Origin of the sequence: Pedobacter hiemivivus (genome assembly GCF_004331685.1) — a bacterium.
GTDB classification, from domain to species: Bacteria; Bacteroidota; Bacteroidia; order Sphingobacteriales; family Sphingobacteriaceae; genus Pedobacter; species Pedobacter hiemivivus.
This window is the reverse complement of record NZ_SJSM01000003.1, coordinates 288,357-346,027: the sequence shown is the minus strand read 5'-3', so window position 1 is coordinate 346,027 and position 57,671 is coordinate 288,357. Positions and strand designations below refer to the sequence as shown.

Here is a 57,671-nt window from a genome sequence, read left to right as displayed (position 1 = left end):
AGGGAAATCGGCAGGCAATGCACCTGCATTGGTATACATTTGAGTATGTACTTTTTTATAGCCCTCGGCATCCAGGAATTTGTATTTTTCTGTTGGCGTAACCGTGCTGTAAAAACCAGAGAAATCAATTATAGGTGCCCCCTTTTTACCTTTTTTAGTGGTGATCAGAATTACACCGTTGGCACTATTTGATCCATAAATAGATGCCGCAGCTCCATCCTTTAAGACTTCAACTGAAGCCACGTCGTTACTACTCAAATAGTATGGATCTCCAGGCACACCGTCAATTATATACAATGGCTGGTGCACACCAAATGTACCGATCCCCCTTAAACGGACATCCGAAGCCTGGCCTGGGTTACCACCCGGACTACTTACAGATAGTCCTGCCACCCGTCCTTGTAAAGCATTTACAGGATTGTTAGCGGCAACCTTATCTAAAGTCTCTCCACTTACGGAACTTACTGCACTGGTTAAATTACTTCTTTTTTGCGTACCATATCCGATCACCACCACTTCATTCAATCCCGTCATATCCATCATCATCTTTACTGTGATCTCTTTACCACTGACAACAGTCGCTTCCTGAGTTTTAAAACCTACCGCAGAAAAAACCAGAATATCGTTAACTGAAGCTCGAATAGCGAAATGCCCTAATCCATCTGAAACTGTTCCTGTAGTAGTCCCTTTTACTTTAATACTGATACCGGCTACCGGTTGGTCAATCTCATTTAGCACCTGCCCTTTTACAAGGTTGTCTTGAGCAAAACTTTCGCCTGTAATGAATAACAGGAGTAGTCCAAAAAGAAAATGAATTGGCCATCGTAAATTTTTAATCATAATATTTGGTTTTAAAGTTGATCTAATTCCGAACCTTCTGATCCGGCTGATTGGTTACTCAAACCTAAATATTAACCCAGCTAAAAAACGATTTTTGCTACCCCTACATCATACACAATTCACCACTACACGACCTCTACAAACCGCCATTAAACGTATGCAAACACGCTTTAGTGCATTTAGAAAGATTTTAGAAAATCATTCAGGCTATCATTAGTAGACAGTCCAAAATGTTTCCGCAGCCGGTATCTTGCCATCTCTACCGACTTGACTGAAATGTTGTTTAGGGAAGCTATCTCTTTAATAGAAAGATTGAGTCTGATCTGTGCGCATAAGCGTCGCTCATTTTGAGTAAGCGTAGGGAATTTTTGTTGCAGATTGTAAAAGAAATCCTGGTATTTGGCTTCAATCTGTAAATTGAAATCTTCAATGTATTTTTCGCTATTCACGTCGTAACGAAATTTATTAACCAGCTTATGAAGCCGCTGCATGGCATCTTCGCCTCCACTCTTTTCAAGAACCGTTAATTCTTCCATAAAATTGCCGATGACTTCATTTCGATGAGACATGTACATGGAGTAATTTTTGAGCTCCACATTATTAAATTCAAGCTTATTGCTGAGCAGCTGCTGCTTCACTTCGGCCAACTCTGTTTTTTTCCGTTGCCTATTTCGCAACTTATTATAAAGTAGTAAGCCTATAATGATCAATAACACAACAATGATGGCCAAGGTATTGCGCTGATACGATTTTAAAGTCTTTTCGAGATTTAGCGCCTTAATTTGCCGTTCCTTTTCTTGGGCTTCCCGTTTCATTGTCAACGTTAACAATGCATTGACCTTATTTTGAGATAAAAATTCTTCACGAATGGCATTATATTTCTGGATACACCCGTAAGCATGCTTATAATCACCGGTAAGCTGGTACAGCTGAGAAAAGATCTTATAATAGTCGAGCAATTTTTCTTTCTTAGAATTGGAGGTGGATTTCTCTATGTAATTGAAGGCTTTATCCAACGCCTGCTTAGCTTCCTGATAATGCCCAAGCTTCACTAGAGAGAAAGCCATTTGATTGTTTACTTCTGCAAGCGAAAGGAGCTGACCCGGTGAATATTTGAGGGCCAACTGGAAATACAAAATTGCTTGCTTATAATCCCCTGTATTATTACTACTTATTCCAAGGTTATTATAAGCAGCGCTAGTTAAGGCCTTATTATTGAACTTTTTCGCTTGTGCTAATACCTGTTCAAAATAAACTGCAGCTTCCTTAAACTCATTCTTTAACTGGTAAATCAGTCCAATCCCGTTCAATGAAACAGCCGCTTTTTGTTCATTCCCCGCCTTTTTATATAAATCATAGGCCATCGTATGATACTTAAGAGAAAGCTCTGCATTCTCTACATCATAATATATCCAGCCTAATAGCGTATAAGTAGCGCCAATTTGTTCGGGCGTTCCCTTTTCTTTATAAATCTCTAGTGCATTAAACCCATATTCAAGGGCCAAATCATAAATATCATTGTACAAATAACCTTCGGCAAGGATAACCAAGGCATCGGCTTGTTGCGGCTTTAATTTATTTTCATAAGCCAGCAGATATGCTTTATAGGCATAAGCAATTGCTTGATTTGTAGCATCGCTATTTAACTCCTTCGCTTTTTTATTTAAAACACCAATCCTCTCAATTACTGAATCTTGTGCCAACAGTTGATCAGATCCGGCAGCGGAGTTTAGACCAAAAATTACACAAAGAAAGAACACGGCTATAAAACAATTTATTCTCGGCATTGATCCTTATTTTTCTTTCTTAAAACGAAATTACAATATAGACAAAATAGGTATTCAATCTTTTATTTCTCTTATAATTGCATTAACAATTAAAGAATTATGGATTTTTCCGGGTATGTAAATACTGTTCAATTAGATCTGCCTGAGGATATACCTACAGATTATCCTTTTAACATTCCAACCATACAGCATTTTAAAAAAATAATCTTTCATCCAAAAGTGACCTATTTAATTGGTGAAAATGGGATGGGTAAGTCGACCTTATTGGAAGCAATAGCGGTTAATTTAGGTTTTAATGCAGAAGGTGGTAGTAAAAATTTCAACTTTGACACGCAGGCTACTCACTCGAGCCTACATAATTATTTGAAAATTTCTAAGGGTGTTCATAGGATGCGCGACGGTTTCTTTTTAAGGAGCGAAAGCTTTTACAATCTGGCATCTGAAATAGATTCGAGAGACTCAGAACCAGGAGGAGGACGCATCATCGATTCCTATGGCGGCAAATCTCTACATCAGCAATCTCATGGTGAGTCGTTCTGGGCGCTGTTCATGAATCGTTTTGGGGGCTCGGGGCTTTATATTTTAGATGAACCGGAGTCTGCATTGTCCATTACACGCCAAATGGCCATGCTTTCGCAAATGGACAAATTGGTGAATAAACGTTCGCAATTCATTATTACCACACATTCACCAATTATACTGGCCTATCCGGATGCGACCATTTATCAGATGACACCGGACGGAATACATAAAGTGAAATATAAAGAGACTGATACTTATCAATTGTATAAAGGATTTCTAGATAACCCCGAACAAATGACATCGATCTTATTGGATGATTCAATATAAGTTCCCACTTTTGTTGGAATTCTGAGTGATACTCATATTGTAATTGAATAAACACCATACATATTGAAACCAACCAACGAAAAACCTGAGGATCAAAAACTCAAAAGAGGTTTGCAAAACAGGCACATTCAGTTAATAGCTCTTGGTGGAGCCATCGGGACAGGATTATTTCTTGGCATTGGTCCAGCCGCTGTATTGGCTGGTCCTTCAGTAATCTTAGGTTATGCACTGGCAGGCATTATTGCCTTTTTTATTATGCGTCAATTAGGTGAAATGGTGGTTGAAGAGCCTGTTTCAGGTAGTTTTAGCCACTTTGCCAATAAGTACTGGGGATCTTTTGCCGGCTTTGCTTCTGGTTGGAACTATTGGGTGTTATATATCCTGGTCAGCATGTCGGAGCTGACTGCCATTGGCATTTATGTACATTTCTGGTGGCCCGAAATCCCACTGTGGTCATCGAGTCTTTTCTTTTTTATAGCTATTAATGCCTTAAACCTCACTTCTGTTAAGGTGTATGGCGAGGTAGAATTCTGGTTTTCAATCATAAAGGTTGTAGCCATTATTGCCATGATCATTTTTGGTGTTTATTTACTTTTTAGTGGTAGCGGTGGCGAACAGGCAAGCATTCAAAACCTATGGAATGATGGTGGATTTTTTGCAAAGGGCTTGTTTAGTGGAGATGGAAAAGGGGGCTTTCAGGGATTATTTGCTGCAATTGCATTAATTATGTTTTCATTTGGTGGACTGGAATTAATAGGGATAACAGCAGCAGAGGCAGAAGCACCAGAAAAAACGATCCCAAAGGCTACCAATCAGGTGATTTACCGGATTCTGATTTTTTATGTAGGTGCACTCGTGATCCTGTTTTCACTATCCCCATGGAAAAACATTACGACTGACAGTAGTCCTTTTGTGATGGTTTTTGAAAGTTTAAAGGGCTTTCAGTTTACCCTTATGGGCAAAACTATCTTTTTTACAAGTGTGATCGCTAACGCGCTTAATGTGATTGTGTTGACAGCAGCTTTATCCGTTTACAACAGTTGTGTTTACAGTAACAGCAGGATGTTGTTTGGATTAGCACAACAAGGAAATGCACCTTCTTTTTTATCGAAGCTGAATAAAAATTCAGTACCGATAAATGCAATTCTAATATCAAGCCTATTTGCGGCGATTTGTATTATAGTCAACAAGCTCATGCCGGAGAAGGCATTGGAGATTTTGATGTCGCTGGTCGTATCCTCGCTAATTATCAATTGGTTGATGATCAGCATTACCCATTTAAAATTTAGAAGGAGTAAAGAAGCAGATCAGGTAAAAACCAAATTCCCTTCTTTTATCTATCCCCTATCAAACTATATATGCCTGATTTTCCTGGTAAGTATTTTAGTGATCATGTGGATAACAGGCTTGAAAATATCTGTCGAGTTGATTCCTGGATGGATTTTACTACTATACATTTGCTACTTGTTGGTTAGTAAAAAGAAAAGCAAAGAATACAGTAAAATACAATAAACGGGCTAAAGGAATTTAACTTCATTATCTTTGCCAAATGTCCGGAATTTATATCCACATCCCTTTCTGTAAAAAGGCCTGTACCTATTGCGATTTTCATTTCAGCACCTCGTTAAAGTATGTTGATGAAATGACTGATGCCATTTGTGCAGAGATCATTAAAAAAAAAGACAGGATAACCGACCAGGTGGGCAGCATTTATTTTGGTGGCGGAACACCCTCTGTACTGCCTTCAAAAAGCTTTGAAAAGATCTTTGATACACTAACACAACATTTCTCCATCTCATCGGATGCTGAAATTACGATAGAAGCTAATCCTGATGATCTGAATGCTAGGAAAATAGCAGAGCTTAGACAGCTGCCTGTAAACCGTTTTAGCATAGGTATACAATCTTTTTTTGAAGAAGACCTGATCTGGATGAACAGGGCCCACAATGCAAATGAAGCCGAAGATTGTATAAAACGTAGCCAGGATGCCGGATTTGAAAACCTAAGCATTGATCTCATTTACGGCTATCCCTTACTAACCGACAGTAAATGGCTTAGCAATATCAATAAAGCTATTGAATTTCAAACCCCTCATATCTCTGCCTATTCACTTACGGTTGAGCCCAAAACTGCTCTTGCAAGCGCAATTAAGAGAGGGCAACAGCCACCTATTAATGACGAGCAAAGTGCAGCCCAGTTTATCACGCTAATAGAGAAACTAAAAGAAGGCGGTTTTGAACAATATGAGATTTCTAATTTTAGCAAGCCTGGGAAATATGCGGTTCACAATACCAATTACTGGCGTGGCATCCCGTATCTAGGCATAGGTCCTTCGGCTCATGGTTTTGATGGCCAAACCCGATACCTGAATGTTGCCAACAATGCACAGTACCTGCAGCATTTAGAAAAAGGCGAACTCGCAGAAACTATTGAAGAGCTTGACCAATACGACAGGTTTAATGAATACATCATGACTTCCTTGCGTACCATGTGGGGCACTGATTTAAATAAAATTGCTGCTGATTTTGGCCAATTGTTCTTGACAGATACATTAAAGGCAATAAAGCCATTTATAGAACGGGCCTGGCTAACAAAGCAAGACAACCATTTGGTTCTGACACAGGAAGGTAAATTATTTGCAGATTACATTGCTTCTGAATTATTTTTGATTCAGGATGACCATCTTTAACCATCAATATAATAAACATGAAGAATAAGGTTGTTTGGATTACCGGTGCATCATCCGGTATTGGTGAAGCACTAGTATATGCTTACGATAAAGCAGGTGCTAAACTTATCCTGTCATCTCGCAACAGGGATGAACTTTACAGAGTTAAAAGCAACTGTAAAAGCCCCGTTAACGTCCATGTACTGCCATTAGATCTTGAAAACACAGCATCTCTGACAGATAAAGCTGAAGAAGCAATTCGCATCTATGGTCATGTAGATATACTCATCAATAGTGGCGGGATCAGTCAACGCAGTCTTGCATTAGAAACGACCCTTCAAACAGAGCAGCGTCTGATGAATGTGAACTTCTGGGGAACAGTTGCACTTAGTAAAGCTGTATTGCCAAATATGATTGCCAAAGGCGGTGGGAAAATCGTTTGTATTAGCAGCCTGGTAGGCAAATTCGGCACGCGCTTTCGTTCTTCGTATTCGGCTTCAAAACATGCTTTACACGGCTATTTTGATTCTTTGCGTTCGGAAGTATTTGATAAAAACATCCAGATCATATTGATTTGCCCGGGTTTTGTTAAAACAAATGTAACACTAAATGCTTTAACAGCTACCGGAGCTCCTTATGGTATAAATGATCATGGTGTGGAAACCGGGATCACAGCCGAAGATTGTGCTAAACAAATGATTAAAGCCATCAATACCAATAAGGAAGAGGTCTACATTGGCGGCAAAGAAGTGAAAGCTATTCTGTTTAAACGCTTATTCCCTTTACGTTTCTCTAAATATCTAAGAACCGCTAAAGTAACTTAACGCAAACGTTTGTGTTATTTTTTATAAAGATCAATTGGCGACACATCTAAAGCCTGTATTTTCCAATCCTGTATCAACAGAAGACTTCATTTTAGAACTCACTCTGTAGCCTTTGCAGTAAGAAGAATGGCACATAAATGATCCGCCCCGGATAATCTTCTTAGGGATAGTAGGCTCATCAGGATCAAAACTTTCTGCGGGCCCTTTAGGATTGCTTTGTTTACCTTTTTGAGTTTTATAGTAATCAGGTGTATACCAATCGGCAGTCCATTCCCATACATTACCCGACATATCATACAATCCGTATCCGTTTGCAGCAAATGATTTTACAGGGGCTACACTTGCAAAGCCATCCGTTTTTAAATCTGTATAAGGAAATTCGCCTTGCCAGGTATTTGCTTTGGCTTTACCCGTAGCTAAATCCTCATCACCCCAAGGATACTTTTTACTTTTAAGTCCACCACGAGCTGCGTATTCCCACTCCGCTTCGGTAGGCAAGCGCTTACCGGCCCATTTGGCATAAGCCGCAGCATCTATCCAGGATACTTGCGTAACGGGGTAATTGTCTTTGCCAATAATATTGCTTTTAGGCCCTTGGGGATGCTTCCAACTAGCGCCTTCAGTCCAGCTCCACCATTGCGACACATCGTTAATATTTATACGTTTAACAGGCTTTTTAAATGTTAAAGAAGCTGGCTGCAACAATTCTTCAGCTGGTTTAGGTGTTCCCGGTGGCAACTGTTTTTTTAATTCCTCCCAATCTGGCTTCCGCTCGGCTTGAGTGACATAGCCTGTAGCTTTTACAAAACGTGCAAACTGCGCATTGGTAACTTCGCTTTCATCAATCCAAAAACCATTTACAGCCACTTCATGTGAAGGATATTCATCAGGTCGACCTTCGTTATCTGATGCTCCCATCGCAAAATCACCGGTAGGAATAAACTTCATTCCCTCATGCGAAGTCTTACCCTCAGCCTCTTTTGAGCCTAGGGAATCTATCCCCGTAATTGCTCCAAACCTTTTAGGTAGTTTCGCATCACAGCAACTTAAATCTTTCTTTTCAGCGGCAGCAGACTGCTCATTTGTTTTATTTTTTTGCTTACAGGAAACGATAGAAAGTACTGCAAACAAGGATAAAATAGCTATTCTCACAGCGCTAAATTAATGATAAAAAGGATAGTACGAAAATCGGCTACCTCATTACACCAATTTTGTTACCTTCCCAATCCGGAAACAGCACCTTATCGTTGTTGATGTTCAGGTGCTTATCAGCCACCTCACTAAACACACTTCTAAAATCAGTAGTTACGGCAAGATCCCTACCGTCTTCAAGGTTTTCGACAGCCAGTGGATTTACAAGACCATGTACCAAGCCGCCATTAACACCATTGCCCAAAATAAAGTTGCAAGATGCCCTTCCGTGATCCGTTCCACCGGTACCATTTTGTTTTACAGTACGACCAAATTCAGTCATTGTCATTACCGTTAAGTCATCCTGATAAGTCCCCATATCTGCCCAAAAGGCCATCATACTCTGGCTCAAATCATTTACATTCCTGGCAAAAATACCGGTGTCTGCACCCTGATTAAAGTGGGTATCCCAGCCTCCAGATTCAGCAAAGGCAACCTCCATTCCAACATCCATTTTTATTAACTGAGCGATCTGTTTCAACGAATTTCCCAGTGCCGAATTAGGATATACAGCATTGTTTGATGGTTTATAGTTTTTTGTATCTACCTTTTGAAGCATTTTCATGGCATCAAAGCTTTCCTTTCCTGTCTCTTTCAATAAGCCAGACGAGGTGGTATCATATAGATCTTCAAAACTTTTTGCAGCCATATTTGCACCTTTAACATTACCTCTTAATTGTATGTTAAAATCCTGCAGGTTGCTAATCGCCACTGCGGGGTTATCACCATAGAATGATCTTGGCAAGGATGAAGTTAAGCTAACGCCCTGGAATGGAGTTGCGGCTTCATGCCCCAACAATCCGACTGCACGGTTTAACCAGCCACTATCTGTTCCTTTTCTAAAGGGGGTACCAGATTCCATATAATCCTGTGCATCAAAATGCGAACGGGTATTATTTGGGGAACCTATGCCATGTACAATTGCCATTCTTTTTTCCCTAAACATACTTTCGAAAGCCACCATTGAAGGATGCAGGCCAAAACGACCATCCAGATCTATCAACGGTGTTGTTTTGCCTCCTTTAGCAGCACTCATAAACAAGGTTGGTCGGGCAGCCTTTAAGTAACTATCAGTAAATGGAGTTACAGCCATTAAGCCGTCCATTGCCCCACGCTGAAAAATGCACACCATTATCTTTTTCCTTTTAAACAAGCCCGGAGCTTTTGTTCCGGCAACAGCTTCGGCTAAAAAGCCAGGAATACCACCCATTCCGATGCCAAATAAGGCCAATCCCCCTGCTTTTATAAATCCTCTTCTTGAAGTCATGATTATATATTTAAGGTTTATTTACGTTGAAATTCTGGAGAGCCAATAATTACGCCTACTACCTGGGCCAACATAGTATTGTTACCAGTCGCGTAAGTAATTTTATCTGCTTTTTTACCCTTGCCTTTATTGGCCACCTTGGCTTCCTTTTTATCGACTTGATCCATGCTTTGCATTTCAGCACTAGCCATCGTATCCATAGTCTGAGGTGGCGAAGCTTTTGCTGCAGCAGTTTCGATCTTATTGACCAGATCCGGGTCGTTTAACATCGGTTTTAACCGCTTAACCGTTTCCTGGACATCACGTTCGGGCATAATCAGCTTACAATAAATCAGCAATGCTGCATCTGCACTTTCAGGTTCATGGTTGTTATTTAATGAAGCCAGGTTTATCTTAACTCCTGGAATTCTTTGCGTAGCCAGGGCCAATCCAAAATTCATCCTGTTTAATAAAGAACCAGTATTGATCCAGTATTGTCCCTTATCTGGAAAACCCGTAGGAGCTTGATAATAATACATCTTTTGGCCCATTTTATTGATCCAGGTATACAACTGATAAGGTTGCGTAATTTCAGCGTTCAAGCTCCGCACAGCACTTATGGCTAGCTCAAAAGGAGATTTTGTTTTCTCCCTTAAGGATTCTTTACTCCAAAATTCTGGGGAAGAAACCATGGTAATCATTACATCTTTAATATCTCCGTCGGTTTTAAGAAAGGTTTTAGCCATCTTATCTACCAATGATGGAGCTGGATTGTCGTTAACAAACCTTGTGGCAATCTTTTTTGAAATGAATTTTGCTGTTGAAGGATGATGTGCAAGCATGGTAAGCAGCTCTACGCCTTCATCGTACCCCTGACCTGCAGCGAAACGTTTACCCAATACTATTTTCTCGCCATTATCGTGACGGGTTGGCATAAACAAAAAGTCGCCATCGTGTACAAAACCGCGTTTCTCTAGTGTATTAGCATCTATTTTGTCTAAGATATTTTTCCCAGCCGAACCATAACCATTATCGCCCATAGGTGCAATACCCCAACCGGTTAATACTCTTGCGGCCTGGGTTACATCACTTTGAGTATATCCTCCATCTACGCCCAAAGTATGTAATTCCATTACCTCACGGGCATAATTTTCATTCAATCCACCTTGTTTCTTTTTCTGCTGTTGCTTTTTATTCGTTGCAGGATTTGCGAATGGCCGACCGTTTGGACGTTGATTTACTTTTTTAACACCGCCCATTTCCATCATCATACCGCCATCATTACTGGCTACAGGATTTCCGCTACTCGAAAAATTATCCAGATACATCAACATGGCTGGAGACTTTGCCGTGGCCAGCAACAAGGTTTGAAACTTACCTGTAACATTGGGCCTGATTACATCCCGCTCATAAGCAGGAATAAACGATGCACTTTGATTTTTTGTTAGAGAAACATTGAAATGATTAAACCAGAAATCGGTTAGTAACTCATGTAATTGATTATTTGTATAGGCAGCCCTAAGTATTTTTTGATTGAAAAATTGGCGGAAAAGCTCTTGTTGAGGTTTGTAACCTTTCGATTCCATAAAAGCTTTTACCTTTTGTCTGTATTCTTTTCCATCGGTTTTATTGACAGAATCCTTATTGATTACTCCTTCCTTAACAGCCATTCGTACAGCCAGTCCGTTACGAGGATATTTATTTTCGACCTCGGTATTACTCAAATTGATGTCATCGTATTGACTCAAAGATTTATTTAAAGCTTCGTCATCAATCTTCCCATCTAACTGTTTTAGAAACCACTTTTCGAGGCCCATCTTAACCACCTCATCAATATCTTCAGGTTTTGCGCCATAGGTAAACCTACTTAAAAGATGCGCTGCTGCCTGTCGCTCGTCCAGGCCAGCTTGTTTATAAGGGAATGCAAATTTTACCGCAGCTGCCTTTTCCTTTTGAAAGGCCGAGCACAATACGGTGATAAAAAGCACAACTACAAATGAATAGATAACTTTTGTTGGTGTTTTCATACTAAGTTACAATTTGATTATAATGCTATGACAATAGAAATCCAATAAGGATTAAACTGAATGCAAAAAAAATATTACTATAACTAAAAATACAAAAAATAGACCGTAAAAAATCCACCGTAAAGCTTTCCTCGTATCTGCCTTTATAAAACAGAAACCATGAAACGAATATTTCTTTCAGTAATTGCCTTAGTAGCTATGGCATGCACGACACAAGTCTACGCTCAAAAAAATCCTACTGTTGGTGGAGCGGCCATGTATGCGACTAAAGACATTGTAGACAATGCAGTAAACTCTAAAGACCATACTACATTAGTTGCAGCGGTTAAAGCTGCAGGCCTGGTTGAAACCTTAAAATCAGCTGGACCATTTACAGTTTTTGCGCCAACAAACGAAGCATTTGATAAACTACCCGCCGGAACTATCGCGACCCTATTAAAACCTGAAAACAAAGCCACTTTAACAAAAATATTAACCTACCATGTAGTAGCAGGTACTTGGACTGCTGCTGAGATTGAAAAAGCCATCAAAAAAGGAAAGGGCAAAGCAGAATTAACCACCGTTAGCGGCGGTAAACTTTGGGCCTGGATGGAAGGTAAAAAGTTAATGATCAAAGACGAAAAAGGTGGTAGCACAACCATTACCATTGCCAACGTAATGCAAAAAAATGGTGTGATACATGTAGTAGACACCGTATTAATGCCTAAATAAAAAAGAAGTTGAGGGGGATTTGTGAAGGCCGGCCCTGGGGAGGTGCCGGCCATTTTTATTTAAAAAATATAGAGAAGATGAGCTCATTTGTCAAGTGTTTTTAATTTTTGAGCTAACAATTTCCTTCCAATTCTTGTTTATATAATTTTGCTTCATCTTAACATTTTATTTATATGAAGTTTGACTTAACTCCTATTGATATCGTTAATGATATCAATAAAACAGATTTTGAAAAACATTATTTAAATCCCCGCAAACCACTTATCATAAAAAACAGGTCTAAGGAATGGCCAGCCCATGATAAATGGAATCTAGATTACATGAAAACAGTAGTTGGTGATCAAACTGTATCACTCTACGATAGCTCCAAAGCAGATCCATCTAAGCCGATTAATGCTCCGGCAGCAGAGATGAAGTTTGGCGACTATATAGAACTGATAAAACATACACCAACAGACTTACGTATATTCCTTTTCGACCCAATTAAGCAAGCGCCCAAACTATTGGAAGACTACAGAGCCCCAAAGGATTTAATGGGCGGCTTTTTAGACAGCTACCCGAATATGTTTTTTGGCGGCAAAGGCTCCGTTACATTTTTACATTACGACATTGATATGGCCCATATTTTCCATACCCACTTTAACGGGCGTAAACATGTGATCTTGTTCGAAAACAAATGGAAAGAACGTCTATACCAAATACCTTACGCCACCTATGCACTGGAGGATTATGATGTAGAAAATCCCAATTTCGATAAATACCCTGCCTTAAAAGGCGTTAAAGGGGTAGAAGCATTTCTTGAACATGGCGACACGCTGTTTATGCCTACTGGATACTGGCATTGGATGAAATATCTGGATGGTTCCTTTTCTATCAGTTTAAGGGCATGGGACAAATCCTGGGCTGTAAAAGCAAGAAGTTTATACAACTTAACCCTCCAACGCAAGTTCGATGACTTTATGAAGGCCAATTTCAGAGAAAAATATATGGGCTGGAAAGAAGAACTGGCTGTAAAAAGAGCCAACCGAGCACTAAAACGAAAAAAACCTAATGAATAGATTACAAAAAAAATCTCTAAGTTTGTTTTAAATAGGATCAGTAATCGGCATTAAGCCGCTAACAGGTATCGTATTATTAAACATATGAGCTTTATTTTAAAGCCGGTAGACACCGTTGAAAGCATCAGCCTTGCTGATTTTAAAAAAAATTATCTGGATGCCCGTCGTCCTTTAATCATCAAAGGCTTAACCAAGACCTGGCCTGCCAGAGAAAAATGGACAACCGACTACCTGAAGCAAATAGCAGGAGATGTGAACGTGAGTTTGATGGACAACTCCAAAGCCGACCCCTCTAAGCCCATCAATGCATCAGTTGCAGAAATGCGCTTTGGCGATTATCTGGACCTGATCAAGTCTAAACCAACCGAACTCCGAATCTTTTTCTTCAACCTATTTAAGCACGTGCCTAACCTTGTGGATGACATTGTTATTCCTAAAGACTTGATGGGGGGCTTTATTGAAAGTATGCCGGCCATGTTCTTTGGCGGTTCAAATTCTGTTACTTTTTTACATTACGATATTGATCTGCCCCACCTTTTCCATACCCACTTTGGCGGCAGAAAACACATTATATTGTTCGACAATAAATGGAAAAAACGCCTGTATTGCATCCCGAATGCAACTTACGCATTAGAGGATTATGATGTGGCCAATCCTGATTTCGAGAAATTCCCCGCTTTAAAAGGTGTAGAAGGATATGAAGTATTCCTTGAACATGGTGATACTTTATTTATGCCAACTGGCATGTGGCATTGGATGAAGTACCTGGATGGTTCTTTCTCCCTAAGCCTTAGGGCCTGGGATGCCTCTTTAACCAGAAAAGCACAAAGCGTTTTTAACCTCGCTATTAAAGGTGGACTAGACAGTGTATTAAAAATGGCTTTTAAGGCTCCGTACGCAAAATGGAGAGAACGTTTAGCAATAAAAAGGGCAGAAAAGGCTTTAGCTAACGGCGAACCGAAATAATTAACCGCCCGGTATTTTTACAACGACATAACATTACTGATACCAGAAACTTTTACCTTCGATAAATCGTTTATATCGAGAGTATGAGAGGGTACCATTTTTCTGACTATAAGCCTGATGACTCCCCAAGCGGAGGATTTAATGAGTTGCTAAATTTATTTACTCAACTGCTCAATTATACGGCAGGTGATGCCGGCGAAGCATTGGCATGGATGAATGAATTGGACAAGCAATACAAATTGACCAATAATGAGTATGCTATGGGTGATTTTATTGATGACCTGAAGGATAAAGGCTACATCACAGAATCTCCAACAAATGGAAAGATCAGCATCACCGCTAAAACGGAACAAACCATACGTAAGTCGGCCCTGGAAGAGATCTTCGGCAAACTAAAAAAAGCAGGAAGAGGGAATCACAATAGTAACCTGTCTGGTATTGGCGAAGAAAAAAATGCTGATAGAAGGGAATACACATTCGGGGATAGTCTGGATCAAATAGATATGACGGCCTCTATTCACAATGCACAGATCAATCATGGTATCGGTAACTTTACGTTAACAGAACGGGATCTTGAAGTAGAGGAAAAGGATTTCAAAACGCTAACTTCGACTGTGCTTATGATTGATATCTCTCATTCTATGATCTTATATGGTGAAGACAGAATAACGCCCGCCAAGAAGGTAGCCATGGCGCTTGCTGAGTTAATTAGAACACGTTACCCGAAAGACACCTTAGATATTGTAGTTTTTGGTAACGATGCCTGGACCATTTCGGTTAAAGATCTGCCTTATTTACAAGTTGGCCCCTACCACACGAACACTTATGCGGGGCTTGAATTGGCAACAGACTTACTGCGCAGACGTAAAACACATAACAAACAGATTTTTATGATCACCGATGGTAAGCCTACTTGTTTAAAAGAAAACGGGCGTTACTATAAAAACAGCATGGGGCTGGACAGGAAAGTGATCAGTAAAACCCTAAATATGGCTGCGCAGTGTAAGCGGCTCGGCATCCCCATTACAACCTTTATGATTGCTCAGGATCCATACCTACAACAGTTTGTCCGGGAGTTTACACAAGTAAACGGCGGAAGGGCATTTTACAGTTCCCTAACTGGATTAGGAGAGTATATATTTGAGGATTATATTAAAAATAGAAGAAAAACTGTAAGATAAATAAGGATTAAAGAACAAAGATATAAATGGACCACAACACGATAAAAACGCTTGGCGACCTAAAAGCAGCCAAATATAAATCCTTATCCGTTAAAGATGAGCTCCGTAAAAACCTGATTAAGCAACTCAAAGCCAGATCGGATGGGTTTCAGGGCATTTTAGGTTATAACGACACTGTTATACCCGAACTGCACACCGCTATTTTATCCCGTCACAATATCCTGTTACTCGGTTTACGTGGACAGGCAAAAACCCGTATTGCTCGCTTAATGGTCGATTTATTAGATGAATATATCCCATATGTAGGTGGAAGCGAGATCTTTGATGATCCTCTTAATCCCATTTCATGGTATGCCAAGCATGAAATATTAATACATGGCGACAATACACCTATCAGCTGGCAACACCGTTCGGAACGTTATACTGAAAAGCTAGCTACGCCAGATGTTACAGTGGCCGATCTAATTGGCGATATAGATCCCATTAAAGCCGCTACGCTAAAACTTACTTATAACGATGAACGTGTGATCCATTTTGGATTGATACCAAGAGCCCATCGAAGCATCTTTGTAATTAATGAATTACCCGATCTCCAAGCCAGGATTCAGGTAGCACTGTTTAATATGCTACAAGAAAAAGATATCCAGATCAGGGGGTTCAAACTTCGTTTACCACTTGATGTTCAATTTGTGTTTACTGCAAATCCAGAGGATTATACCAATCGCGGTTCTATCGTTACCCCTTTAAAAGACCGTATTGAAAGCCAGATCCTTACCCATTATCCTAAAACAATAGAAATTGCTAGAGAGATCACCCGCCAGGAAACCAGGATAAGTCCAGAAAGACTGAAACAAGTTCATTCCGACGGATTGATCAGAAACCTTATTGAACAAGTAGCAATCGAAGCTAGAAAAAGTGAGTTTATTGATCAGAAATCAGGTGTTTCTGCAAGACTTAGTATTGCTGCTTTTGAGAATCTAATCAGTACCGCAGAACGAAGAATGCTCCTTAAAAGAGAAAAAAACACTGAAGTCCGCTTATCAGATCTTACCGGAATCATTCCTGCTATAACCGGAAAAATCGAACTAGTTTATGAAGGAGAACTGGAAGGCCCCGCTAAAGTTGCCCACACACTTATCGGGAAGGCCATCAAAACGTTCTTTCCCAATTATTTCCCCGACCCGGAAAAAGTTAAGAAAGATAAGCAAGGCAATCCTTATGAAAAGATTACACACTGGTTTACAGAAGGCAACACATTAGATCTAGCCGACAACTTAAACAACATTCAATACCAAAAGGAATTGATGAAAGTTGATGGACTATTTGAATTGGTAAAGTTTTATCATCCAAAAGCATATGAAAACCAAATATTCTTGCTGATGGAATTAGTCTTACATGGACTAGCCGAATACTCTCAACTCAATAAAAAATACCTGGCTGGAGGCTTTGGCTTTTCAGACATGTTCGACAGTCTGTTTAACATTAATATGCAAGACGAAGACTAACAAACAACAATTTCAATTAAAACAACATATTTAACTATGGGCCGATTACCCCTAATCATATTTTTATCCGTTTTCCTTTTAATATTCGACTATTACTGCTACCGTGCCATATTATCAGTTTTTAAAAGCTGGAAGCCAAGTACAAAAAAACTATTTAGCATACTTTGGTGGACTTATACCATTGGCCTGGTAGTAGGTGTTTTTGCGGGGATTTATCTAAATCTATACCTTACCGTAAGAGCTGTTATTCTGGTGGCCTTCTTTTTGACTGTCGCCTGCAAGGTAGTCATGTTACCCTTTTTATTGATTGACGACCTAAGAAGAGGTTTTATTAAGCTGATAAGATTAGCAAGAAAAGAAAAACAGACAAGTCCATCTACTACCGCTATAAATGCAGCTTCACCTATTAGCCGCTCGGCTTTTATTGTTAAAGCAGGGATGCTTACCGCTGCAGTACCGCTAGCCTCATTAAGCTGGGGAATTGTATCTGGCGCCTATGATTACAAAATAAAACGTAAAACCCTTATCCTTCCAAATTTACCAAAAGCTTTTGATGGTATAAAAATGGCCCAGATTTCCGATGTCCATTCGGGTAGCTTTTACAACCCTAAGGCGGTACTTGGTGGTGTTGAAATGTTGCTTGGAGAAAAGCCTGATTTTGTGTTCTTCACAGGTGATTTGGTCAATGATATGGCTTCAGAAATGCGCGGGTATCAGGATATCTTTTCAAAAATAAAAGCGCCACTAGGGGTATACTCAACACTGGGTAATCACGATTATGGAGATTACCACTTTGGCAAAGCTCCATCTGCTGCCAAGGCAAAGAACTTGCAGGATGTGATAAAAACACACGAAATAATGGGCTGGGATCTGTTGATGAACGAAAACAGAAGGTTAAAGGTTGATGGTGAAGAAATCGGTATCCTGGGCATCGAAAACTGGGGAATGGGCCGTTTTCCAAAATACGGACGCATGGACCTTGCAGTTAAAAATACCGACGATCTACCGGTTAAACTACTCCTTTCTCATGACCCTTCGCACTGGCGTGGACAGGTACTTGAAAAATACCCACAAATAGATGCCATGTTTAGTGGCCATACCCATGGGATGCAATTTGGAGTAAGAACTGAAAGGTTCCAATGGAGCCCGGTGCAGTATATTTATAAGGAATGGGCTGGTTTGTATCAGGAACAAAAGCAACAACTTTATGTAAATGTTGGCTACGGCTTTTTAGGCTACCCCGGAAGAGTTGGAATCTTGCCGGAAATAACGATATTTGAATTAAAGCGAGCCTAATTCAAACCAAATACCAAACATGATTAAAAAAGTGCTCTTGCCAATTCTTGACTTTTTGCTTTTCAGCAATTTGTTTATTGCAATTTGCGCTGTTGCTCAAGGGCTGATTACTTATCACTTATTAAATGTAGCGCCCGACAAGTACATTCTGGCTATTATATTTTTCGGCACTATCGGCATCTATAATTTCAGTATGCTGCTGTCTAAGCCTCAAGACCCCAAAAACTCACCATACGCAAGGGTACGATGGATATTTTCGCATCATAGGCTAATCATATCCATTACCCTCATTTCGGTACTCTGTCTAATCCCATTAGGCCTGCTTTATCTCAGTATTGAGGCTAAACTACTCATGATATTTACTGCAGTACTTGCTTTAGGCTATAATATCCCCTTTTTAACGCTTAACAACCAAAAAATCGGTCTGCGAAATATTCCGGGCATCAAACTATTTTTAATCGCTCTGGTATGGTCTGTAAGCTGCGTACTGCTCCCCGTGGTAGAGCTGGAACATAATTATCAGATCAATATTTCAACAGCAGAAACCTTATTACTAGTTGCCAAGCGCTTCCTGTTTGTAGCAGCAATTACCATCCCATTTGACATCAGGGATTTATTTCAAGACAAACTTTATGCCTTGAAAACCATCCCTGTAATGCTAGGCGAAAAAAAAGCATATATCTTCTGCCAGTTCCTACTTGTAGGCTACTTAGCGTTATTATTGCTGTTTAGGCAAGCTTCTATTTCAGATATTATTGCACTAACCTTAACCCTCCTGCTTACAGGCTGGTTAATTTTCAAATCCAATATCAAAAAGAATGAATATTACTACTTCTTTTATATCGATGGAACCATGTTGTTGCAATACGTGGTGCTGATACTAGCCAGTTACCTGACGGCTTTAATTTAAGCCGGATTAAAACGGTATCCCACTCCCCTAACCGTTTGCAGCAATTGAGGGTTATCAGGGTTCAGTTCAATCTTTTTACGTAAACGTACAATATGCATATCAAGCGTACGTGTATTTACATCAGAATTGTATCCCCAAACTACCAACATCAATTCATCTCTGTTGATGACCTTATTCGGGTTGCGTAAAAAATAAAGCAATATCCTATTCTCCAGAATAGTCAACTCAATCTTTTTACCGTCTCTAAATAAAGTATGAATATTAGGATGATGTTCCATATCGCCAAAACGATGCACTTCAGAGCGGTCGTTGTGTAAAAGAAACTTCACCTTACTATCAAGCATAGCAACCAACACATCCATATTAAATGGTTTAGTTACATAATCCGAAGCCCCAAAATTATAAGCATCAATCTTATCTACATCCTGCGCTTTTGCGGTCATCATAATAATCAAATTATCGAAACCTTGTTTCCGTACATCTTCACATATCTGGTCGCCCTGTTTGCCAGGCAACATCCAATCCAACAAAACGATATCCGGTTTTTCCGCTAATATGACCCGTTCTGCTTCTTCTCCATCTCCAACTTCAGAAACTTCATATCCTTCAGATTTTAAACGATGTACTACTAAGAAACGTAAGTTCTCATCATCTTCAACTATCAGTATTTTAACTCCTTTCGACATATCTTTAATCATTATATGGTAATACAATTTTAAATTCTGATCCTTTATTTACTTTGCTCTTCACCGTAATCTCCCCTTCCATAAAATTAACCAGTTCCTTACAAAAAGCCAGCCCCAATCCCACACTTCCATTTTGGTTGTATTGATTTTGAATACGGAAAAACTTCTTAAATATATTATTAATTTCCGACGCAGGTATACCTATACCATGATCCGTAAATCTAAACACCACTTTCCCTTTAATTAATCGGGCACTGATGTGCAATTTTTTACGCTCCGGTGGAGAATACTTATAGGCATTCTCGGCAAGGTTATCAAATAAGCTGCCAAGCAGTACCGGGTCGGTCACAAATGTGCTAACACCACTCACCTCGTAAGTAAAATTAAAATCAGGATGCTTTAACCGATGGGACTCTACAGTGCTTTCAATAAAATCTACTATACGAATCCGATCCCGATTTAACTGTATCGATTTATTCTCTATCTGCGTAAACGCAAGTAGCTTATTCATCAATCCATTCAACTTATCCGCCTCTTCATCCAATATTTTACCGTACAGCTTAAGTTCCCTTTCGGTAAGTGTAACGGCACTTTTAATGTTATTCCCTGCTATCTTTATCACGCTGACGGGCGTTTTAAACTCATGCGTCAGGTTATTTACAAAATCATACTGTAGTTTAAACATCTTCTGGTTAATGTTCAAGTTCCGGTAAATTAAAACAGCCACCAGTACCAGTATGCCGTAAAAAAATAGGATCGCCAACGCAATAGGGAAAAAATAACTAAAGATCTCTTTATCAATAAAAGATTTTGAAGAAATAAAGAAAAGTTTATAATCAGAAAATGGCCCCGGCAAAGTAATCTCCGTACTTAAATACACCGCTGTGGTATCTAAAGGATCATAAGTAAGTGGAGCCATTTTAATATATTGGTACAACAACGGACGCGGGTTGATGATCTTTATCTTATAAGGATCTAGCTGAAAAGACAGCATGTCCTGCTGATAAACAGGACTGGGATCTAATGTTTTCCGCAACATGTCCTTATAGATCTTCAAATCCTCCAACCTTGGAATATTCAAGTAAGTGATCTTGTTGCTGCGAACATTGCTAAAATTACTAAACAGCTCATCCTGTGTAGGAATACGAGTCGTATCCAAGCTTTCAATATAAGACACCAGTTTTAGCGCCAGCGCATTAAAATCATCCCCAACAATAAAATTACGGGTATCATTTATTGAAAACAGCCGAATAGAATCACTGGGAACAAGGCTTCCAAACTGGTAAATATTTTTTGGCCCAAAGGAGAATTTACCTGTATTTAATCCGTCATTAACCGGCGTATTACTCACCTCAGAATCATAAAAAATAACCTTTGATACGAAAGGATATTCCAACAAAACCGTATCTACAAACCTCGAAGCTGTTGCCGAATCGAGATATCCGTTATAGAAAGAAACTTCAGGTAGCTTTTTTTGAAAGAAATCATTATAAGGTTTAATACTTTGCTCGAGTACCTTTACCTTTTCGGAGACAAATTCGTTTTCGATATATTTAGTACTAAATCTATAGGCCAATCCCAAAGAGAGTAGAAACAGCACTGACATCAACACGATGAAAGTGAGTATCAACGAAAAATTCTTACGGTAACCGTCTTTCTTCTCTGAAGCCATAGGAGGGTGAATTTACTTCCTTTTCAGGTTAAATTCTAAAAACTCATCCAGCGTAGTGTAAAATTTATGCCTTAACGCTCCATTCTTGCCAGCAAACATATCACCTTGATTTTCGATATAGGTAACACTTATATCGCGTTTTTTTAGGTTCTTAACAAACTGCATAGTTTCACTCGAGTTGTTATTGGGATCTTTAATATTTTGAGCCAATAATACGGGTGCATTGATTTTATCCGTCTGGAACAATGGCGACACCTGCCTCATTTTATCTATATCTGTAAGCGGATTACCAATAATTTCGTAATACATCTGCAAAATAGGTTTTTGATAAGGCGGAATCGATTTTAAGTAAGTGAATAAATTAATTACACCGGCATTCGATGCTGCACAAGCATAAGTGTCGGGATGTAAGTACAAGCTATTTAAAGCAATATAGCCCCCAAAACCGGTACCATAAATGCCAACTCTTTTGGGATCGGCAATTTTATTGCGAACAAGCCATTTCACACCATCATCAATATCATCCTGTATTTTACTACCCCATTGCTTAAATCCTGCGGCTACAAAGTTTTTCCCATACCCAGAAGAGCCTCGGTAATTTACCTGGAATACGGCATAGCCTCTATTAGCCAAAAACTGAACTTCCGGATTATACCCCCATAAGTTCCTTTCCACGGGACCATCATGGGGCAGTACCACAACCGGCAAGTTTTCTGCTTTTTGATTGAGTGGAAGGGTCAAGTATCCATGAATCAATAAACCATCCCTTGATTGGTAGCTTACATGCTTCATTTCGCACATTTCCTCCTCCCGGATTGACGAATTAAAATCACTTAGCTTCCTTACTTTACTTCTATTTGCAAAATAAAGATAATAAGAGCCTGGGTTTTTGTCAGTAAATGTCCTTAGTATAAATACATTTTCTGCTTCATCCCAGTCAAAAATCCTCGTTTCCGTTTTCGGCAAAAGCTTATCCAAATTAGCATACACCTGTCTCACCGAATCATCCAAAAAGTACTTTTCCTTCTTCCAGGTTTCGTAAACCACAAAAGACATTTTTTGCTTCCTTCTTGAATATTGTGCTTCAGTAATGTTTAAAGTATCATTGCAAAAAAGGTTCTTTACTTCTTTCCCTGTATTACAATCCACCTCAACCAAAGCTGTTTTATCTCTGTTAATGTCAGATATGGCATAGATGATATTGGGCCTATTGTGGCTAAAAGCGATGGGTCTAAACGTATCTTTAAAATTACTAGTCAATACGCGTTTAAAAGGTTGGGTTTCGCTAGCCCTGTAAAGAATAGTGCTATTAACGCCATCACTACTAATAGCCAGCCTCAGTTTCCCTTCCGCATCTGTTCTCCAGTCGATAATATTTCCTGGATTCTTAGCCGCCATTTCCATGGCTCCATTACGTACATTTAAACGATAAACATCAAATGCCGTCGAGTCTCTTTTATTAGAGGATACCAGCAAGTATTTATCATCCATCAGCTGATCATCAATAATTCTTAACCGACTCTTTTCATTTTTGACCAGTTGGCGTTCGTTTTTTCCTTCTTTGTCAATAATATACATATCAGACTGGTTGCTAGCTGCATCTGTCTCTTTATAATAGATCAGTTCATTATCGCTCACCCAGCAATAAAAAACAATATTTATCCCCTTAAATTGAGTAATAATCCGCCCCTCACCACTTTCAATATCTTCAATGTAAATGTTCCTGTCTGCTCCCTTTAATTTAAGGTAAGAAAGATTTTTCCCATCTGGAGACAATCTATATCCTACCTTATTTTGTGATTTAAAAAAATCATCAACAGGTATGGTTCGTGTCTCTTTCTGGCGCTGGCAAGCAAAGGCAAGGAGCACCAAAACAAGGAAAAAGTATTTTTTTAATCCAATCATATCATTAATTAGCTTACAAAGCTACGCAACGCCAGCATTGTAAACAGGCAATACACCAATATTGTTACTTTAAAATCTTAATGTTACGTTTAATCATTTTGCGATCAATCTTAACATTTCTTCATACCGGGTTCACACCAAATCTACAATCAGGTACCTTTTTGTGAAGAATGTCTGTAGAATGTGTACATCATGTGAGGCTTTAGCCTTACCTGTAACACAGATCACGAACGCTTCCTACAAGGATTTAGTTAAAAATCGTTAATTTTAAATCCCGGAACTTTAATCCACCAAATGAAAAAACTGGTCATAATCGTTGTATTTTGTTTTGTAAACCTCTTTTGCCTTGCACAAGACAATGTAGATGATGCGCTGGCCTACCAATATTATCAGCAAGGTCAATATCAACAAGCGGTGGTTTTGCTCGAAAAACTATTTAACAAGACAAAAAGCGACACGCATTTTGAGCTCTATTTTAACACCCTGCTTAAACTAAAAAAATATGATGATGCTGAAAAACTAGTCAAAAAGCTAATCAGACAAGATTCAAAGAACTTAGAATATGGCATTGCATTAGCAAGAATTTATCAGGATAAAGGACAAACAGAAGCGGCCAATAAACTATACATGCAGGTGATCAACAACCTCCCTGCTGATGAATTTAAAATCAGAGAAATTGCCAACCATTTTTATGGTTTTCAGGCTTACGACCTGGCCATTTCAGCCTTTTTACAGGGACGTAAAATATTAAATGACGACAAACCCTTTACTTACGAGCTGCTGAGTATTTACCGTTACAAGAAAGACAAAAATATGCTGGTTCAAGAATACCTGAACGCGCTACCTGGAATGCCTCAATTACTCCCACAGGCAGAAAGTGTATTGTCAACCGTATTTGAAGACAACGACGACTATCAGATTTTACAATCAGCCTTACTCAAAAAAATACAAAAAGAACCACAAACAGAAATTTACGCAAAACTACTCATCTGGCAATACCTGCAACAACAGGAGTATGACATGGCCTTAAGGCAGCTTATTGCGCAAGATAAACGCATCAAGGATGATGGGTCCATCTTATTTAATACTACAGGCACATTTTTAGACAATAAAGCTTATCCGGCAGCCATCAAAGCCTATGAGTATTTGTTAACCAAGGGGAAGGAAAACCCGTACTATTTGCCTTCAAAGGTAGAGATGATCAATGCGAAATACCAACAGGTTATAGCCAGCCAGATTGATAAAAAGGCAATAACAGAACTAGCCGCGGAATATCAGGCTATAATTGATGAGTATGGCAAAAATCAACAAACACTTTTTGCGCTAAAGAAGCTCGCCAACTTACAGGCTTACTATCTCAACGACCATAAAAAAGCGGAAGCTGCACTCGAAAACATATTAACCATCCCTGGTATTCCTGCAGCCGAAATCGGGCAAATAAAACTAGAACTCGGCGATGTTTACATATTAACGCAGCAGCCCTGGGAAGCATTTTTGATTTATGAACAAGTGGCCAAGCAATTCGAGAACCAAGATGTAGGTAATGAGGCTCGATACCGATCAGCCAGACTCTCCTTTTATCAAGGGAACTTTACTTATGCCAAATCGCAGGCTGACATATTAAAAGCCTCTACCTCGCAGTTAATCGCAAACGATGCGCTAAACCTTAGTTTACTGATCACAGACAACCTACAATCGACTCTAGATAGCAATGCGCTTAAAATGTATGCAGACGCTGAAATGCTTCAATTTAGTAACCGTCCTTCAAAAGCACTGGCAAAACTAGATAGCATCGCAATTGCCTTTCCCGGCAATAGTCTTGTTGATGATATCTTAATGGCCAAGTCAAGGATATATATTAAAACCAACAACATCAGTAATGCGGTAATTACACTTAAAACACTGACGGAGCAGCAAGCGACCAGCATTTGGGCAGACGATGCCTTATTTACGCTGGCTGATCTTTACGAAACGAATCTGAAGGATATAGAACAGGCTAAAAAACTATACCAGAAATTAATTAATGATCATGCAGGCAGCATGTACACCAATGAAGCGCGCAAGCGTTTCCGAAAACTTCGCGGTGATAATATTGGCACATAGTGTTATCTTTGCACCATGCTATTATATAATGTAACTACAATAATTGAAGACGCAGCTGCGGATAGCTGGCTGAAATGGATGGAGGAGACACATATTCCTAATGTTATGGCATCGGGAAAGTTCGTTTCTTATCGTTTGCTAAGGGTGTTAGACTCACCTAATGAGGGGATAACCTATTGCGCCCAATATGTTGTTGACCACATGGCTGATTATCTTGATTACCAAACAAACTTCGCTCCGGCATTACAAGCCGAGGTGAAAGATCTTTTCGAAAATAAACTTGTCTCTTTCCACACTTTAATGGAATACATCGCTTAATTAATCATGCAAATTACTCAAACACCAATAGAAGGTCTATTAATTATCGAACCTAAAGTATGGAGAGATAACCGTGGTTACTTTTACGAAAGTTATAATGCTAAACTCTTTGCAGAAGCGGGTATAAATGTAAATTTTGTTCAGGATAACCAATCCTTTTCGCAAAAAGGAGCCCTGCGCGGATTACATGCACAAGCCCAACCTTTTGAACAAGGAAAATTAGTTCGCGTACTGCAGGGTGCAGTTATGGATGTTGCCGTCGACATTAGAAAAGATTCCCCTACATACGGACAACATTTCGACATTGAGTTAAGTGAAGAGAACCATAAACAACTTTGGGTTCCCGCAGGATTTCTACATGGATTCTTAACACTGGAAGATCAAACTATTTTCACCTATAAAGTAAGTAACTACTACGATAAAAATTCGGAAATAGGTGTAATGTGGAACGATCCAGACTTAAATATTGAATGGAGCAGGGATATCCATGAATCTGAATTCTTATTATCAGATAAAGATCAGGTACTTTCTCAGTTTAAAGATTTTGAAAGCCCTTTTTAAATAAAAAAAATTGCTTTTAATAAAGACGCCTGTATCACAAGAAATGATACAGGCGTCTTTTTGACCGGATTAATGATACGCCCTATTTTATTGCTTAATCAAGTTGTACAATTCATCTAATTTTGGTGAAAGTACAATCTCAATTCTGCGGTTTTTACTTCTGCTCTCAGCCGAGGTATTTGGACCTAATGGTTGGAACTGGCCTTTACCAGTTGCCGTCATACGTACCGCTTCAACCTTACTTACTTCAGTTAAATACCTTACCACCGATGTAGAGCGCAATACACTCAAATCCCAGTTATCTTTAATCTGACCAAGATTGGTTATTTTTTGAGAATCAGTATGACCTTCAACAGCTATATTAATTTCTGGTTGTTGTTTCAACACATCCGCCAATTGGCTCAATGCTTGTTTTCCCTTTTCATCAATAATAATACTGCCCGAAGGGAACAATAGTTTATCCATCAATGAAACGTATACTTTACCATTACGAATTTCAACAGTTAAGCCATTTTGAGTAAAGCCCAATAGCGCTTGTTGTAATTTTTCTTTTAACTGATTGGTAGCCTCATCACGCTTACGCAAAATCTCTTCTACCTCTTTAAGTCTTTGCTCCCGTTTCTTAAGGTCCGCAGAGAGCTTATTAATCTCGTTAGAGCTGTTACTACGTAACTTTGTATAGTTGTTGTCCATCTCCGAGTATCTACCCTTTAAATCGCTTAATGAACCGTTTAATCCGCTAGTATCTTTTCGCAGTTTAGCAATTAGGCTTTCAAGGCTCTCGTTCATTAACTGTGACTCATTCCAGCCCTTGTTTAAGGAATCTTGTTTGGCCAATAACGTCTTATACTTTTGAGGCGACAGGACTACGCAGGAACTGAATGCACTGGCAAACAATCCGACAAATAAAAACAAACTGATTTTCTTCATTAGTGTATATTGAATGTTAAGGATTATACTCCGCTTAAGCCCAATTGAGCTTTAAAGAAGCAGAAATTATGGTTCATTTGGTTTTAGGAGTTAATTTTGTTGAGACAAAAACTATTGCTCAACTGCTTTTCTCAAAAATAGAATAAAAGGATATACACTTTCAAAAGCATTTTTCAACTTATTAACGATTCCGGGTTTAAAAAACTCTTCGTCCTTAATTGGAAAGGTAGCAATAAAGCTCTTCAGCTTCAACAACTCTATTTGAGGATGATCTGCTTCATAACCTTTAGGGGCTTTTTTCAACTTATCATCCTGACTCAGGCTAAAGGTACTTTTGAAATTCTTTGCATTGATGATCTCCAAAAAATCACTGGTATTGTAGTCTATCTCTTCCCTAATCTTTTTCAGGTCTGATGCTTCTGGCATCCAAAACCCTGCTGCAAAAAAGCAACTTCCCGGTTGTATATGCAGATAATAGCCCGGTTCATTTATACCTCTTCCTTTTGCACCAAAAGAAATCCCGTAGTTATTTTTATAAGGATCTTTATTTTTACTAAACCGTACATCTCTATAAATTCGAAGCAAGCATTTTTTTGCCTGCGTTTCAATGGAAAATTCGGGATCAGCAGCAGCAAGCACTGGGATTAGCTCATCAATAAAGGTCAATACATCGGTTTTGGCGATTTCGTATCTTTCTTTATTTTCAGCAAACCATTCGCGATTATTATTTTCTGCTACTTCTGCTATAAAGGCAAGTGTTTCGGGCTTAATCATGGCTTATCGTAATAGGCGTTATACTTTATTTTTGGAGATAGCCAATGTAATAAAATCACGCGGGAATAGCGATAATTGAAAGGTGATAAAAGTAAACATCCTGTAAAAATTACACCAAGGTAAAGCCAGAATGAGTCGAAATCTAAACGACCACCAGATAAAACATAGGTCGCAACGCCGAGTGAAATCATTTCCGCACAGTTCATGGCATAACTTACATACATCGCTGCATAAAAATAGCCCGGTTCTATTTCAAACCGCTGTCCACAATGTGGGCAAACTGTATTTGTCCGTTGCACATTAAAGCCATATAAACTCCCGGTAAAAATATCGCCTCTACGACATTGTGGGCATTTACCATGTATGATTGCATAAAGCTTTGATGTTTTCTGCATAGGAGATCTGTAGGCTAAGAAATGCCTTGCGTTGTGTTTTTACGAAATTTCATATACCATAAAACACCAATACCAGTAAGCAAAACATATGGAATAGCCAACAGATATAATATACCTGTATTTAGGCCTTTACCTTGAGTATTGCCATTTTTTACACTTTGCTCTGCATTAACAGAACACATAGCACATTGCGCATTGGCCGTGTTACTTACACTAATGGCCGATAGCACGATAAAAACGAAGACAAATGCAATCCTTTTCATATTTACAAATATAGACAAACTATCTGATTAAGGGACGCTTAATAGCTATAATAAGGGGAAATCATTAGGTATACCACTACACCAGTAATGGCAACATATACCCATAGTGGGAAAGTGATTTTAGCAATCTTTTTATGCTTGTCAAAACGCTCAGCTAAAGCCCTCACATAAGTAATCAATACCAAAGGTATAATGGCAATAGACAAAAGTATATGAGTAAGCAAGATAAAGAAGTAAACGTATTTAATGGCTCCCTCACCGCCAAATTTAGTAGATGGAGTGGTCATGTGGTAGGCAATATACATCCCCAAAAATAACAAGGAACAACCAATTGCACATTTCATTAAATTCTCATGCAACTTACGTTTCCCGTTCTTAACAGCGATTACCGCTATAATCAATAAAACTGCCGTTATACCATTAATAGTCGCATATATTGGCGGCAAAAACGGCAATGGTGTGGCATTAGGAATCTTAACATAAAACAATATGGCTACAGCCAATGGAATAACGATAGAGAGCAAAATAATCCATTTATTATATTTCTGTTCAATTGGGGTGTTGTTACTCATAGCTCATATAACGGGTTATCGTCCGTCGTTATTGTTTCTTAATTCTTCGATGATCAATACTTTGATCTCATCATCTAATTTATTCAGGTCTTCCTTACTAGTCGCTTCGTAATAGCCTCTGATACGATGTTTGTAATCCAACAATACGAACATATTGCTATAAACAAATTTCTTATCACCGTTAATGATCTCGTGATGTGCATCTACAGAAAGTCCTTTATTAATTAGGTTGTAAATTTGCGTACTATCACCAGTTAAAAGATCCCATTTACCAGGCTTAGCCAAAAGCTGTTCCGCATATGGTTTTAAGCGTGCTGGTGTATCGTATACAGGGTCTATACTTAAGCTGATTAGATTCACCTTCTTATTTGGCCTATAAGTATATTCAAAAGATTGCATTGCTTTATTTGCGATATCAACCGAAGTGGTATTTCCCTGAGTATAAAACAGGTTTACAACCAATATTTTCCCGTCATAATGCTTGTTAGTAACGGTATCACCAGCCTGGTCGATTAGCTTAAAATCACCCAACTGATGATAGATGGTATCGGGGATCTGTTTTCCACGAACCGAGTGGAAAGTCGTGGCTACTTTTTTTGGACCAAAAAATGGCAATGGCTTATACCTGTTCTTGCCTTGTTCCTGTAGTAAATAATATAAAAATCCTGGTACCGCTAAAATGGTGACCAGGATTAAAACTTTTTTTATTGAAGTACCCTTCATTAAACCAGAGGCATATGTAAGTGTAAATATCCGCCTTCAATTAACATTAAAACTATAAAGTAAAATATGAAAATGAAAACAACAGATAAACAAACCTGAAGTCCTACCTTCTCAAATTTAAGGTGCATAAAATAAGCAACAATGTAAAAGGCTTTTAATAACGTTAATGCGATGTAAACATAGTTCCCTATATGTTGAGACATGTGTTTACCTGGGATAGCCCACAAAGCAATGATAAACTCAATTACTGTAATGGCTAACAGGATACCAAATACCTGCCAGATTTTCTTTTTGCTTAAAGCCGCATGCTCATCATGCGTGTGTTCTGTATGTTGTGACATAATATCTTACTTGAGAAAAATTAAACTAAATAGAAGAAGGTAAATACAAATACCCAAACAAGGTCTACAAAGTGCCAGTATAAACCAACCTTTTCAACCATTAGGTAATGTCCGCGTTTTTCAAAAGTACCATTAATCGTCATGCATAAAATGATGATGTTAATGATTACACCACTAAATACGTGGAATCCGTGGAATCCTGTAATGGTGAAAAACAAGTTCGAGAACTGCAAAGCAGATACTGTAGACACTTCCCCATCAAATAAATGATGTAAAGTTTCCATTGGAGGAATTTTACCCCATCCAAAACCTTCGTGGAACAAGTGAGTCCATTCTGCAGCCTGACAGCCAAGGAACATAAAACCACCAATGATAGTACCTACCATCCACCAGATCACTTCCTTCTTAGATCTTCTGTGTCCTGCCTCAACAGCCAATACCATTGTTACAGAGCTCATGATCAGGATAAAGGTCATGATACCAACAAATACCAGTGGGTATCCACCTTCCGCTATCCCTGGAACCGATTGAAAAACCAAATCCGGATCTGGCCAGGTAAGTTTACTAAAGCGTTGCGCTCCGTAATAAATCAATAATGATGAAAAGGTAAATGCATCAGAAACTAGAAAAAACCACATCATTATTTTGCCGTACTCTACTGACCACGGCGAGCGGCCTCCGCTCCATGGAGTGGTTTTTACCTGATCTAATTGTGATAATGAACTCATTTTATAAATTGTAATAGTTTGTTAAAAAGTCTAACTGTTCAAAAGTAAAAAAACATACAGATATATCCATAATATATCTATAAAATGCCAAAATATAGAAGCAATATCCATCCGGAATTTGCTCTTCTCTGCCGAAATACCCATGTAAGCACCAACTAACGTACTTGTCACGAAACATAAACCAGCAAAAATGTGTAACAGGTGAAGTCCTGATACCACGTAAATCATAGAAATTGCTGCATTATTATTTACAAAAGCCGCACCTGTATGGAACAAAGTCCCCCAGGCATCAACCTGTAGATAACCAAAAACACAGCCCAACACCAACGTCCCCCAAAGTAGCAATTTTTGACTACCAATATTGCCATTCTTTAAAGCTTTTGAGGCCAGAAATAAGCAAATGCTGCTTGCAATCAATACCGCTGTACTGTACATAAAAAGATCCGGCAATACCAAACCATGCCCTTTACCTTTTGATGCAGCAAAAACAATATAATAACTCGTAAAACCACCAAACATAATCGTTGATGAAACTACAAATAACCATACTACAAATTTCCTCGGCTTAGCATTAAAGGCCGCTTCCATCTTTAAATCCTCTTCTTTTAATGTGTGTACCATTTAAAATTTATTTAACTATAAAATCAAACAATAAAACCAGCTGAACCAAGGGTAAGTAGAAAAACGAACAGAACATTACTTTTCTAGCACTGTCCAAATCCATCTTTAACCACAACTTAAATCCAAGCCAGGCAAAGACAAGGCCCGCTAACAACGAAACCCCGCCAATATAATATCCCCCGAAACCATCTATGGTAGGCAACAAGCTTACCGGAATCAGGATCAATGTGCTTAAAAATGTAATAAAAGCACTTATTTTATCTCTTTTTGTCGTTGGCAAAAGTCTAAACCCTGCCTTCTTGTAATCATCATCCAAAACCCATGCAATAGCCCAGAAATGTGGGAACTGCCATACAAACTGGATCAAAAACAAGATCACCGCTATTTTATCAATCTTGCCATGCGCGGCTACATATCCAATTAGTGGAGGTAAAGCTCCTGGAATTGCACCAACAAATACTGCAATTGGTGATTTACGCTTTAAAGGCGTATAAGCAAAGGCATAAAGGAAAATAGAAAACACCGAAAGTAAACCCGTCTCGATATTTAATTTACCTAGTAAGTAAGTTCCCAATAAGCCCATAACCAATCCTGAAACCAAGCCCTGACCAGTAGTCATATGACCAGCAGGCATAGGACGATCCTTAGTCCTGGTCATTAATTTATCAAGATCTACTTCGATGACCTCATTAAAACAATTCGCGGCAGAAGTAACCAAAAATCCCCCTATGATTAAAATCACCCAGTTCGTCCAATTGATCCCAGGAATTACACCATCAATCGGCACTTGAGAACCAATTAAAAAAGTAACTGACGCAGAGAACACTACCAGGAACGTTAACCTGAATTTTATGAGCTTAGAGAAATCTGAGAAAAACCTTTTCAATTTGTATATAATTAATTCTGTTGATTGTAAGTACTAGTTCTGTAAACTAATAAGTACAGGTAATATTGTAAACTAAACAAGAGCGTTGAGAACAAAATATGCAATGCCTGTGCATAAGGTGGAAGCCCAAAGTTAGACAATAAAAGGCCGGTTACAATTTGAATGATCAAAACGATTCCAATTGAGCTACCTACCCTTAAAGCCGTAGTTTTACCATTAAACTTATCCTTAACAATTTTATAAATGATGATATTTACAATCAACACCAACATGGCCAAATCACGGTGATAAGAAAATAGATCCCCTACCTTCGAAACCCAACTGTGTCTACCATTGTATAACATCGCTTTAGATATTGCATCTATGGCCTCTCTAACCTCCGTACCGATTACAATTTGTATCACACTCAATACCACAGATCCGATAGTTAAAATCTTAAGCCAACCAATCTTACCCATAATGATTGTAGCCTCTTTATGCAACTGTTGGGTGTAATTATAAGTATAAACTAAAATACCCAAGATCACCAATGCCAATAACATGTGTACGGTAACTATCCAAGGCATTAAATTAGTAGAGACAACAATTGAACCCAACCAGGCCTGAAAACCAACAATGATTAGGTTTGAAAGACTAAGAATGATAATTCTATTTGCTTTACCCTTATAGGTAAATGAATATACTGCCAGGCCTAACAACAAGAATCCGGTAATTGCACCCATCAACCTGTTTATGTATTCTGTCCAGGTCTTCCCGGCATTAAATGTTTCTGGTTGAAGAATAGAGGTATCGTGTCTAATGCTGTCTGCAAGATGCCCCTTTCCCATTCTATCGAGGGTTTTCGCAAAACGTTCATTCTTAGCGACACGTTCAGCTACATATTTCTCTTTATAATTGGCAGGTAATTGCGAAACAGAAGTTGGTGGAACGTATTGATCAAAACACTTAGGCCAATCCGGACAGCCCATACCAGAACCCGTACTACGTACGATCCCACCCGCCAAAATTAGCAGTAAGGTTATAACTATTGTAATAAGGTTTAGCCTGATAAATCTCGTTTCAGATTTAGGAACCATGGTATGTGTTAGATTAAAAAAAATGAGGTATCTGTTGTAAGTATTTACTTACTGCAGATACCTCATCGTATTAGATACTACGTATTAGTCTATTTTGACGCATCTACAGAAGGGTTCTCTTCTTCCCATTCTCTTTGTATACGTTCAGACTCGCTATTGCCTTCAAAATCATGAGGCATATTAGAACTCATTGTTTGTGAGAAAGGAACCGTTTGAGGGATAAAATCTGCCTCAGCTCCTGGCTTACTGTAATCATATGGCCAACGGTATACCGTAGGGATTTCTCCTGGCCAGTTACCATGTAAACGTTCAACTGGAGTTGTCCATTCTAAAGTATTTGCTTGCCAAGGATTTTGAGATGCTACCTTACCTTTAAAGATGGAGTAGAAGAAGTTGAATAAGAAAGCAACCTGAGCTAATGCAGCAATAATTGCAGACCAGGTAACTAAAATATTAACAGTAACCCACTTTTGCATAAACTCAAACTCAGTGAATGCATAATAACGACGTGGCACACCATCTAGTCCTAAGAAGTGTAAAGGGAAGAACACTAAATAAGCACAAGCAAAAGTAATCCAGAAGTGAAGGTATCCCAACTTGCTGCTCATCATTCTTCCGAACATTTTAGGGAAGTAGTGATAAACACCAGCAAGCATACCAAATATCGCTGCAGAACCCATTACCAAGTGGAAGTGGGCAATTACAAAGTAAGTATCATGTAAGTTGATATCTAATGAAGCATTACCTAAGAAGATACCTGTTAAACCACCAGAGATAAAGAATGAAACCATACCAATAGCGAACAACATTGCAGGAGTAAACCTGATGTTACCTCTCCATAATGTAGCCAACCAGTTAAAAGTCTTAACCGCTGAAGGTACCGCAATGATCAAAGTTGTGATCATAAATACCCCGCCCAATAACGGGTTCATACCAGTTACAAACATATGGTGACCCCAAACGATAAACGAAAGGATAGTAATACCGATCAATGAATAGATCATCGCATGGTAACCGAAGATAGGTTTTCTTGCATTTACAGACATAATCTCTGAAGACAAGCCCATCGCTGGCATAATTACGATATATACCTCTGGGTGTCCTAGGAACCAGAATAAATGTTGCCATAAAATTGGAGATCCACCTTCATTAGGAAGGATCTGAGTACCCATAACAATATCAGAAAGGTAGAAACTAGTGCCGAAACTTCTGTCAAATATCAATAATACGACACCTGCAACTAAAACAGGGAAAGATAAGATACCTAAAATTGCAGTTAAGAAGAACGCCCAGATTGTTAATGGCATTTTCCAAAGATCCATACCTTTAGTACGCATGTTTAAGATAGTACTTACGTAGTTGATACCACCCATTAAAGATGAAGCAACAAAAAGTACCATACTAATTAACCATAAAGTCATACCTAAACCAGAACCGCTAATCGCTGTAGGCAAAGCCGACAATGGCGGATAAACCGTCCATCCCGCACTCGCAGGTCCTGTTTGTATAAAGAATGAACCCATCATGATTACACAAGCAGTAAAGAAGAACCAGTAAGAAAGCATGTTTAGGAATGGAGAAGCCATATCCCTTGCACCAATCTGAAGTGGTATCAGTAAATTACTAAAAGTACCGCTCAATCCTGCTGTCAATACAAAGAATACCATGATGGTACCATGTATAGTTACTAAAGCAAGGTAAAAATCAGGTTTAATACGACCACCTTCAGCCCACTTTCCTAAGAAAGTCTCTAAAATAGGGAAGTCTTTATCTGGCCATGCAAGTTGTAAACGAAACAATATCGACAGTCCCATTGCAATAACAGCCATAATAATACCTGTTATCAGGAACTGCTTAGCAATCATCTTGTGATCCTGACTAAAGACATACTTCGTTAAGAAGGTCTCTTTGTGATGCCCATGATCATCATGGTTATCGTGGTTATGTGTATCGTGTAATGATATAGTTGACATAATGTGCTATTCCAGTATTATTAATTTTTTAAAGCTAATTGTTTTGTTTTAACTGCCGACGAGTCCTTTGCAGTTGTATCAGCTACTACAGTAGTTGTAGCAGGAGTTACAGGTATGTTAAATTCTTTTTTCAAATCGTCAGTTAAATAAGCTGGTTGTTCTTTAACCCAAGCCTCATACTCAGCCATAGAAACAACTTTAACTTCTTTTTGCATTTTATAGTGACCATCTCCACAGATCTTGTTACATAAGAACAAATATTTGAATGTAGGGTCATTTGTTTTAGCCTTCATTTCTTCAGTAGTAATGGTTGGCGTAAACTCAAAGTAAGAAGTCATACCTGGCACAGTGTTCAATTGAACCCTGAAGTGTGGCATGAAAAAACTGTGAATTACATCTTTACTGGTCAAGATTAAACGTACTGGTTTGTTAACCGGAATAACCATTTCATCTGCCGACTGATCATCAAGTGTATTTTTATCTCTAAAGTCAATACCCAAAGCATTAACAGAAGTGATCAATTTGTAATTTTTAGTACCCACTACACCATCAGCACCTGCATAACGGATTGCCCATGCAAATTGAGATGAAGTGATCTCGATGCTGATAGGCTTGTTATTAGGATCTTCGATTTTGTAGAAAATTGATCTCCAGGTAAGGAAACCCATCAATACCAATATCGTTAAAACGAAAGCCGGAACAATTGTCCAGATACGCTCAATCGTATTGTTGTGTGGGTAGTAATATGCTTTTCTTTTGTTCGTGTATTTGTAGAAATAAGCGAAAGCAAATAAAAGAATGTGAGTAATAATGAAAACTATAGTAGTAAGAATCAACGTGATGTTAAACATCTGGTCAATTTTCTTACCATGCTCTGAAGCCGCTTCAGGTAGGATCATGTTTCCATGAACCGTATACTCCCAGTATACACCATAAAGACCTACAATAAGGAACAATGCAAAAAGCACACCGTTAACTTTATTCCAGTCTATTCCTTTTGGTTTATCCTGAGCCTCACGGGTCAATTCATATACCTTCAATGCTTTCCCAATGATTGCTACAAATAAGCAGACCAATAAAAAGGCCATGGTATAAAATATCACCGATTTATAAATCGGCCCCATATCGATGGGCTTTTTAGCGGTCTCAGCGGCTGCAGCTTGTGCAAAAGCGCTGGTGTTTGCAAATGCAGTTAAAATCACTGCTAGTGCCGCTATCGTTTTGTTACTTATAAATTTTCTTAAACTCATTTCCTTAAAAGTAGTAACGCTGTACTTCTATTATACTATTATTTTTTATTCTCTATTAAGACCACCAATTACAACTGGTGATGTAAACTTTCTTGTAAAAACGGGTGGTTTTTAGCGATCAATGCTTTTTTGCTTAATGCACTTAATACGGTAAAAGTAAACAAACCTACAAAACCTAATGCAATACCAACCTCAATAAAACCAAATGCATGGTGTTCTTCTACTGTTCCTGGCATAATCATTTGGTAATAATCTACCCAGTGACCACATAAAACAACTATAGATACAGTCAATAATATATTTTCATGTCTCTTGTTATCTCTGTCCATTAGCAGTAGTACAGGAGCTAAAAAGTTTAATACTAAATTCAGGTAGAACCAGAACTCATAGTGCTCAAACCTTTTGTAAAAATATACAGTCTCTTCTGGCATGTTTGCATAGTAAATCAAAAGAAACTGACAAAACCATACATAAGTCCAGAAGATAGAGAATCCGAAGATAAACTGTCCTAAGTTGTGTAAGTGACTATTATTTACCCAGCTCATGTAACCTGCTTTTCTCAGAAGGATAATGATAATGGCCATAGTAGCCAAACTGCTTACCCACATTGCCGCGAAATTGTACCAGCCAAACATGGTTGAGAACCAATGTGCTTCCAATGACATCACAGTATCAAAAGCAAAGATTGGCGTAGTAAATCCATAAATAACAAGGAATATACATGAATATTTAAAACTCTTTGTATAAGAATTTAAACCACCCTGTAAATCTTCGTTGTTAGATAGTTTAGACAGATACACAGCGAAAAAGCTATATATTGCTAAAAAGACAACCTGACGTCCCATAAAGAAAGGTACATTCAGGAACGCTGACTTACCAGCGATTAACTTATCATAGTTTGCACTGTTTGGATCAGTTAATCCATCTGCATGCCAGTGATGATATAAGTTATGAGTATATAAACCTGCACCCATTACAACAATTAAAATGACTACCGCAATTGGTAACACTTTAGCCATTGCCTGAGGCACACGTAGTATAGAAGCAGACCAACCAGCCTGTGCTACGAATTGAACTGCCAAGAAGAACGCTCCTGACATACAAACACAAGCGAAGTAATAAGCCATTAGCAACAGGTTTGCAAAAGTACGCTCATGAAGCGCCTCAGCAGAAAAACCGTAACCTATAGCCGCTATTCCTATTACAATAGCGATTATACTTAAAGTTTTAGCCTTGCCTGTAAACTCAAACTGCTCAGTTAAATTATAATTGTGAGTTCCCATCTATATTGTGCTTATTGTATTTTTTGTAATTGTTGAACATACATCACTACTTTCCATCTTTCTTCTGGAGATAGCTGAGAGGCATGTGATCCCATATTATTTAAACCATACTCAATAGTATGATAAATTTTGCCCGCCGTTAAATCTTTCATCAGACCGCCACGTGAAGAAGCTGCATCACCATGATAAGAAGGCACACCGTTGAATTTTTCAATTTTAACCAGGTGACCTTGTCCATCGCCCTTTTCGCCATGACATGGAGCACAAAATACAGTGAAATAATGCTTCCCTGATTCTAGGTTTGCTTCAGTTAAAGCAAGTGGATTAACTAAACTTACACCTGCTGCTTCATATCCTTCTTTAGTGTTAGGATAATTATCAAACTTATCAAATCCTACTGGAGTAGTATTTGCTGGTGGAACCTGTGCAGTTGCTCCATTCTTAAAATTCTTGTTCGGTTGATCTGGATTGTATGCAATCGGATCATACATATTCCTGGCGTATTCTAAACCTGTACTTCTTTTATCCTTACATGCCGTGAATAAAACAGCTCCTGTAAGTATACAAAACGAGGCTAAAACTACTTTACTTTTATTCATAGCTAATATACTTCCTTTCATTATGCTTTACTTCCAAAGCACCAGCTTCCTTTAATAAATCATCAATCTTATTGTGATCAGTATTCTCTTTTGCATCAATTGCAATGATAAACCTGTCATCTGTAGCTCTTAAGTCCATTACTCTTGGTGCTCTTCCCGGAAATAAGTGGGTTGATGCATAATAAGAACCAACTAAACCAAAAGCACAAAACAAAATGGTCAACTCAAAGGTAATTGGAATAAAATCCGGTAAAGCGAAGTGTGGCTTACCCCCGATATTAATTGGCCAGTCATATGCTGCTGCAAGATATACAAACGTAAGCATCGTACATGTTCCTGTTATTCCAAAAAAGAAAGCCGCAATATCTAATCTTGAACGCTTAACCCCTAATTTAGCTTCTATGCCATGAATAGGCATTGGTGTATAAACATCATGTATCTTAATGTTGTTCTCCTGCAATTTATCGATGCCATGCATCATTTCATCAGGGTCACCAAAACTGCCTAAAATATATTTGATATTGTTCATTGTTATATTTTTGCGTATTCTTCTTGTTTAACACTATCAAATTTATCCAAAGACTCCACGTATTCTGATACATGTGTCGGATCCAAATGACCTTCCTTAATTTGCTCTAACTTAGCTTGCTCACTTGCACTTTTCAGTAGCAATTTAACCTCTGCAATTGCAATTGAAGGTAGTACCCTTAAGAACAATAAGAACAAAGTAAAGAACAAACCTATCGATCCCACAAACACACTCACATCAACCCAGCTTGGATAGAACATCGCCCAACTTGAAGGAATATAATCACGGTGTAATGAAGTTACGATAATTACGAAACGCTCAAACCACATACCGATGTTTACTACAATAGATAAAATCCAGGTAGCAGCGATGCTGGTACGGATCTTCTTGAACCATAACAACTGTGGAGAGATTACGTTACAAGTCATCATCATCCAGTAAGCCCACCAGTATGGACCAGTTGAACGGTTGATGAAAGCATACTGCTCATATTCAGAACCTGAATACCATGCGATAAAGAACTCAGTGATGTAAGCCACACCCACGATAGATCCTGTCAAGATGATAATCTTGTTCATCGATTCAATGTGGAACATGGTGATATAGTTCTCAAGACCTAATACTTTACGTGCTACCAATAACAAGGTTAACACCATCGCAAATCCTGAGAAGATCGCCCCAGCCACAAAATATGGAGGGAAGATCGTAGTGTGCCATCCGGGAATTACCGAGGTAGCAAAGTCCATGGATACAATCGTGTGTACCGAAAGTACTAGGGGTGTAGAGATACCCGCCAAAATGATAGATACAGCCTCAAAACGTTGCCATGTCTTCACATTTCCAGCCCATCCAAATGATAGTATAGTATAAACTCTACGTTTAACACCTGTTGCACGGTCACGAATAGTTGCGATATCAGGCAATAGACCTGTATACCAGAATAATAGTGATACCGAGAAGTAAGTTGAGATCGCAAACATATCCCAAACTAGCGGCGAGTTAAAGTTTACCCATAATGATCCGAATTGATTTGGTAATGGAAGCACCCAGTAAGCCAACCATGGTCTACCCATGTGAGATACTACATACGTTGCCGCACAAATAACGGCGAAGATTGTCATCGCCTCTGCCGAACGGTTAATCGAGTTACGCCAGTTCTGACGGAAAAGTAATAGTACTGCAGAAATCAGTGTTCCTGCGTGACCAATACCTACCCACCATACGAAACCGGTGATATCCCAAGCCCATCCTACTGTTTTATTTAATCCCCATGCACCGATACCAAACCAGAAGGTATAACTAACTGCTACTACCCATAGTAAAGCTCCGCATAGTGCGACGATAAATCCTATCCACCAAGCCCTATTTGGCTTGTTCTCTACCGGCAGTAAAATATCATTCGTAATCTTTGCATACGTGATATCCGTGCCGGTGATTAGTGGTTCTCTTAATATTGATTCGTTATGTCCTGACATAATTTATTTTCTTTTAATATCAGCTATCCGCTTACGCTTGTACTGTTGTATCTGTATTTCTAATTTTCGTCATATAACCTATACCCGGTTGTACGTTAATTTCTTCCAACACATAGTAAATACGCTCACTACGTAATGCTTTAGAAACTTCCGATTCAGGATCATTTGCATCACCAAAGATGATTGCATTTGCAGAACAAGCTTGTTGACATGCCATTTTGATATCACCATCTTTCAATGGACGTTTTTCAATTTTAGCTTGCAATTTACCTGCCTGGATACGCTGAATACACATCGAGCATTTTTCCATTACACCTCTTGAACGAGTAGTTACATCAGGGTTAAGTACCAACTGAGTAAATTCATTATTCAAATAGTTGTCAAAACGTGAATCATTCCAGTAGTTGAACCAGTTGAAACGACGTACTTTATATGGACAGTTGTTTGCGCAATAACGAGTACCGACACAACGGTTATAAGCCATATGGTTTAAGCCGTCTGATGAGTGTACAGTAGCCAATACCGGACAAACAGTCTCACATGGAGCGTGATCACAATGTTGACAAAGCATAGGTTGGTGTACAACCGATACATTGTTCATTTGATCTTCGTTCAAATGAGCGATCTCTTTCTCTTTCGTTACAGCGTTAATCGCGCTATGACCATGAGCACCTTCTGCATGTGATTCACCTTCCTGGTTAAAGCTGTAGTAACGGTCAATACGGATCCAGTGCATCTCTCTGCGTCTGCGTACTTCGTCTTTACCTACAACAGGAATGTTATTTTCTACGTTACAAGCAACAATACAAGAACCACAACCAGTACAAGCATTCAAATCGATCGCCATTACCCAGTTGTTACCTGGTTTTTCGTATTTATCCCATAAATCGTAAGTTTTATGTTTAGCATGGTCGTTACCCGAACCAGCAGCAGGATTCTTTTTGTATTCCGTAAATGTAGCCTCACGGATTACATTTCTACCTTCAAAAGAATAATGTGTTTGTGTTTGAGCAAGTTCTTCTCTTCTGCCAGTACCTGCTAATTTAACAGTTGTAGCATACTTTAAAGTACCATTGCTAAAGCTTACAAATGGATAAGCATTTTTACCTACATTATCTCCAGCTTTACCAACTTTGGTACGGCCATAACCTAATGCAATGGATACAGTACCTATCGCTTGCCCCGGTTGAATCAACAAAGGAAGCTCAATAGTGTAACCATTATCGGCTTTCACAGAAACGATATCAAATTCTTTAAATCCTAATTTCTCAGCATACTTAGGCGCAATAGCTACATAGTTGTCCCAGGTTACTTTCGAAACCGGATCAGGAAGCTCTTGCAAGAATGCATTGTTAGCATGTTTACCATCACGCATCGGAATACTTTCATATACCTGAAGCTGGATGTCTTTTGCTAATGCCTTGCTGTTGTTTAAAATAGATGGAGCTACAGCAGCTAAAGAAAGATTGAAAGTATATGCACCAGCCGGTTTTTCAGCAGCTGCAAATACACCCTTTTGTAAAGCTTCTTTCCAGTTTGAACCTACTGCAGGTAATATATTTTTCTCCCAGTTGTTACGAACATACTGGTAGTATTCTTTAACAGCATTGTCAGACCAAATCAATAAACTCTCTTCTGCCTGACGTGAGTTAAATACAGGGTTAATTGTTGGCTGTACAATAGAGTAAACTCCTTCGTACGAGCTTGCATCACCCCATGCTTCTAAATAGTTATGGTTAATTGCAACCACATCACACAAAGTAGAAGTCTCATCCTTACGGTCAGAGAACGACACTTTCAAGGCAACTTTCGCTAAAGCATCTGTAAACGCTTTAGTGTTTGCTACGTCATAAGCCGGATTGCTATCTAAGATGAAAACAGCAGCAACTTCGCCTCTGTTCATCTCATTGATCAATTCAGCAAATTCCGCATCATTACCTGCATAAAGTTTGCAAGGATTATCCAAATCAATAGTAGCACCATAACTGCCGATAGCAGAGTTAATGGCATTTACTAAAATCTGAGTAGAAACATCATTTGATCCCGAAACTACAAGTGCTTTACCTTTATTTTGTAAAAGCTCCTTACCAACTAATTTCAATGCCTTATCAGCATTAACGTTATCTGGTAAAGTACCACCAGCTAAGCCAGCACCTGTAATTGCATTATATAAGGCAATCAAAGCAGGACCTTCTTCCGATAATTTTACTGGAATACGTGTATCTGCATTTGTACCTGTTAAGCTCATGCCTGCCTCAAATTGGAAGTGACGGGACATTTTGCCGTTTTTCAACGATTTATGATTCCTGTTAGAAACATATTGAGCAGTAAACTCTTCACCACTAATCCAGGTACCTAAAAAGTCAGCTCCGAAACTTACAATCAGATCTGCTTTATCAAACTTGTACTTAGGAACAACAGCTTTACCGAAACTATTCTCATTCGCTTTAATGATACCAGTATAAGAAACAGCATCGTATTGAACGTGTTTAGTATTAGGATATGCAGCGGTGAAATCAGCAATAACTGCTTTTGTAGAAGGACTGTTTACAGAAGAAGAAATCACGCGGATTTTCTTTCCTGATGCCTGAGCTTTGTTCAACTCCCCTTTTACAAACTCATCTACCTTAGTCCAGGTACTTTCGTTTTCTTTTAATAAAGGCGATTTTAACTTAGATACATCATACAGATCCAACACTGAAGCCTGTGCCTGCGCATCAGTACCACAATTAAATGCACCAGCATTTGTATTTGCTTCTATTTTAATTGGTCTACCTTCTCTGGTTTTAACCAAAACCGGATGACCGTTAAAACTTGAAACATAGTAGTTAGGGATACCCGGAACAACCTCTTCAGGTTTAATTACATAAGGAATTGCCTTATGAACAGGGGCTGTTTGACAAGCCGCAAGTGTCACCGCACCTAATCCAAAGCCTAAAGCCTTTAAAAAGTCACGGCGAGGAGTTACGGTACTTAACCCCGCTTCATTTAAAACATCTTCTATTGGAAGTGGCTCAGCAAATTCGTTCTTGTTGTTTTCAACAAAATCCGGAGTGTTATTATACTCTTCTAAGCCTTTCCAGTATTTTTTATTGCTTTCCATTTAAGCTATATTACTGTTATCGAACGTTCTTTGTTATTAAACTCTATTAATAGTGACATTTACCACACTCTAAACCACCTAGCAATGCAGGAGTGATTTTCTCGCCTTTTTTGATTTTCTCATGGGCTTCGATCACTTTAGTATAGAATGCGTTGTCTTTACCTGAAACCTCTGCATCTTTATGACAGTTGATACACCATTTCATGGTTAGTGGAGAAAATTGATAAATTTCTTCCATTGTATCTACCGGACCGTGACATGCAAAACATACAGGCTCGTTAGGTTTTAAACCTCTTTCTTTTCTGATGGCTTCTTCACCAACTACAACGTGTTGTGAGTGATTGAAGTAAGCAAAATCAGGCAAGTTGTGTACACGTACCCACTCAACCGGTTTTTCTTTCGATTTATCGTAAGTAAGCGTATTCGGATCATAACCGATAGCGGTGTAGATTTTTTGAATCTCAGGAGAAATCTCTCCGTTATACTTTTCAGTAGCTTGTACAGATTTGTGACAGTTCATACAAACGTTAACTGATGGAATAGAAGCATTTTTAGATTTAAATGCACCAGAGTGACAATATTGACAATCAATCTGATTAACCCCAGCGTGTAACTCGTGAGAGAATTTGATAGGTTGTACCGGTTGGTAACCAGTATGTACACCTGTATCCCACATTCCCATCCAGCCAAATGAACCTAAGGTTACAATTAAACATAGGATGAAGAAGAATACAAACTTCTTGTTCTTAAACATTCTACGTGTGCCGTCTGCAAAAGAAACTGGTTCTTCTTCAACAACCTCAACGCCTTGTTTCTTAAGAATCAAACGCTCTAACATTTTCACTGCACGGCCTAAAACAACCAATACAACGATAGAGATGATGATAATTAAGGCAACCCCTGCGATAGAGAATGACGAAACTTCGTCAGAACCCGCTGCTACAGCTGCACCCGCTGCCGCTTCTTTTTTCGGCTCGCCTGCTTTTGCGTAAGCAATTACACTTTTAATCTGCTCGTCAGTCAACGTTGGAAACGTTGTCATTTCAGCAGGAGAGAATTTCGATGCCTCGATCGCAGTTTTATCACCGGCGTCAACTAATGACTTCCAGTTTCTAATCCACTTGATGGCGAAAGCTTCATCCAGCTCGGTCAGCTTTGGTGTTAATGCTGGACCAGTACTGTTACGGTCCAATTGGTGACAAGAAGCACATTTATCTTTAAATATTTTTCTTCCCTCCACTACATCTTGTGCTTGTGTTGCAGAAACGATTAAAACAGATAGAGCCGTAAACATGAACGCCGACTTCCAAACTCTTCTAATGATCAATGAGATATCCCTCATAATGAGTATTTTATGCTATTTTTTAAAAAACTTTATAACCGTTATTGATGTTTAAACCCAAGGCCTTCACCAAAACGTCCACAAAAGTAAAATTTATTAACGTACCAATGACAAAGAAATGACAGTAAATACAATTTATAATCAATCTAAATAATGCCCTTTTAATGCTTTAAACAAAGAAAATCACCAATTTCTTGCAAAAATTGGTGATCATCCAAAGGCAACAGAATATTACCTCATTTGTTATTTTGAATTACATTTTTAATATCCATGCAAATATCAGTGGAGCCACTATAGTTGCATCAGACTCCACAATAAATTTAGGCGTATCGATATCTAACTTACCCCAGGTAATCTTCTCATTAGGCACTGCACCAGAATAAGAACCATATGAAGTAGTCGAATCCGAAATCTGGCAGAAGTAGCTCCAGAACGGAATATTAGGCATTTCCATATCCTGATATAGCATCGGTACTACACAGATTGGGAAATCACCAGCAATACCACCACCAATCTGGAAGAAGCCAATTCCTTTACCTTCACTGTTCTTAATATACCAATCAGCTAAATAACCCATATACTCAATACCACCTTTTACAGTCGTCGCTTTTACTTCACCTTTCATTACATAAGAAGCAAAAATATTACCCATTGTCGAATCTTCCCATCCTGGTACTACAATTGGCAAGTTCTTTTCTGCTGCTGCAAGCATCCATGAGTTTTTAGGATCAATCTCATAGTACTGCTCCAAATCACCACTTAACAACATCTTATACATAAACTCATGCGGGAAATAACGCTCTCCAGCTTCTTCTGCATCTTTCCAGATTTTATTGATGTGTTTTTGCAACCTTCTAAATGCCTCCTCTTCCGGAATACAAGTATCCGTAACACGGTTGTAGTGGTTCTCTAATAGATCCCATTCATCCTGTGGACTTAAATCACGATAGTTAGGTACACGTTTATAATGTGAATGTGCAACAAGGTTCATGATATCCTCTTCCAGGTTAGCACCTGTACATGAAATGATGGAAACTTTATCCTGACGGATCATCTCTGCCAGTGAAATACCCAATTCCGCAGTACTCATTGCACCTGCAAGGGTAATCATCATTTTTCCACCTTCATCTAAATGTGTTTCGTATCCTTTAGCCGCATCCATCATAGCTGCTGCATTAAAATGGAGATAATTACGCTCCATAAATTGAGATATCGGTCCTCTTGTTGTACTCATCTTAATCTATTTTGTTATGGCGGCAAAAATAGCTAAATATTATTACTTAAAACTATTTGGCGTTAAACTTGCTCTGCAGACAACGATATTTAAATCCTTTCCACTATTTTAGGCCGATGAAAAGACTTTCCATTTGCACCATATTCGTTTTAATCACTGTAAACGCGATAGGGCAAAAGAAACTGATAGAAAAATACTTATCTAACAAAACTGATACCACCCGCAAAGCGAGCTTCATGCCACTTCCTGTATTCAGGTACAGTCAGGAAATAGGTTTAGAACTCGGATTAGGTTCCCTTTATTCTGTTTATCTGGATAAAAATGATCCTACTAACAGAAGCTCCAACTTCACGGGAATACTCTCCGCCTCTACTAAGGGGCAATACAATGTGTCGTTAAAAAGCGACATCTGGACAAAAAAAAACAAATACCATTACATTGCTGAAGCTAAACTCAGACGTATGCCCTTTAATTTTTACGGCATTGGTAACGAAACTTTGCATACAGATGAAGACCGTTTGGTTCAGGACCAGCTAAAGCTGGTTTTAGAAGCAGCCAAAAAGCTCGCTCCAAATCTGTATACAGGATTTTTACTCGGATTTGAGCATTACAGCTTTAAAGATAAAGAAGTAGGAGGAATCTTCAACACCGACCCACACTTAATTGGTATAGCAGGTGGTAACGTTGTTTATGCTGGCCTTTCTCAAAGTTACGACACCCGAAATTCCAACAACTACCCAACAAAAGGATTTGTAGGAAAAGTAAGTTATCAATATGCCCCCGACTTCTGGGGCGGAGAAAATTTCACAGGAAGTCTCATAAAAGTAAACGCGAGCAGTTTCTGGTCCCTATCCCCTAAGTTGGTCTTTGGTTTAAACGGACTGTTCCATACCATACAAGGTAAAAACACCCCCTTCTATTTATTACCTCAAATGGGCAATGACGAGATGATGAGAGGATATTATACGGGTCGTTATCGTGATAAAAATCTATTAGCTGCACAAGCAGAGCTCAGATACCGATACAACAACCGTCTTGGCGTTGTGATATTTGGTGGCGCCGGACAGGTCTTTGATAATGGCGGATTGGCGATTAAAAGTTTCAAACCTTCCTATGGTGCTGGCGGAAGGTATTTCTTCGATCCCGAAAAGGGTTTAAGTATGCGTTTAGATTATGGCATCGGTGAGAAACGTCCAAATGAAAAACGTCAAACCGGTTTTTACATCAGTCTGGCAGAAGCATTTTAAGCCATTGCAATTTTAAAACTTAATCTTAAAATGCTCTTTTACCTGCCCTTTTCTAAAGTAAACCAATCCTATCCAGAATAAATCAATGGTTACCGTTACATCAGGGTGGTTCTTTATTTCCGTCCAAGCCTCTTTCATGCCCTTGCTCCAGTAAATGTCATCAAAGATCAGTAAGGATCCTTCATGCACCTTAGGCAGACACCATTTAAAATAGTTAAGCGTAGCATCTTTTCTATGGTTGCCATCAATATAAACAAAGTCCAGTTTTTCCCGACCTGCGATAACTTCTGGTAGCAATACATCAAAATTACCGACTTGCAATTCAACATTCTCCAAACCTAACTCCTGGAAATTACGATAAGCGACCTTTGCAGTTTCAGGGCAGCCCTCAATGGTCACCACATCAGCATCTGGACAAGCCTTAGACAAGTAAGCGGTGGTAATACCCAGACAGGTCCCCAACTCTATAATACTCGAAGGGCGACAATCCTTTGCAAGACGATAAATCAGCTGAGCCAAAGCCGGACTTTTCAATGCATTTTTTGCGATCTGTTTTACCTTTTTAGTTCGGCCTTTATTTAAGTGAGACCCTGCCCCAAGGTCTGTAACCGTGATTAATGAATCGTCATTGAAAAGTTTTTTTCGCTGCGCTTCAATATTTTTGTAGTCTATTTTGGAGTTAAAATCGTAAATTACCTCATCAGTAAGTTTATATACAAATGGGGAATGCGTACCGTGTCTGCTTTTAGCAGTCAAGCGATGCTTTAGAAAATCACCGATAAAATTAAATACCATAGCCGCAAAAATAGGCATTCAAAGTTGCATGTTGTAATGGAAAATAGTAAAGAAATAAATGCATTAATAAAACTGCTTGACGACCCCGATCAGGAGGTTTTCGAGCATGTTGAAAAACGCCTGATCGAATATGGAACTCAAGTAGTTGATTATTTAGAAAATCAATGGGAGCATTCTCTAGATACGACACTTCAGGAACGCATAGAAAATATAGTACACAAGATACAATTCAACAGTGTAAAAGAAGACCTTAATTTGTGGTACCATAGCGGGGCATTCGATCTTTTGCAAGGCGCTCTTGCCATTAACCGTTATCAATATCCTGATCTCGACGAACAAAAGCTTATCATTCAGATAGAAGACATAAAAAGAGAGATATGGTTAGGACTACAATACGAAATGAGCTCCATTGAGAAGATAAAGCTCATTAACCATGTATTTTACAACGTGTACGGCTTTAGCGGAAACACCAAAAATCATAACGATCCTCAAAACTCCTATATCAGCCAGGTGCTGGAAAGTAAAAAAGGAAACCAGATATCTCTGGCCATTATCTATTCCACCCTTGCTCAGAAACTGGACATCCCGGTATATGGGGTAAACCTACCTCAGCATTTCATTCTAGGTTATATCGACGAGAGTAAACGTGATGAACAAGAGTTTGGCGTGTTATTTTACATCAATGCTTTTAACAAAGGTGCTATTTTTGGCAAGCACGATGTAGATCAGTTCCTTCGCCAGCTAAACCTTGACCCGCTGCCCGGATTTTATGCGCCATGCAGCAATGTCGAGATCATTAGAAGGATCATTCGCAATCTTATTTCAGCCTACGAAAACCTGGGATCAACAGAAAAAGTTGAGGAGTTGAAACAGCTTCAAGAAATCCTGAACAGTGATAACCTATAAAAACTTATTGACCTTCATCCAATTCTCCAGACTGCTAAACCACTCTTCTTTAGTGGTTTTATTTTTCAGCCCAAAACCATGTCCACCGGCCTGGTAGATATGCAATTCACCCTTAACGTTTGCGTTTACCAAAGCCTGGTTAAATAGAATGCTATTTTGTACCGGAACCGTACGGTCATCATTCGCATGAACCATAAAAGTTGGCGGAGTTTCTGCATTTACATGCTTATCATTAGAAAAATATACTTTTAGCGCTTCATCATTACCAACCAAATTCTTAGCCGAGCCAGCATGGGCAGATTCAGTAAATGAAATGACCGGATACATTAAAATTGAAAAATCAGGACGAAGACTAACACCCTCCTTATCTTCAATTTTAACATCTTTATAATGTACGGTTAAACTTGAGGCAAGATGTCCACCTGCCGAAAAACCCATTATACCTATTTTTGATGGATCGACACCCCATTTACCTGCATCTTTTCTTACCCGGTACATGGCCTGTTCCACATCCTGCAGCGGCCCTATAGATCTATTCTCCATAATTGCGTCACTAGGCAAACGATATTTAAGTACAAAAGCGGTTACTCCTATTGAGGCGAACTTTTCCCCAATCTGATAGCCCTCATGGCCCATAGCCAATCCTGAATAACCACCACCGGGACAAACGATCACAGCAGTTCCATTCGCCTTCCCTTTTTCAGGCCGATATACCGTAAGTGTCGGTACTGACACCTTTGTGATGCCAGCTCCTCTTTCCCCACGATCCACGGTCAGCTCCTGATAATCCGCTGGTGTTGGCTTCGCTCCAGGAATTTTCCCAGAATAAAGTGGTAATACCTCCTGGGCCAACAGCCCATTTACAGATAACATTAACGTCATGAATAGTCCGCTTAAATACTTCATTTTTAAAACTCCATTAAATATGCTTTCAAAAAGTCATTCAACTCCCCATCTAGCACAGCTTGAGGGTTTGAAGACTGGAAATTTGTTCGGTGATCTTTTACCCGTCTATCATCCAGCACATAGCTTCTAATTTGCGAGCCCCACTCTATTTTCTTTTTATTGCCCTCAATTAATGCCGTTGCCTCCATGCGCTTACGCATTTCAGCTTCATATAACTGAGATTTCAATAAACGAATTGCATTCTCTTTGTTTTGTAGTTGAGACCTCGACTCCTGGTTCTTAATAATAATGCCCGAAGGTTTGTGGTGCAAGCGCACGGCAGTCTCCACTTTATTTACATTTTGTCCACCCGCTCCACCGGAACGGAATGTTTCAAACTCGATCTCTGAGTCTTTTACTTCAATCTCAATTGTATCATCCACCAAAGGATAGACATAAACAGAGGCAAAAGAAGTATGCCTACGGGCATTCGAATCAAAAGGAGAAATTCTTACCAAACGATGAACACCGTTCTCCCCCTTTAGGTAGCCATAAGCAAACTCACCAGAGAACTGTAACGTTACAGATTTAATACCTGCAACCTCACCCTCCTGAGAATCTTGTTCCGTAATTTTATAGCCGTTCTTTTCACCCCACATCATATACATACGCATCAGCATATAGGCCCAGTCGCAGCTTTCGGTTCCACCTGCTCCCGCAGTAATTTGCATTACGGCAGGCAACTGATCCTCCTTACTTTTTAACATATTTTTGAGTTCCAGATCCTCGATGGCTTTTAAACAGAGCTGATATTGCTCATCCATCTCTTCCTCCGTTGCGTCTCCACTTTGAAGGAAATCAAAAAGCACCTGTGTATCTTCCAGCAAGGCGTTTGCCTTTTGCCAGGCATCGGTCCATACCTTTTTAGCATTAATCTCTGCTATATGCCTTTCCGCTTTCTTAGGATCATCCCAAAAATTCGGCTGCAAGGTAAGCTCCTGTTCAATACGAATGTCTTCTAGTCGATTATCAACGTCAAAGATACCTCCTCAGCGACGTTACCCTGTCCCTTAAATCCTGAATTTGTTCTTTTGTCATAAAGACAAATATATAATATTTATCATACAAAAAGGGTTGAATCAAAAGTACTTTCGATCCAACCCTTTTGCAATTTTATGTTGTTACCTTAGCTAAAAAGGCCCTTCAATTTATCAACGACACCCCCTCCAGCTTCACCTTCCTTACCCCCACTGAAAAGATCGGTAATGTCCGACAACTGGAACTTACCATCAGGTCCTGATATTTTACTAATCACATCCTGAATATCAAATGAACTATCATTCGGGTCATTAGTCTTATTTACAAACTTCCCAACAATAGAAGGGATTACTGACGCTGCAATATTTTTAGCCGACTCCAAATTGATCCCCATTCCGGCCAACTTCTCGGTAAAACCAGTTGTAGCATCCTGCGCAACCGAACTGCCTTCTGCATTTCCGCCCTTAAAAGCATCAACAAGGCTGCTTAGGTTACCAGAAGATAGATGTTGCTTAATTGCATCAACAATTGACCCCGAAGCAGCAGAAATAGCAGCTTCATTTTGCTCGTTAGGCACATCACTATTGTTCACAATAGCGTCCTGAACATTTTCCTTAACCAATTGATTTAAATTCTCTAACATAGATATTTTTTTAAAGGTTTTTATAATCTAATATACCATTAATAATCCGTCCTTTATAGCAAACGTAACAGCAGCCTATTCTGTTTTAGAATATTGACTAAATAAGTAGATAGGACTTTATGAAATAAAATAAACTATTACATTTACAAAAACATTAACATTATGCTACCTACAGTAAACTTCACAGAAACCGCTGCGTATAAATACCTTGCCGATCATTTCATCGACATCAACAAGAAAAGTATTAAAGACCTTTTCACAGAAGATGAAGCTCGATTTGACAAATTCTCTCTTTTATTTGAAGACATCCTGGTAGATTATTCTAAAAATAGAATAGACGACACCACCATTGCATTGCTCATCCAACTGGCTAGAGAATGCAAGCTAGACGAAGCCATTAAAGCGATGTTTAGCGGCGAAAAGATCAACCAAACAGAAGGCAGACAGGTACTTCACATCGCCTTACGCGATCAAAGTAACGATGAAATTTTGGTAGAAGGTAAAAACGTAATACCTGAAGTATATAAGGTGCTTGATAAAATGGAGAAGTTCAGCCAGCAGATCATCTCCGGAAGCTGGAAAGGATATACCGGAAAAGCCATTACTGATGTAGTAAATATTGGTATCGGAGGTTCTGATTTAGGTCCTGTTATGGTTACCGAAGCCTTAAAAGCATACAAGAATCACCTCAATATGCATTTCGTATCCAATATCGATGGTACGCACATTGCAGAAACACTTAAAAAGGTAGATCCTGAAACAACATTGTTCCTAATCGCCTCTAAAACTTTCACTACACAGGAAACCATGACTAACGCCAATACTGCGCGCGACTGGTTCCTTGAAAATGGTGCAAAAAAGGAAGATATAGCCAAACATTTCGCTGCATTATCTACCAATGCAAAAGATGTATCGGCATTTGGTATTGATACCGAAAACATGTTCGAATTCTGGGACTGGGTAGGCGGTAGATATTCTTTGTGGAGCGCTATCGGCCTTCCCATTGCCTTAAGCATCGGTTACGACAACTTTAAACAGTTGCTTGCTGGCGCGCATGCTGCAGATCAACATTTTGAAAGCGCCGAGTTCGAGATCAATGTACCGGTAATATTGGCACTAATTGGTGTATGGTACGTCAACTTCTTTGATGCAGAAACACAGGCCATTTTACCTTACGATCAATACATGCATCGTTTTGCAGCTTATTTCCAACAGGGAGATATGGAAAGCAATGGCAAACATGTAGACCGTAATGGAAATGATGTGACTTATGAAACTGGCCCAATTATATGGGGCGAGCCTGGAACAAACGGACAACACGCGTTCTATCAGCTCATTCATCAGGGTACACGCATTATTCCATGCGATTTTATTGCCCCAGCGCAAAGCTTAAACCCCATAGGAAATCATCACCCTATCCTACTTTCAAACTTCTTTGCACAAACGGAAGCCTTGATGAATGGTAAAACTAAAGAAGAAGTCGTTGCCGAACTAAAGAAAGAGGGTAAATCTGATGCAGAAATAGACAAACTGGCTCCATTCAAGGTATTTGAAGGAAACAGACCAACCAACTCTATCCTATTGAAAAAAGTCACCCCTTACAGCCTTGGAACCCTGATTGCCATATATGAACATAAGATATTTGTACAGGGCATTATCTGGAATATATTCAGTTTCGATCAATGGGGTGTGGAATTGGGCAAGCAACTTGCAAAAAGCATCCTACCAGAACTAGCTAGCGATGCGGCTATTACCTCTCATGATGGATCTACCAATGGTCTCATCAATCAGTATAAAAGCTGGAGATAAAAGCATTAAACTTTTTTAATGATTTTTTGTTCTATTACAATATATTACCTAATACAACATTAAGAATAAATGCCTGCACGATTTATGGAAAATAGCTTGTGCAGGCATCCTAATTAAAAGGAAACAGTTAATCTGTACTTATAATATTGTAAAATCATTAAAAAACATAAGATGAAAGCAATTAAAAACATTTTAGTAGCAGCCACATTGCTGATTGCGGTGCAGGCAAATGCACAAACAGACAAAGAAACTACGATTAAGGTAATTAACAACCAGCATTACGTTTTCAATGCTACGTCTGCAATGCCAATGGCTAATAATGATGTTAATCGAGTGCTTAGCAGAATGCCAGGGGGCGCAGGCGGTGGAATGATCCAGCTTAGCGGATCGCAATACCAGCTTATTGTGACTAAGGATAGCGTAGAATCTTACTTACCCTATTACGGAAGGGCTTATACCGCAACCATGAACCCTGATGATGCTGGTATTAAATTCAAGTCTAAAAAATTCACCTATAAAGCTGAAAAAAAGAAAAAAGGTTCATGGTTAATCAGCATGAACTTTAAGGACACCAAAGACACCCAATCTATGATCTTAAATGTGTCTGAGAATGGCTATGCAACACTTAGTGTGAATAGCAATAATAGGCAGTCAATAACCTTTAACGGCTTCATAAGCGAACCTAAGGAGAAAAAGAAATAATACCGATATAAGGATGACGATGGAGTATACAAAAATGGCCTTGCAAATCTGCAAGGCCATTTTTGTATCCCTTATTTTTTAGCTACCAGCTTTACTTCAAACATCTTTGGCCATTTCTTTCCGGTTACAAACAACCTTTTCCCTGCACTATCCCAAGCTATACCGTTCAATACGTTATTTGCGCGATCATTGTCGGTCTTAAAGTAATCAACTGGGAGCAAGCCCGAAAAATCAATCTGCTGCTCTATAACACCTGTTTTAGGATCAATTACGACAATAATATTCTTGGTATACACATTGGCGTAAATCTTACCACCAATGTACTCTAACTCATTCAGCGAATCCATCGGTCCGTTGTTATCATACACCTCAATAGCGGATTCTTCCCTATATGTATCCTTGTTCAGGAACCAGAGCTTATTTGTTCCATCTGACTTGATCAATTGAGTCCCGTCAAAACAAAGACCCCAGCCCTCCGCACTTGACTGATATGGAAACGTAGACAACTGTTTAAATGATTTCGCATCAAATACCAATCCCAAATGGCTTTCCCAAGTCAACATAATCACTTTATCACCGACCAGACTTGATCCTTCGCCAAAATACTGGTCATCCAATTTAATCTGTTGCAATACTTTTCCAGATTTCACATCCACCCAACGCAATGTCGAATGTTTCTCCTGTCCGGTACTTTCCAAAAACCTTCCATTATGATATTCCAGCCCCTGTATGTAGGCCGAAGTATCGTGCGGCATCGTATTCACAATCTGATAGCCATAAAGTGCGGGTTTAACCGCCGATTTAAGCTCTATGTTAATCGTTAAGGTATCTTTTGCGGCCCCATCATCTACAATCGCAGTAACCAGTTTATAACCTAAAGAAAGGTCCGTAGTACTTACAGAAATCGCTTCTGCATTATTTTTTACACCTACCTCTTTACCATCTAATAAATAGGTTGCAGAACTAAGTTTTGTCCCTTCAGGAACATCTAATTCAATCTTTACCTGATCTCCAAGTCCAAAAGACTGACCTTGCTCGGGCAGCTTAAATGAAAAAGTCGGAGTCGATGATCTCTCCTTACAAGAAACTGTAAACAATAAACTAAACGATAAGCAACTCAACATTGCTCTACTAAATATACTTTTAACTTGGCCAGAATGCATCTTCAATATGATTAATTTTATAAAGGTCTTTATTTTCAAAAACAATTGCAATAACGTCAAAACGAATCTCCCCCTCATGCTGCTTCATCTCTATATAGGCTGATGAGGCAAACTCAAGTTGCTTTTCTTTTTTATAATCCACAAACTCTTCCGGATGCCCATAATCCACAGAACTTCTTGTTTTCACTTCTACAAAAACTAGCGTCCCCTGTTGGTCTGCAATCACATCAACCTCTGCCCTTGCACATTTCCAGTTCGTATTTAAAATCTTGTACCCAGAGTCTTCCAAATAAGCTATTGCGATTTCTTCGCCCCGTTTGCCAAGATCATTGTGTGTTGCCATTCCTATTTTAAGATCGTAATTCCTAAATGCTTAGAGATTTCCTTTTCCACACCTTTCATTGCCATAAACTTATGCATTAAGATTTCTAAGTTCGCCGGATCTGCTTCCGTTTTAATTTCGTTGGCAATATCGGAAAGAATTCCAGCTATTTTTGCTTTTTTCAGGTGAAATAAACCACCCAAAATAGTCGATTTTAGATTTACACTTTCATCTTTAACATAAATATCATGCTTGTGCTCCCAATTCTCACTTAAAGAATAAGGCGATGTAGAAAGTGTAATCGCCAGGTCAGCAACATCACGGTCCTTACTCTGTATAAATTGACTGGCAACAGGCAAGTGTCCATTCTCAATTTCGGCTCTATACGTCTCAATGATAAGACCACAAAGCTTATCTTGAAAAACTACATCCGTTAAATTCTGGATAATGAACGATCCGATATACATATTATCAATACCGCCCCAGGTAACCAGTTCGTGTCCAAAAGCCAACAATAGCCGTACAATTTCCTTTTCCTGAACCTCATCAATACTCGTCTCCACAGTTGGAGCAGTGGCCTCATAAGGTCCTGAGGTTTCAAATAAGTTATCTGGCGGCCCATCTTCACAAGGCTGATAAGCGTTGCTTTGATGTTGCTGAAAAGATTGCGTCTGTGGACTTGGCGAATTCCCCGAAGCTTTCTTAAACTTTGCAACCCGCATCTTATTGAGTTCAGAAAGTAAGGTCCTTTCCTCAACCTGCAATAAGCTACTACATTCTCTTATAAAAACCGCAGCCTTAATCTCATCAGGGATCTTGGCAATACTTTCTATAATATCTCTGATGATCCCAGCCCTTTTTATCGGATCGGTACCAGCCTCCTTCATCAAGATGGTGGCTTTATATAGAATAAAGTCCCTACGAGTGGTTTCTATGTACTTTTTAAACTCTCCCGCCCCTACATGGTGCATGTAAGAATCAGGATCATGACCATCCGGGAAAAGTACCACTTTAACATTCAGGCCTTCTTCCAGGATCATATCCAATCCACGCAAAGAAGCTTTGATCCCCGCAGCATCCCCATCGTAAAGAATGGTTACATTTTGCGTAAACCTTCCAATCAGTCGGATTTGTTCGGTAGTTAAAGACGTTCCTGATGAGGCCACTACGTTCTCTATTCCTGCCTGATGGACAGCAAGTACATCCGCATAACCTTCCACCAAGTAACAATTGTCAAACTCCCTAATGGACTTCTTCGCATGATACAAACCATACAGCACATTAGATTTATGGTAAATATCGCTCTCCGGAGAGTTTACGTACTTTGGAACATTCTTATCTGTCTTTAAGGTCCGACCTCCAAAACCGATTACCCTACCGGTAAAGTTATGGATCGGAAACAATACACGACCTCTAAAGCGGTCGTACAACTTGCCTTTATCATTTCTGATGGCCAGTCCTGTTTTCTCCAGGTATTCTTCTCTATGCCCAGCACCAACAGCACTGTTAATCAGCGCATCCCAGGAATCAGGCGAATAGCCCACCTGGAACTTCTTAAGAATATCCTCCCTAAAACCACGCTCTTTGAAATAGCTTAAGCCTATTGCACGGCCATCACTACCTGTCCATAACTCATTAGAGAAATAGTTAGCAGCATACTCCGAAACAATGTAAAGGCTTTCCCGTGCGTTTTGGGCTTCAATATTTTGGGGCGACTGTACCGTCTCCTCTACTTCAATATTGTATTTCTGTGCAAGGTA

Annotated in this window: 53 protein-coding genes (2 of these 53 cut by a window edge); 18 read left to right on the top strand and 35 right to left on the bottom strand. The window is 39.1% G+C overall.

Features of this window, described 5'->3' with window-relative positions; genetic code table 11:
* Both EZ444_RS07650 and EZ444_RS07645 read right to left on the bottom strand, forming a co-directional pair.
* A protein-coding gene (locus EZ444_RS07650) for a SusC/RagA family TonB-linked outer membrane protein (RefSeq protein WP_131608135.1) crosses the window boundary here: on the bottom strand, window positions 1–840 show its 5' portion. The gene continues 2,268 nt to the left of window position 1, outside the view; the window shows 840 of its 3,108 coding nt (coding positions 1–840); its start codon is at window positions 838–840; the stop codon falls past the left edge of the window.
* 179 nt (window positions 841–1,019) lie between these two features.
* Complete coding sequence (locus tag EZ444_RS07645; protein WP_131608134.1) at window positions 1,020–2,627, bottom strand: tetratricopeptide repeat protein; 1,608 nt, start codon at window positions 2,625–2,627, stop codon at window positions 1,020–1,022.
* A gap of 99 nt (window positions 2,628–2,726) precedes the next feature.
* On the opposite strand from EZ444_RS07645, the gene EZ444_RS07640 reads away from it, so the two are divergent.
* The 4 genes from EZ444_RS07640 (at window position 2,727) to EZ444_RS07625 (ending at window position 6,968) form a co-directional block, all read left to right on the top strand.
* On the top strand, window positions 2,727–3,476 hold the full coding sequence (locus EZ444_RS07640) for an AAA family ATPase (RefSeq protein ID WP_131608133.1): 750 nt from the start codon (window positions 2,727–2,729) through the stop codon (window positions 3,474–3,476).
* 63 nt (window positions 3,477–3,539) lie between these two features.
* Window positions 3,540–4,988, top strand: a complete 1,449-nt coding sequence (locus EZ444_RS07635) for an amino acid permease (protein ID WP_131608132.1) — start codon at window positions 3,540–3,542, stop codon at window positions 4,986–4,988.
* Between the two features lie 37 nt (window positions 4,989–5,025).
* Window positions 5,026–6,165 carry a radical SAM family heme chaperone HemW gene (hemW, locus tag EZ444_RS07630; protein ID WP_131608131.1) on the top strand — a complete coding sequence of 380 codons (1,140 nt, stop codon included), beginning with the start codon at window positions 5,026–5,028 and terminating at the stop codon, window positions 6,163–6,165.
* Between the two features lie 17 nt (window positions 6,166–6,182).
* Window positions 6,183–6,968, top strand: a complete 786-nt coding sequence (locus EZ444_RS07625; RefSeq protein WP_131608130.1) for an SDR family oxidoreductase — start codon at window positions 6,183–6,185, stop codon at window positions 6,966–6,968.
* A gap of 30 nt (window positions 6,969–6,998) precedes the next feature.
* Here the strand turns inward: EZ444_RS07625 and EZ444_RS07620 are convergent, their stop codons facing one another.
* Genes EZ444_RS07620 through EZ444_RS07610 form a run of 3 tightly spaced genes read right to left on the bottom strand, consistent with a single transcriptional unit; the run spans window position 6,999 to window position 11,432 of the window.
* A complete protein-coding gene (locus EZ444_RS07620) occupies window positions 6,999–8,120 on the bottom strand; it encodes a formylglycine-generating enzyme family protein (RefSeq protein WP_225874664.1) in 1,122 nt (373 codons plus the stop codon).
* A gap of 40 nt (window positions 8,121–8,160) precedes the next feature.
* Complete coding sequence (locus EZ444_RS07615; RefSeq protein WP_131608129.1) at window positions 8,161–9,426, bottom strand: DUF1501 domain-containing protein; 1,266 nt, start codon at window positions 9,424–9,426, stop codon at window positions 8,161–8,163.
* Between the two features lie 17 nt (window positions 9,427–9,443).
* The gene (locus EZ444_RS07610; RefSeq protein ID WP_131608128.1) at window positions 9,444–11,432 is read right to left on the bottom strand and encodes a DUF1800 domain-containing protein; all 1,989 of its coding nucleotides are present in this window, start codon (window positions 11,430–11,432) and stop codon (window positions 9,444–9,446) included.
* 159 nt (window positions 11,433–11,591) lie between these two features.
* On the opposite strand from EZ444_RS07610, the gene EZ444_RS07605 reads away from it, so the two are divergent.
* The 7 genes from EZ444_RS07605 to EZ444_RS07575 all read left to right on the top strand — a co-directional run bounded on the left by EZ444_RS07605 (window position 11,592) and on the right by EZ444_RS07575 (window position 19,059).
* Window positions 11,592–12,143 carry a fasciclin domain-containing protein gene (locus EZ444_RS07605; RefSeq protein WP_131608127.1) on the top strand — a complete coding sequence of 184 codons (552 nt, stop codon included), beginning with the start codon at window positions 11,592–11,594 and terminating at the stop codon, window positions 12,141–12,143.
* 173 nt (window positions 12,144–12,316) lie between these two features.
* On the top strand, window positions 12,317–13,201 hold the full coding sequence (locus tag EZ444_RS07600; RefSeq protein WP_131608126.1) for a cupin-like domain-containing protein: 885 nt from the start codon (window positions 12,317–12,319) through the stop codon (window positions 13,199–13,201).
* 84 nt (window positions 13,202–13,285) lie between these two features.
* A complete protein-coding gene (locus EZ444_RS07595; protein ID WP_131608125.1) occupies window positions 13,286–14,167 on the top strand; it encodes a cupin-like domain-containing protein in 882 nt (293 codons plus the stop codon).
* A gap of 83 nt (window positions 14,168–14,250) precedes the next feature.
* Window positions 14,251–15,348, top strand: coding sequence for a vWA domain-containing protein (locus EZ444_RS07590; RefSeq protein WP_131608124.1), 1,098 nt, complete (start codon window positions 14,251–14,253; stop codon window positions 15,346–15,348).
* 26 nt (window positions 15,349–15,374) lie between these two features.
* A complete protein-coding gene (locus EZ444_RS07585; RefSeq protein ID WP_131608123.1) occupies window positions 15,375–16,853 on the top strand; it encodes a sigma 54-interacting transcriptional regulator in 1,479 nt (492 codons plus the stop codon).
* 36 nt (window positions 16,854–16,889) lie between these two features.
* The gene (locus EZ444_RS07580; protein WP_131608122.1) at window positions 16,890–18,149 is read left to right on the top strand and encodes a metallophosphoesterase; all 1,260 of its coding nucleotides are present in this window, start codon (window positions 16,890–16,892) and stop codon (window positions 18,147–18,149) included.
* Window positions 18,150–18,168: 19 nt separating this feature from the next.
* Entirely contained in the window at window positions 18,169–19,059 is an 891-nt protein-coding gene (locus EZ444_RS07575; protein WP_131608121.1) for a UbiA prenyltransferase family protein, read from the top strand.
* Here EZ444_RS07575 and EZ444_RS07570 read toward each other — a convergent pair.
* From EZ444_RS07570 to EZ444_RS07560, 3 genes are read right to left on the bottom strand one after another with little or no spacing between them, the layout of a single operon-like run.
* A complete protein-coding gene (locus EZ444_RS07570) occupies window positions 19,056–19,745 on the bottom strand; it encodes a response regulator transcription factor (RefSeq protein ID WP_131608120.1) in 690 nt (229 codons plus the stop codon). The genes EZ444_RS07575 and EZ444_RS07570 overlap by 4 nt on opposite strands.
* A 4-nt stretch (window positions 19,746–19,749) precedes the next feature.
* On the bottom strand, window positions 19,750–21,417 hold the full coding sequence (locus tag EZ444_RS07565; RefSeq protein WP_131608119.1) for a sensor histidine kinase: 1,668 nt from the start codon (window positions 21,415–21,417) through the stop codon (window positions 19,750–19,752).
* Window positions 21,418–21,429: 12 nt separating this feature from the next.
* The gene (locus EZ444_RS07560; protein WP_131608118.1) at window positions 21,430–23,322 is read right to left on the bottom strand and encodes a S9 family peptidase; all 1,893 of its coding nucleotides are present in this window, start codon (window positions 23,320–23,322) and stop codon (window positions 21,430–21,432) included.
* Between the two features lie 294 nt (window positions 23,323–23,616).
* Here EZ444_RS07560 and EZ444_RS07555 point away from each other — a divergent pair, with 294 nt between their 5' ends.
* The 3 genes from EZ444_RS07555 to rfbC are packed head-to-tail and all read left to right on the top strand — an operon-like array spanning window position 23,617 to window position 26,304.
* Window positions 23,617–25,425: a tetratricopeptide repeat protein gene (locus EZ444_RS07555; protein WP_131608117.1), complete on the top strand. Its 1,809-nt coding sequence runs from the start codon at window positions 23,617–23,619 to the stop codon at window positions 25,423–25,425.
* A gap of 15 nt (window positions 25,426–25,440) precedes the next feature.
* On the top strand, window positions 25,441–25,743 hold the full coding sequence (locus tag EZ444_RS07550) for a DUF4286 family protein (protein WP_131608116.1): 303 nt from the start codon (window positions 25,441–25,443) through the stop codon (window positions 25,741–25,743).
* Window positions 25,744–25,749: 6 nt separating this feature from the next.
* Window positions 25,750–26,304 carry a dTDP-4-dehydrorhamnose 3,5-epimerase gene (gene rfbC / locus EZ444_RS07545; RefSeq protein WP_131608115.1) on the top strand — a complete coding sequence of 185 codons (555 nt, stop codon included), beginning with the start codon at window positions 25,750–25,752 and terminating at the stop codon, window positions 26,302–26,304.
* Between the two features lie 87 nt (window positions 26,305–26,391).
* Here the strand turns inward: rfbC and EZ444_RS07540 are convergent, their stop codons facing one another.
* The 20 genes from EZ444_RS07540 to EZ444_RS07445 form a co-directional block, all read right to left on the bottom strand.
* Entirely contained in the window at window positions 26,392–27,234 is an 843-nt protein-coding gene (locus EZ444_RS07540) for an OmpA/MotB family protein (RefSeq protein ID WP_131608114.1), read from the bottom strand.
* A gap of 111 nt (window positions 27,235–27,345) precedes the next feature.
* Window positions 27,346–28,008, bottom strand: a complete 663-nt coding sequence (locus EZ444_RS07535) for a DUF2461 domain-containing protein (RefSeq protein ID WP_131608113.1) — start codon at window positions 28,006–28,008, stop codon at window positions 27,346–27,348.
* Entirely contained in the window at window positions 28,005–28,403 is a 399-nt protein-coding gene (locus EZ444_RS07530; protein WP_131608112.1) for a DUF983 domain-containing protein, read from the bottom strand. Before EZ444_RS07530 ends, EZ444_RS07535 begins: the two co-directional genes overlap by 4 nt.
* A gap of 14 nt (window positions 28,404–28,417) precedes the next feature.
* Window positions 28,418–28,666 carry a hypothetical protein gene (locus EZ444_RS07525; protein ID WP_131608111.1) on the bottom strand — a complete coding sequence of 83 codons (249 nt, stop codon included), beginning with the start codon at window positions 28,664–28,666 and terminating at the stop codon, window positions 28,418–28,420.
* A gap of 38 nt (window positions 28,667–28,704) precedes the next feature.
* Entirely contained in the window at window positions 28,705–29,238 is a 534-nt protein-coding gene (locus EZ444_RS07520) for a DUF420 domain-containing protein (RefSeq protein ID WP_131608110.1), read from the bottom strand.
* A gap of 15 nt (window positions 29,239–29,253) precedes the next feature.
* Complete coding sequence (locus EZ444_RS07515; protein ID WP_131608109.1) at window positions 29,254–29,961, bottom strand: SCO family protein; 708 nt, start codon at window positions 29,959–29,961, stop codon at window positions 29,254–29,256.
* The gene (locus tag EZ444_RS07510; protein WP_131608108.1) at window positions 29,961–30,302 is read right to left on the bottom strand and encodes a cytochrome C oxidase subunit IV family protein; all 342 of its coding nucleotides are present in this window, start codon (window positions 30,300–30,302) and stop codon (window positions 29,961–29,963) included. The genes EZ444_RS07515 and EZ444_RS07510 overlap by 1 nt, the downstream gene beginning before the upstream one ends.
* A gap of 20 nt (window positions 30,303–30,322) precedes the next feature.
* The gene (locus EZ444_RS07505; protein ID WP_090781179.1) at window positions 30,323–31,030 is read right to left on the bottom strand and encodes a cytochrome c oxidase subunit 3; all 708 of its coding nucleotides are present in this window, start codon (window positions 31,028–31,030) and stop codon (window positions 30,323–30,325) included.
* A 30-nt stretch (window positions 31,031–31,060) separates the two neighbouring features.
* Window positions 31,061–31,651 (bottom strand): cytochrome c oxidase subunit 3, encoded by a 591-nt coding sequence (locus EZ444_RS07500; RefSeq protein ID WP_131608107.1) that lies wholly within the window; start codon window positions 31,649–31,651, stop codon window positions 31,061–31,063.
* A gap of 7 nt (window positions 31,652–31,658) precedes the next feature.
* Entirely contained in the window at window positions 31,659–32,537 is an 879-nt protein-coding gene (gene cyoE, locus EZ444_RS07495; RefSeq protein WP_131608106.1) for a heme o synthase, read from the bottom strand.
* Between the two features lie 11 nt (window positions 32,538–32,548).
* Window positions 32,549–33,613 carry a COX15/CtaA family protein gene (locus tag EZ444_RS07490; RefSeq protein WP_131608105.1) on the bottom strand — a complete coding sequence of 355 codons (1,065 nt, stop codon included), beginning with the start codon at window positions 33,611–33,613 and terminating at the stop codon, window positions 32,549–32,551.
* An 89-nt stretch (window positions 33,614–33,702) separates the two neighbouring features.
* Window positions 33,703–35,586, bottom strand: coding sequence for a cytochrome c oxidase subunit I (locus EZ444_RS07485; RefSeq protein WP_205945226.1), 1,884 nt, complete (start codon window positions 35,584–35,586; stop codon window positions 33,703–33,705).
* A 20-nt stretch (window positions 35,587–35,606) separates the two neighbouring features.
* Window positions 35,607–36,836, bottom strand: coding sequence for a cytochrome c oxidase subunit II (locus EZ444_RS07480; RefSeq protein ID WP_131608104.1), 1,230 nt, complete (start codon window positions 36,834–36,836; stop codon window positions 35,607–35,609).
* Between the two features lie 68 nt (window positions 36,837–36,904).
* Entirely contained in the window at window positions 36,905–38,119 is a 1,215-nt protein-coding gene (locus EZ444_RS07475) for a quinol:cytochrome C oxidoreductase (protein WP_131608103.1), read from the bottom strand.
* Between the two features lie 11 nt (window positions 38,120–38,130).
* Window positions 38,131–38,739, bottom strand: coding sequence for a c-type cytochrome (locus EZ444_RS07470; RefSeq protein WP_131608102.1), 609 nt, complete (start codon window positions 38,737–38,739; stop codon window positions 38,131–38,133).
* Complete coding sequence (locus tag EZ444_RS07465) at window positions 38,711–39,247, bottom strand: DUF3341 domain-containing protein (protein WP_131608101.1); 537 nt, start codon at window positions 39,245–39,247, stop codon at window positions 38,711–38,713. The genes EZ444_RS07470 and EZ444_RS07465 overlap by 29 nt, the downstream gene beginning before the upstream one ends.
* 2 nt (window positions 39,248–39,249) lie before the next feature.
* Entirely contained in the window at window positions 39,250–40,722 is a 1,473-nt protein-coding gene (nrfD, locus tag EZ444_RS07460) for an NrfD/PsrC family molybdoenzyme membrane anchor subunit (protein ID WP_131608100.1), read from the bottom strand.
* A 31-nt stretch (window positions 40,723–40,753) separates the two neighbouring features.
* Complete coding sequence (locus tag EZ444_RS07455) at window positions 40,754–43,825, bottom strand: TAT-variant-translocated molybdopterin oxidoreductase (RefSeq protein WP_131608099.1); 3,072 nt, start codon at window positions 43,823–43,825, stop codon at window positions 40,754–40,756.
* Window positions 43,826–43,871: 46 nt separating this feature from the next.
* The gene (locus EZ444_RS07450; RefSeq protein ID WP_131608098.1) at window positions 43,872–45,167 is read right to left on the bottom strand and encodes a c-type cytochrome; all 1,296 of its coding nucleotides are present in this window, start codon (window positions 45,165–45,167) and stop codon (window positions 43,872–43,874) included.
* Window positions 45,168–45,420: 253 nt separating this feature from the next.
* Entirely contained in the window at window positions 45,421–46,401 is a 981-nt protein-coding gene (locus EZ444_RS07445) for a deoxyhypusine synthase family protein (protein ID WP_131608097.1), read from the bottom strand.
* 116 nt (window positions 46,402–46,517) lie between these two features.
* Between EZ444_RS07445 and EZ444_RS07440 the strand changes: the two genes are divergently transcribed.
* On the top strand, window positions 46,518–47,648 hold the full coding sequence (locus tag EZ444_RS07440) for a BamA/TamA family outer membrane protein (RefSeq protein WP_131608096.1): 1,131 nt from the start codon (window positions 46,518–46,520) through the stop codon (window positions 47,646–47,648).
* Between the two features lie 12 nt (window positions 47,649–47,660).
* Here EZ444_RS07440 and EZ444_RS07435 read toward each other — a convergent pair whose 3' ends face one another.
* Window positions 47,661–48,461, bottom strand: a complete 801-nt coding sequence (locus EZ444_RS07435) for an O-methyltransferase (RefSeq protein ID WP_225874663.1) — start codon at window positions 48,459–48,461, stop codon at window positions 47,661–47,663.
* Between the two features lie 18 nt (window positions 48,462–48,479).
* Between EZ444_RS07435 and EZ444_RS07430 the strand changes: the two genes are divergently transcribed.
* A complete protein-coding gene (locus EZ444_RS07430) occupies window positions 48,480–49,349 on the top strand; it encodes a transglutaminase-like domain-containing protein (RefSeq protein ID WP_131608095.1) in 870 nt (289 codons plus the stop codon).
* Here the strand turns inward: EZ444_RS07430 and EZ444_RS07425 are convergent.
* The 3 genes from EZ444_RS07425 to EZ444_RS07415 form a co-directional block, all read right to left on the bottom strand.
* Window positions 49,344–50,255: an alpha/beta hydrolase gene (locus EZ444_RS07425; RefSeq protein ID WP_131608094.1), complete on the bottom strand. Its 912-nt coding sequence runs from the start codon at window positions 50,253–50,255 to the stop codon at window positions 49,344–49,346. The genes EZ444_RS07430 and EZ444_RS07425 overlap by 6 nt on opposite strands.
* 2 nt (window positions 50,256–50,257) lie before the next feature.
* Window positions 50,258–51,332 (bottom strand): peptide chain release factor 2 gene (prfB, locus tag EZ444_RS07420; protein ID WP_131608093.1). Its coding sequence is split into 2 segments (ribosomal slippage): window positions 50,258–51,271 and window positions 51,273–51,332, totalling 1,074 coding nucleotides; the frame shifts between segments, so codons are not numbered across the junction.
* 88 nt (window positions 51,333–51,420) lie between these two features.
* Window positions 51,421–51,915 carry a DUF937 domain-containing protein gene (locus tag EZ444_RS07415; protein WP_131608092.1) on the bottom strand — a complete coding sequence of 165 codons (495 nt, stop codon included), beginning with the start codon at window positions 51,913–51,915 and terminating at the stop codon, window positions 51,421–51,423.
* 162 nt (window positions 51,916–52,077) lie between these two features.
* On the opposite strand from EZ444_RS07415, the gene pgi reads away from it, so the two are divergent.
* Window positions 52,078–53,724: a glucose-6-phosphate isomerase gene (pgi, locus tag EZ444_RS07410; protein ID WP_131608091.1), complete on the top strand. Its 1,647-nt coding sequence runs from the start codon at window positions 52,078–52,080 to the stop codon at window positions 53,722–53,724.
* Between the two features lie 171 nt (window positions 53,725–53,895).
* Entirely contained in the window at window positions 53,896–54,426 is a 531-nt protein-coding gene (locus EZ444_RS07405) for a DUF4251 domain-containing protein (RefSeq protein WP_131608090.1), read from the top strand.
* Between the two features lie 71 nt (window positions 54,427–54,497).
* Here EZ444_RS07405 and EZ444_RS07400 read toward each other — a convergent pair whose 3' ends face one another.
* The 3 genes in view from EZ444_RS07400 to dnaG are tightly spaced (at most 19 nt apart) and all read right to left on the bottom strand, a layout consistent with a single transcriptional unit that may run on beyond the window.
* A complete protein-coding gene (locus tag EZ444_RS07400) occupies window positions 54,498–55,550 on the bottom strand; it encodes a glutaminyl-peptide cyclotransferase (protein ID WP_225874662.1) in 1,053 nt (350 codons plus the stop codon).
* A gap of 19 nt (window positions 55,551–55,569) precedes the next feature.
* Window positions 55,570–55,932, bottom strand: coding sequence for a YraN family protein (locus EZ444_RS07395; protein ID WP_131608088.1), 363 nt, complete (start codon window positions 55,930–55,932; stop codon window positions 55,570–55,572).
* Between the two features lie 2 nt (window positions 55,933–55,934).
* Window positions 55,935–57,671, bottom strand: the 3' portion of a protein-coding gene (gene dnaG / locus EZ444_RS07390) for a DNA primase (RefSeq protein WP_131608087.1). The gene runs 252 nt beyond the window's last position; the window shows 1,737 of its 1,989 coding nt (coding positions 253–1,989); its start codon lies beyond the right edge, outside the window; the stop codon is at window positions 55,935–55,937.

What these genes read in the sequence shown, in the direction of transcription:
- EZ444_RS07455 (WP_131608099.1), bottom strand. Translation starts at nt 43,825, where the DNA reads ATGGAAAGCAATAAAAAATACTGGAAAGGCTTAGAAGAGTATAATAAC.
- EZ444_RS07535 (WP_131608113.1), bottom strand. Translation starts at nt 28,008, where the DNA reads ATGATTAAGCCCGAAACACTTGCCTTTATAGCAGAAGTAGCAGAAAAT.
- EZ444_RS07605 (WP_131608127.1), top strand. Translation starts at nt 11,592, where the DNA reads ATGAAACGAATATTTCTTTCAGTAATTGCCTTAGTAGCTATGGCATGC.
- EZ444_RS07575 (WP_131608121.1), top strand. Translation starts at nt 18,169, where the DNA reads ATGATTAAAAAAGTGCTCTTGCCAATTCTTGACTTTTTGCTTTTCAGC.
- EZ444_RS07560 (WP_131608118.1), bottom strand. Translation starts at nt 23,322, where the DNA reads ATGATTGGATTAAAAAAATACTTTTTCCTTGTTTTGGTGCTCCTTGCC.
- EZ444_RS07550 (WP_131608116.1), top strand. Translation starts at nt 25,441, where the DNA reads ATGCTATTATATAATGTAACTACAATAATTGAAGACGCAGCTGCGGAT.
- EZ444_RS07435 (WP_225874663.1), bottom strand. Translation starts at nt 48,461, where the DNA reads ATGCCTATTTTTGCGGCTATGGTATTTAATTTTATCGGTGATTTTCTA.
- EZ444_RS07555 (WP_131608117.1), top strand. Translation starts at nt 23,617, where the DNA reads ATGAAAAAACTGGTCATAATCGTTGTATTTTGTTTTGTAAACCTCTTT.
- pgi (WP_131608091.1), top strand. Translation starts at nt 52,078, where the DNA reads ATGCTACCTACAGTAAACTTCACAGAAACCGCTGCGTATAAATACCTT.
- EZ444_RS07565 (WP_131608119.1), bottom strand. Translation starts at nt 21,417, where the DNA reads ATGGCTTCAGAGAAGAAAGACGGTTACCGTAAGAATTTTTCGTTGATA.
- EZ444_RS07415 (WP_131608092.1), bottom strand. Translation starts at nt 51,915, where the DNA reads ATGTTAGAGAATTTAAATCAATTGGTTAAGGAAAATGTTCAGGACGCT.
- EZ444_RS07395 (WP_131608088.1), bottom strand. Translation starts at nt 55,932, where the DNA reads ATGGCAACACACAATGATCTTGGCAAACGGGGCGAAGAAATCGCAATA.
- EZ444_RS07625 (WP_131608130.1), top strand. Translation starts at nt 6,183, where the DNA reads ATGAAGAATAAGGTTGTTTGGATTACCGGTGCATCATCCGGTATTGGT.
- EZ444_RS07405 (WP_131608090.1), top strand. Translation starts at nt 53,896, where the DNA reads ATGAAAGCAATTAAAAACATTTTAGTAGCAGCCACATTGCTGATTGCG.
- EZ444_RS07640 (WP_131608133.1), top strand. Translation starts at nt 2,727, where the DNA reads ATGGATTTTTCCGGGTATGTAAATACTGTTCAATTAGATCTGCCTGAG.
- EZ444_RS07595 (WP_131608125.1), top strand. Translation starts at nt 13,286, where the DNA reads ATGAGCTTTATTTTAAAGCCGGTAGACACCGTTGAAAGCATCAGCCTT.
- EZ444_RS07525 (WP_131608111.1), bottom strand. Translation starts at nt 28,666, where the DNA reads ATGAAAAGGATTGCATTTGTCTTCGTTTTTATCGTGCTATCGGCCATT.
- EZ444_RS07530 (WP_131608112.1), bottom strand. Translation starts at nt 28,403, where the DNA reads ATGCAGAAAACATCAAAGCTTTATGCAATCATACATGGTAAATGCCCA.
- EZ444_RS07425 (WP_131608094.1), bottom strand. Translation starts at nt 50,255, where the DNA reads ATGAAGTATTTAAGCGGACTATTCATGACGTTAATGTTATCTGTAAAT.
- EZ444_RS07590 (WP_131608124.1), top strand. Translation starts at nt 14,251, where the DNA reads ATGAGAGGGTACCATTTTTCTGACTATAAGCCTGATGACTCCCCAAGC.
- EZ444_RS07510 (WP_131608108.1), bottom strand. Translation starts at nt 30,302, where the DNA reads ATGTCACAACATACAGAACACACGCATGATGAGCATGCGGCTTTAAGC.
- EZ444_RS07485 (WP_205945226.1), bottom strand. Translation starts at nt 35,586, where the DNA reads ATGTCAACTATATCATTACACGATACACATAACCACGATAACCATGAT.
- EZ444_RS07430 (WP_131608095.1), top strand. Translation starts at nt 48,480, where the DNA reads ATGGAAAATAGTAAAGAAATAAATGCATTAATAAAACTGCTTGACGAC.
- EZ444_RS07400 (WP_225874662.1), bottom strand. Translation starts at nt 55,550, where the DNA reads ATGTTGAGTTGCTTATCGTTTAGTTTATTGTTTACAGTTTCTTGTAAG.
- rfbC (WP_131608115.1), top strand. Translation starts at nt 25,750, where the DNA reads ATGCAAATTACTCAAACACCAATAGAAGGTCTATTAATTATCGAACCT.
- EZ444_RS07465 (WP_131608101.1), bottom strand. Translation starts at nt 39,247, where the DNA reads ATGAACAATATCAAATATATTTTAGGCAGTTTTGGTGACCCTGATGAA.
- EZ444_RS07600 (WP_131608126.1), top strand. Translation starts at nt 12,317, where the DNA reads ATGAAGTTTGACTTAACTCCTATTGATATCGTTAATGATATCAATAAA.
- EZ444_RS07500 (WP_131608107.1), bottom strand. Translation starts at nt 31,651, where the DNA reads ATGGTACACACATTAAAAGAAGAGGATTTAAAGATGGAAGCGGCCTTT.
- EZ444_RS07645 (WP_131608134.1), bottom strand. Translation starts at nt 2,627, where the DNA reads ATGCCGAGAATAAATTGTTTTATAGCCGTGTTCTTTCTTTGTGTAATT.
- EZ444_RS07570 (WP_131608120.1), bottom strand. Translation starts at nt 19,745, where the DNA reads ATGTCGAAAGGAGTTAAAATACTGATAGTTGAAGATGATGAGAACTTA.
- hemW (WP_131608131.1), top strand. Translation starts at nt 5,026, where the DNA reads ATGTCCGGAATTTATATCCACATCCCTTTCTGTAAAAAGGCCTGTACC.
- EZ444_RS07480 (WP_131608104.1), bottom strand. Translation starts at nt 36,836, where the DNA reads ATGAGTTTAAGAAAATTTATAAGTAACAAAACGATAGCGGCACTAGCA.
- EZ444_RS07515 (WP_131608109.1), bottom strand. Translation starts at nt 29,961, where the DNA reads ATGAAGGGTACTTCAATAAAAAAAGTTTTAATCCTGGTCACCATTTTA.
- EZ444_RS07585 (WP_131608123.1), top strand. Translation starts at nt 15,375, where the DNA reads ATGGACCACAACACGATAAAAACGCTTGGCGACCTAAAAGCAGCCAAA.
- nrfD (WP_131608100.1), bottom strand. Translation starts at nt 40,722, where the DNA reads ATGTCAGGACATAACGAATCAATATTAAGAGAACCACTAATCACCGGC.
- EZ444_RS07505 (WP_090781179.1), bottom strand. Translation starts at nt 31,030, where the DNA reads ATGAGTTCATTATCACAATTAGATCAGGTAAAAACCACTCCATGGAGC.
- EZ444_RS07440 (WP_131608096.1), top strand. Translation starts at nt 46,518, where the DNA reads ATGAAAAGACTTTCCATTTGCACCATATTCGTTTTAATCACTGTAAAC.
- EZ444_RS07445 (WP_131608097.1), bottom strand. Translation starts at nt 46,401, where the DNA reads ATGAGTACAACAAGAGGACCGATATCTCAATTTATGGAGCGTAATTAT.
- EZ444_RS07475 (WP_131608103.1), bottom strand. Translation starts at nt 38,119, where the DNA reads ATGGGAACTCACAATTATAATTTAACTGAGCAGTTTGAGTTTACAGGC.
- EZ444_RS07450 (WP_131608098.1), bottom strand. Translation starts at nt 45,167, where the DNA reads ATGAGGGATATCTCATTGATCATTAGAAGAGTTTGGAAGTCGGCGTTC.
- EZ444_RS07580 (WP_131608122.1), top strand. Translation starts at nt 16,890, where the DNA reads ATGGGCCGATTACCCCTAATCATATTTTTATCCGTTTTCCTTTTAATA.
- EZ444_RS07615 (WP_131608129.1), bottom strand. Translation starts at nt 9,426, where the DNA reads ATGACTTCAAGAAGAGGATTTATAAAAGCAGGGGGATTGGCCTTATTT.
- EZ444_RS07540 (WP_131608114.1), bottom strand. Translation starts at nt 27,234, where the DNA reads ATGAAGAAAATCAGTTTGTTTTTATTTGTCGGATTGTTTGCCAGTGCA.
- EZ444_RS07490 (WP_131608105.1), bottom strand. Translation starts at nt 33,613, where the DNA reads ATGGTTCCTAAATCTGAAACGAGATTTATCAGGCTAAACCTTATTACA.
- EZ444_RS07470 (WP_131608102.1), bottom strand. Translation starts at nt 38,739, where the DNA reads ATGAAAGGAAGTATATTAGCTATGAATAAAAGTAAAGTAGTTTTAGCC.
- EZ444_RS07520 (WP_131608110.1), bottom strand. Translation starts at nt 29,238, where the DNA reads ATGAGTAACAACACCCCAATTGAACAGAAATATAATAAATGGATTATT.
- EZ444_RS07610 (WP_131608128.1), bottom strand. Translation starts at nt 11,432, where the DNA reads ATGAAAACACCAACAAAAGTTATCTATTCATTTGTAGTTGTGCTTTTT.